This is a genomic window from Paenibacillus maysiensis, assembly GCF_000520815.1.
In the GTDB taxonomy this organism is placed as follows: Bacteria; Bacillota; Bacilli; order Paenibacillales; family Paenibacillaceae; genus Paenibacillus; species Paenibacillus maysiensis.
Window position 1 is genome coordinate 1 of the sequence record NZ_ASRY01000285.1, and the last position, 57,671, is coordinate 57,671.

Sequence of the window (57,671 nt, forward strand, 5' to 3'; positions counted from 1 at the left end):
CCGACGTGCTGTTGGACCAGAATTTCCAATTGTGTTGCGAATCTCACAGTGGAAATATGAGGCGTATACAGTAAAATTAGTAGAAACTCCAGAACAACTAAAAGACTTCTTAGCGCCATTAGTTGATGCAGGCGTTGACATCTTCCATGCCTCTATTCGTCGCTTTTGGGAACCAGCTTTTGAAGGATCTGACTTGAATCTTTCAGGATGGATAAAAAAACTGACAGGGAAACCAACAATTACAGTTGGATCTGTCGGTCTTGACGCTGATTTTTTGGATTTCTTTGATAACGGGGAAAATGCGAATTGCAAAGCAACCACGATAGGGGCTTTAGTCGAGAGATTGGAACGTGAAGAATTCGATTTGGTCGCAGTTGGGCGTGCATTATTGGCTGACCCTGACTGGGTAAGCAAAATCCGTGATGGACGAACAGAAGAATTGGTTCCGTTTACGCGTGACGCAATTGAAACGTTGAATTAATGAGCTTAAACTATTGGATCAAGACTTGACAAAAAGGCAAAGTATGTATTATAATTCAATTGATTGATTGAATATTTTTTTGAGTAATCGATACGTTTTTAATTTCTCGTCATTTTTAACTAAGGAATGTTACTGGCATGTCAAATTCAAACAATACACACTGAATATTACAAAACAAAAAAAGGAGCGATTAATATGGCGACTGAAAAAATTAATATGAATACGGTCTGGTACAAAGATGCAAAAGGTGATGGTCGAATTAAAAGTGACAATTTCCAGACTCAAATTGCTATTCCTGCTGCAAAAGGCGGCAGTGGACAGGGGACTGAACCACAACGGCTTCTTATGTCTTCAGCCGTGGCTTGTTATATAATGACATTAGCATACATGCTCGATCGAAAAAAAGTTCCCGTTTCAGGACTCTTTATGGATACTGAGGGAACCACAGCTAACGGAGATCAATTGGTGTTCACGCATCGTCCGCACATTGTGTTGACATCTGAAGCGTCGAAAGAGGATGTATCCATGGCAGAGGCCTTGATGCTGCAAGCTGAAAAAGATTGTCATGTTGGTCAACTTTTGATAAAAGCTGGTGTTTCCATAGGAGTCGAAGGCAAGGTTTCAATTGATTCCGGAGATGATTTGACAAGTAACTATATTGAAAAACATGGGTTGGAATGATAATTTAAATCCTTATTTATCTTCAAAGCTGAGATTGAACAATTTTTGCAGCGTGCAATCGAGGCTAAAGACACTCGCATAAGTTGTTCGCATGATGATCATGTGAGTTGTGTCAATAGAAGTTCCTATCCCAGGTCAACATAGGTCCAGGTAGTATTATAAGTCCTTTGAAAGTCGCCATATTGGCGACTTTCTTGTTTGAATTTTAGAATCATTTGTCCCGGGCTTACCCAATTAGGCAAACTACTACACCATCAAAAAGTCGGGCCTGCAGTTGAATAATAAAATTTGCCAAATAGATAGTTTACACTTATGATGAGACAACTTTGCAATACGAGATATATTATGAGTGGCTTGTCGAATAAAGGGAGAATACAGAATGTTATCAGATACATTAGGCCTTGAAGAAAAAAAGAAAAAAACGCCAGGATCGATAATTGATTATGTGAAATCATCTGAGAAACAGCGTCAGTTACATACAAAAACGATGAGGATCGTCGTTTTTTCACAAATTTTTGGAGGAGCTGGTTTGGCTGCAGGTGTCACAGTAGGAGCATTACTTGCAAAAGACATGCTTGGTACAGACGGCTATGCAGGGGTCCCAACTGCTCTATTCACCTTAGGTTCTGCAGGCGCTGCTCTTTTTGTAGGCCGCCTTTCCCAACGCTTGGGGCGCCGGGCCGGACTGGCTACGGGATTCATGGCGGGCGGTCTGGGAGCTATTGGAGTCGTTCTCGCGGCGCTATTCAATAACATACCATTGCTCTTTCTTTCGTTGTTGATTTACGGAGCAGGCACGGCAACAAACTTGCAGGCACGTTATGCTGGTACGGATTTGGCATTGCCCACACATCGAGCAAAAGCGATAAGTATGGCTATGGTATCCACAACGTTTGGCGCCGTCGCTGGTCCAAATCTTGTGAATCTTACTGGAGAGGTAGCTACTTCCATAGGTGCACCTCCATTGTCAGGTCCTTTCATGCTGGCAGCCGTGGCGTATATTATAGCTGGCCTGATAATTTTCTTTTTCTTGCGGCCTGATCCGTTTATTGTTGCTAAGGCCATAGCTGATGTGCAGCACGCCAATGCAACCCCTAATAGTTTGGAACAGTCCCATGCTCAAGAAGACATGGTCAACAAAAAGGGTATCATTGTTGGCGCAGCGGTAATGGTACTAACCCAAATTGTGATGATTGCAATTATGACCATGACTCCCGTTCACATGCAGCACCATGGTTACGGATTGGGTGAGGTTGGCATTGTCATTGGCATCCATGTTGCTGCGATGTTTCTTCCTTCTCCAATCACCGGTATTCTCGTCGATAAATTCGGATATAAAATGATGTCGTACGCCTCCGGACTTACTTTGTTATTGTCAGGCTTGCTTGCTGCATTTGCACCAGATGATTCAATGGTAATGCTTATTCTTGCCCTTGCGTTTCTTGGGTTGGGCTGGAATTTTGGTTTGATTAGCGGGACGGCAGCTATAGTGGATGCAACACCTCCACGAGTTCGTGCGAAGACGCAAGGCGCGGTGGATGTTTTGATTGCCTTGGCGGGAGCCTCCGGAGGTGTGCTATCTGGTATGGTTGTGGCACAATCCAGCTTTTCTACACTCTCTTTGATTGGATCTTTCCTAGCATTACTTCTTATTCCAGTCGTAGTCTGGTCACGGAAGAAAAACGATTGAAGCGATCATTTCTTTTTAAAAGCATATGTTCTTGAATCAGAAAGTCGAGGAATTGTGTGGAATGGGTAATGGAAACAAATAATTGAGATAAACAGGTCGAATATGTCTGCAAACAAGTCGTCAAGTTGGCGGCTTGTTTGTTTTTGTGTTCCTTGAAAAATTAGTAGCTTAGTGCGAATTTCTTTTATGCGTGGTTGAGCATAGCAGGGGAAAAGTGCACAAGCCATTGCTCAGGAACTGGGCAGGCATCATGCGCCATTAGTCGGGACCGCGGGAGCTGTAGCATTTGGTTTGACAATCCGTCATATAAAAAAACTGAGATATACAAGTGTAGCTATATCTCAGTTTCCATATACTTTTTTTGTTAGTCTATATTAGTTAAAACTATATTAAATCACGAACTTTATAGGCTAAAGCCGGGAAGATAGGAAGAAACTCTTTTTTCCAAGAATCAGTATTTAAGTTCAAACCAATAACGTCAACAAAATTATTAATATCATCTGCCGCAGTTTGACTAACTTCAGAAGCCCCCACTAATTTATTCGTTTTATCGAAAATAAGTGTTAATTTTGCATTATAATCGTTTGTACCTGTATAAAAGAAATCTGGAGTTAAATCATGTGTAATGACATTATAATCAGGATTATTTAATGCTTCATCAACATTCATGCCTGCTTGTGCAATCTGCGGAAACGTAAATGATGCGGTACCTATTATTGGATATTTAATAGGTACAGGGTTATTGCTTTCTAAATTCTCACTCAGATACTCTCCTTCAAAATGAGCAGTTGTTGTCAGTTTAGGTGCAATACGAGGATCTTTACTTACCACATCTCCCGCAGCATAAACCCCTTTTACATTTGTTTCTAGAAATTCATTAACCAATATTCCCCCGCGGTCATATTCTATCCCTGCATTTTTTAAGTTCAATCGCTCTATGTTCGGAATTCTTCCACTAGCATCTACAACAAGATCAGTATCAACAATTAATCCTTGGGCAGTTTTAACGCTATAGTAAGAATCGACTTTTACAACCTCGCTTACTGATTGGTTAACGTGAAATATAATACCTTGCGCTTTCATCTCAGAAACAACGTCTTTAACATGTGCTGAATAAAACGGCTGTAGTGGTCTATCTCCATACTCAATAATTTCTACATGTGAGCCAGCAGCATTAAGTATTGTAGCTAATTCCATGCTAACAAAACCACCACCAATAAAAGTAACTCGTTTAGGTAAATGTTCCATTGATAAAACATCATTACTGCTATATGTTAATTCTGTACCCTTAATTGGCAATTTATTTGGTTTTTGACCTGTAGCAATAATTATTTTAGATCCATAGTATTGTTCATCATTAATCATTAAAGTATGCTCATTTACAAAAGAAGCTGTCCCAGTGATGGTGTCCGCATTATTATTTTGCATACCTTTTTCTGCATTTTTTGGATAAGGGGCAAATGTTTCTTTTTTATATTTCATTAATTGTTGCCAATCGATTTCGGCTGCCACCGAAATCCCTTTATTCAGAAGTTGACGAGCGGTTAGTACTGTTTTCACTGCCCCTTCAAGAAATATTTTAGGTTCGCACCCATAGTTTGGACAAATCCCGCCGAATCTGTCGTTTTCAACAACTAGTATTTTTTTATTTGAATTTTTCAATCCAATAGCCATTTTATAGGCAACAGGGCCACTTCCTATAATGATGTAGTCATATTTTTTAATATCCATTTTATTTTTCCCTCTCTCTTTCCATTTTAATTTCTGGATCTCTGTGGGAATCGAACCCACCAGAGACCTAAAACGCCCCCCGCTTGGTTTTGAAAACCAGGGGGACACCAAGTACAGGCTTAAAAAGTATCTTGCTTCATTTAATTATTTTTATCCAACAATGAAAAAAAGGACCTAAGGAATTATTATCGGACTAATTTAAAACTGCTTATGCAGAATAAATTAACAACAAAATACGGATTGAAATATTCCAATTACTTATGTTAATCAGAGATTTTACTCCGTCGAATTTCGAACACCCACCTCAGCTTGTTCCCAAGTTCAAACGGATAAATGGGAAATCGGCTTCACTATAACGCTTGCTCAACGATTTTTTTAATTCATTTCCAGCACCTTCTGTTACTCGAAACATGTTTCCTCACCTCCTTCATGTAATTCAATATACACTAAAATAATCAATTGTTCAATTGAATTATCAAAAATATGATGCCAGGTAAACCAATTAGAGAAAAGCAGTCAGATACTACAACAGCACGATACCATTTTAGGAGACTTGAACTTAATGCAGACATCCGAAGTAATATTGTTATTTTTGGAAGGTCACTACGAGGTGGTGCAGATTACTTTTGAGCCTGAGCTGTTTCCTTATGAAAAGCTGCTCGAATTGTATTGGCTGCAAACAGACCCTACCGACGGGGAAGGTCAATTTCAGGACCGAGGCACACAGTATAAAACCGCTATTTTTTATCATACGGAGCAGCAACGGGATGTTGCGCAATAGTCCAAGGAGCAGTTGGCACAAAGCGAGATGTTTGACAAGCCCATCGTGACGGAAATTCTTCCGGCAGGTTTAACATACGTTTTGCGTACGTAGAGCAGATCGGGATGATCTCTTGGATCTGCCCATACATATTTAGGCGACGTTACTCACACAATGAAGGGACAGAGAAGGAGGCTGACCTGTAATGAGTAAACGAACGAAACTTCACCTGAGAAACATTATAAAGAAGGCTATACAGGCTACTCGCAGCCGTAAAGAGCCGACCTGTGCACATGTGGTTTGCCAAAATCCGAGAATGAAAAAAACTTAGCCGCGTGGATTGTGGTAGGTCTTGTTTTTACGGTATGCGTGAATGTCTGAAGCATGGATGTAGCAAGCGCTACAGGTAAGCAGGATCAGCATCAAAAGATGGTAGCCGTCATTATCGACGACCTAGGCAACAACATGAAAGGGACAGAGCAAATTTTAAATTTGCCGATTAAAATCACGGTTGCGGTGATGCCGTTTCTGCCCTCCACCAAGCAGGATGCCATAGAAGCTCACAAGCGAGGTCATGACGTCATTGTGCATCTTCCAATGGAGCCAAAGCAGGGAAGGCCTGAATGGCTTGGGCCTGGAGCGATTAAGGCGAATATGTCGGATGAAGAAGTACGTGCCAAGGTGACAGCAGCCATTAAGGAGGTCCCTTTGCGATAGGTATGAACAATCACATGGGTTCCAAGGTTACCTCAGACAAACGCATTATGTCCATCGTTCTCGATGTTTGCAAGGAGTATGGACTATTTTTTGTCGACAGCCGTACGAACTATTGGTCAGTAGTGCCTGAGCTTGCTGTTGAAAAGGGAATGCCACCGGTGCGCAATGACATTTTTCTGGATGATGCCCATACACTCGCCCATGTGAATCGGCAATTAACCAAGGTGGCTGAATGGGTGGACGAGCACGATACCTGTGTAACCATTGGTCACGTTGGTGTGGCTGGCATGCACATGTTCTCGGCACTTCATTCATCGGTTCCTGCGCTAAAGGATCACGCCAAGTTTGTGGGCATTAGTGATTTGGTGCGTTCCGTATGGGGATGGAAGGGAGCTCCTGCCACCCAAACTACCATACCGTCAAATGAGCAATAATGCCTTCGGCTATCGCTTCTGCGACGTTTTTTTGACCGCGATCCCCGGAAAGAATGGCTCTGTCCTGTTCATTGCTGATAAATCCGGTTTCCACGATTACTGCGGGATGCTGGATTTTATTCAGAAGATAGAAGGGTTTTCCATAAACCGTTTCTTTGTTCATGCAGAATAAGCGGTTCAATGAATGTTGAATCCGCTCTGCCAACAGATAGCTGCTGCCTTCATCCTGATACAAAACAATCGGTCCCCGTTTTTCGGTACGTTTGGTCCAGTTCACATGCAGGCTTACAACCAAAGTAGTAGGTAACTGTTCGGTAAGGCTTTTACGCTGAGCCAGGTCTTTCAGGTGCCGTGATTTGGAATTCAGCCAACGATTATCGTCGCTTAGAGCATAGTCCTTGTCCCTGTTTAAGACCGCGGGATAGCCCTGCGAGCGCAAAATCAGGTACAGCTTTTGACCTATTGCGAGATTGATATCTTTTTCCAGAAGCCCTTTATGGCTCGTTCCACCGTCCACGCCTCCATGACCGACGTCTATAAGCACAACGGGTTTGGCAAAAGCGTGATACGACGAATGTACGCTGAATTGGCTTTCTGTGTCCTTGTTCGGATAGATGCTTTTTTCGCCGGGCTCGGCGCTTGCATAGGCAAAGGGTGTAAATACAGCACTGCAAAGGACACTTAAACTTAATCCCAGTCCAGTTAACCATTTGATGTTTAGCTTTTCTTTTCGCACGTCCCATTCCTCCAGTAGAGGGATTGTTCTTTTCTGAAAACCAACCATAAACAAGCAGCATAGCTTTAAGATAGTATGTTCCATTTAAGGAAAGCCATGCATAGTTATTCCCGCAGGGTTAGACTTTTTGGAAAATGAGCAAGCTAAGCTTATCTGCATCCAACGTGTGAATTTAATGGTTTTCCTGCAATGCGAACAAAATGTCAGGGATGCAGATTGAAGGAGGTCGCGGAGGATGGCCAAGAGTGATGAGTTGGTGACGTACATTACGCAGCGAATTGTTCGGTATATGGAAACGCCGCGCGATGTGCGCCGTAGCCGCAAACAATCCAGAGAGCCATGGGTATACAAATGGTTCGGAATGCTGCCGCTCGCTCTGAATATGTGGATTAAATCTGCACGCAAAGGGCGAAAGGAACGGCATTAAACTCGCCAAAGAGACCACAAGAGGCATACAGAATGCCGTTTGAGGTCTCTTTTTGTGTTATAGAAATGTTCAAGAATGATTTCGTAATTTATGACTAAGAGTGGATACGATAAAATTCACCGCCAGATAACAGCCGATCCAGCGGCACAAAGCGGGAAAGCCCGGTGCGGCAAGTTGCCGCATACATAATAGGATGAGACAGATCAGGCGAAGGGTTCCAGGATTGATATCCGTTAATAGCCAAAGGGCCGCCAAAGGCAAAATTTATGCTGGTCGCAGAAAATACGATACGTGATGATTCATTCAGTGTGTTGGTAAACTGATTTACGTTATGGATAGAAAGCTTTTGTTTAGGTAGAAGCCAGCTAAGATCGTCATAGGGGTCAAAAGACTCAGCCGAAAGGGTAATCGCCTGTGCCCCTGCTTTCAGAGAGAGAGCAGAAGAAGAAGAATTTGTGCTGCTGTGGAGCTTGTTTTTCCAGCTTCCATTGGCTACCTCCGCAGGCAATGGATCACCCGTAAAAGCGTCGATGCATATTTCGCTGCCCGTGGAGGAACGCACTCGCCAGTAGGCTAATAGCGGTTCCTCATACATGGGAGTAATTTGCAGCTTGTCGATGGATGAAAGGTCGGTTTCTGTGAGGGATTTAAGGGATTGGCGGAGTAAATTCATACTGTACGGCCCGCCCGGCCCGTTTCCGTATTCATTAAGCTGATAAGCGCCGTTATGATCTGCCCCGATAATCAGGTAGCCAATGTATTCACCTCCACGATTCACCTGCACGAGCCAGCTATGGGTTCCGGGTCCGAGGGGATGGTAGCTAAGCTCGGCATCTTTCCACTGGGCAAATGGAGGCTGTGCTGATAGCGACTGCACCGTATCGGAGGAAACCCGCTTTACGTCCGTTGGTACCCCTTGCTCCTGAGCAGGAGGACTTGCGGAAGAGTTACCCGGAGAAAGGAAAGGGCTTACAGGAGCCGCCTCGGTTTGCCCCTGCTTTTCAGCTTGGTTTTGGTTCGTGGGTTCCGCTGGGGAAACCAATGAACTTGCTTCGTAAGGGGGTGACGGGTTTGCGATGTGATCCTGGGTTGCTAAGGGGGCCGCTTGAATGGAAGCAAACGGACAGACTGCGGACAGACCGATCAGAACAGCCGCAATCATACCGACGCTATAGTGTCCGGAATTTTTTTTCAATGGAATCCACCTTTCTGACGGCATGATGCACCGATGGAAGCTTTTTTATCCAGCATATAGCTTGTCCGATAAAAAGACTGCTACACCTTGTCGGCACATCTTTCCTGACCGGGTTCGTTTTTTGCTGTCGATAAGTAGCGGCAGGCTTGGCAAAGCTTGTCGGTACAGCAATAAACCCGATATAGTCTGAAGCACGATGTTAAAAGCTGACGATACCTCTGCAACTAGCCTGCGAAGGAGCGTGAGATATCGGTTACCGCAGATGAAATATCCCGCAGTTAATGGCGGATACAAGCACCTTCGGTTCATATTGCCATACCATTTCTTTGCGGCGGGCCTGATGCTGCTCTTGAACGGCTTCTTTTATTTCCTCTTCTTCTTTTTGCTCCTTGACCAAATCATCGTAATAGTGATCAATAACCTCCAATTCCTCGCGCAGCCGTTCTCTGGCCTGCTCAGCCCACTCGTAATCCTGCTGGCTTAGCTGAACATTGAGATAGTTTTCCAGCGAGGTGGAGGCCTCCGGAACAGATAACTTTGCAGGCTGCACATGCATATTGCCTGCCAGCAGCGGGCTGAGCTGCCTGGATTCGAGCATGCTGCCAAAGTCGGGTACAATCGTGCCGCTTTTGAGCGAAATCCCGAGCCAATGCAGCTCTTCCCGCTTCAAATCACAGGCAAATTCGATCTTGTAGCAAACGCCTAGCCAGGCTTCATACACTGCGGGAGAACGGGCGGATAATTGACGAGCATTGGGCTGCTCGAACAAATTGACATATTTCCCTCCATCCCGTGCAGCTTCAAAAATTTGATGCAGCCGACGACTCCCATAGCGAAGCTCTTCCTGCAAAATACGTCCGGGCCCCAGCTGCGGTAACGGCGGAACATGACCGAAGTAATGGCCCATGACCTGATCCTGCGCCGGACTGCCGGACGCTGGGGCTGGTTGTGGACCTTGCCCCGGTTGGGCTTGTGACGGGGGGAGAGACGTATTCTTTGTGGGCGACGTATTGTCTATCGAACTCTCCTGTGCCGTCCGGTAGGCTTCCCCATCGAAAATAAAGGTGAACGACATCGTTTGCGCAGGAACACCAGTGCGCTCCACATAGCCCCAGTAGTAGGGGCGGTTCGTTAGAGCTTTATCCGCTTCGGGAGAAAGCTTGACGGTCACATGGTTGGGCGACCTCTCGATCACGCTGCATCCGGTGGCTTCCAGATACGTGAGGACAAAGCGCTGTACCTGCTGTGAATTCATGGTCATATCAGCGGCCTCCTTTCGCGCTGCGTTGGGCTTTGGCTGGAGGGACAGCGCTGCCTGAAGGAGATGGACTTTCTGTGCGAATCTGCTTCATTTCCTGTTTGATCGAATCCAGCGAATGACCGAGCTTTTGCATTTTTTGGCGTATTTCATCATCACTGCTGGATTCAAGCATGATTCTATACAGGCTCTTTTCAATGGATTCCTTCTTTTCAAACCGTTCCAGAATGACGTCCAGCCCGCCTATAACCATTTCGAACATATTGATTTTTTCATGCAGCAGGTGGAGGATATGCTCTTCAATCGTTCCGGTGGTGGACAGGTTGAAAATATTAACATCATGCGTCTGTCCCAATCGATGCACACGTCCAATCCGTTGTTCCACACGCATGGGGTTCCACGGCAGGTCAAAGTTAATCATATGGTGGCAAAATTGCAGGTTAATGCCCTCGCCGCCTGCCTCCGTGGCAATCATTACCTGAATGCGTCCGCGGAACAGATCCATCATCCAGTCCTTGCGTCCCCGGTTCATGCCGCCCCGATAAGGAACAGCGGATAGTCCCCGGTCACGAAAATAGTTCAGCAAATACTCCTGTGTAGCTCGGTATTCGGTAAAAATGATCACTTTTTCGTTCATTTGACGAATGAGTTCAAGCGCTTTTTCCGCCTTGGAATTGGCTTTAATCGCTTTGATGTGCGCGACCAATTCCCAGACGCGATCGCGTAAGGGAGAGTCGGGCGCCATCTTTTTAGACAAATTGACAAGCGTTACGAATACCGCATCCCGGCTACTGCACACTTCCCGCTGAAGGGTAACGAGAGACAGCATACTGCTCAAATTTCCGCCATTCGCCTGATATTGATCCTTGACAAAGGAAGTGACTCCATCGTATAGCGCTTGTTCTTCCGGCGAAAGCTCCAAGTGAATGTTGGAAACATTTCGTTTGGTGAATTGGACCGGCCCTTCGCCGCGACGGTTGCGGATCATGACTTTGGACAGCTCATCCTTGAGCTGATCCTCATTTTTAGGTAGACGTTTATCCACAACGAAGTTGGCTGAAAAATCCCCGTGTCGTCCTAACTGACCGGGCTTAAGCAATGTAATGAGATTGAACAGTTCGGACAGATCATTTTGGACAGGGGTAGCGGTCAGGAGCAAACAATATTTTTTACGCAGCTTCATAATAAACTGGTAGTTGGATGTTTTTTTATTTTTCAGCTTGTGGGCTTCGTCGATAATGAGCAGATCATAATCAGTGTCCAGCAGGATGTTGCTGTGTGGCTCCCGCTTGGCTGTATCCATAGAGGCCACGACGACCTCGGACGACCAGGAATATGCTTTTTTCTGAGCGACAGCCGGTATGCCAAATTTGCTGTTCAGCTCACGAACCCATTGAAGCACCAGAGAAGCGGGAACAAGAATAAGCACTTTAGCGGCAAGCCCGCGAACCAGATATTCTTTTAGAATCATTCCAGCTTCGATCGTCTTACCCAAGCCGACTTCATCAGCGAGGATGGCGCGACCGGACATTTCAAACAATACCTTACGGGCCGTATCCAGCTGATGGGGCAGCGGAGTGAGGTCTTGCAAATGCTTCAGACATTGAAGCTCATCAAAGCTGGGGACCAGCTTGGCCTTTTCCGCCTCAATCGCCAACTGATATAGACCCCAATCACCCCAAGGTCCTCCCTTGCGGAGGCGTTGGTCCAGCTCATCCCGCCAGCTACGGTCGAATTGCACCGGAACAGGCAGTGGTGCTTGATTTTGTGATGTTGGGGAACTTGTCGATTTGGCTTTCATGATGAATTCCCTCCCTCCTAGTAATGGCGCAGATGAAGCTCTTGGTTCTGTCACATCGTTGGCATCTATGTTGCACAGATCGTAGATGTAGTATGGACGGAAAAAGATATCTTCATAACAGGAGGGGTGAAATCCTTTAGCTGTCTTCCATTAGCTTTTGGAGTTTGCTTTCTGTAGAGGTTTGTGCGTTCGGGGTGTAGATGCTGCAACGCAGATCGACGCTGCCTTGCACCTGGAGGGAGGTCAGGTCAAACAACATTTTGCCTGCCTTGGCATGACGAAATTCAATCAGCACCTCCGGCGCAGAGCTGACCTCACTCTGATTCCAAAGTTCATTAAACTCCGGATAAGCCCGGCTCATGTTCTGTATGAACTGTGCATACCAAGGGTCCGTCACATATTGTCCGTAATAAGCGCGGAAAATAGCAAGGAATCCTTTGACAAAATGCTCCCAGTTTACAGCGAGACTTTTAAACTCTTTTTTGGTAAACAGCAGCTCAATCATGTTGCGTTGTTCATGGGGCAGCTCTGCAAAATCCATAAACACATGAGCAGCGGCTGCATTCCAGCCGACAATATGGCAGCGCCGATCTGAAATAATAGCAGGGCAGTAGCGCAGCTCCTGTACTATTTTTTGCAGGGATGGAGAAATAACCGTCTGCTCTGCAAGTGCAGGATGCGTGTGAAATCCGGTTTCAAGCGCTAGATCATACAAATATTTACGTTCATCCGTGTTTAGCTGCAAGGCGGCGGCAATGGCATCCAGTACAGAGGCGGACACCTTGATATCGCGTCCCTGCTCCAGCCAGGTGTACCATGTGGTGCTGACACCTGCTAATTGAGCCACTTCTTCTCTGCGCAAGCCGGGTGTTCTGCGGCGTGATCCGTTCGGCAGACCGACCATATGCGGGTGTAAACGGGCTCTTTTGGTTTTGAGAAAAACAGATAGTGCTTCCAGACGTGCTTCCGGTTTCATAGTGAGTTCTCTCCATTCGATGGTGGATAAGTAATGAGCAGTTAAGGCTCTAACTATAGTAGTGTTCATTATACCAGGATAAACAAACACTTGTAATAGGATAAGCTAAGAGTAAAATGAGGATTATAAGTAAGCAAACGAGCAGGAGGAATGAAGAGCGTATGCAAAGAGTTGTAATTACAGGTATGGGTGTGGTTTCACCACTGGGCAATGACGTGGACACGCTGTGGAAGAATCTGCTGGAGGGTCATTCAGGTATACGAAAAATAGACACGTTCGATGTGTCCGATTTGAAAGCACAGATCGCTGGACTGGTACAGGATTTTGATGCAGAAAAGCAATGGGGACGTAAAGACGCCAGGCGAATGGACCGCTTCACTCAGTTTGCGTTGTTTGCGGCAGAGCAAGCGCTGAAGGACTCCGGTCTGGAGCTGGATAACACGAATCTGGAGCGTGTCGGTGTCTATGTAGGATCAGGAGTCGGCGGTCTGGATACGTTGGTGGACAATGTGAATGTATTGCAGAATCGTGGGCCGGGCAGAGTCAGTCCGACACTGGTACCTATGATGATTTCAAATATGGCTGCGGCGCAAATCAGTATTACGTTCGGAGCGATGGGTCCTACGCTTTCGCCGGTTACGGCCTGTTCCATTGGTAATACGGCGATTGGAGAGGCGTTTCGTACGATTCGCACAGGAGATGCGGATGTGATTTTTGCAGGTGGAGCGGAGGCAGCGGTTACCAGACTGGCGCTTGCGAGCTTTTCCAATGCAACGGCCTTGTCGACTCGTAACGAGGAGCCTTCGATTGCGAGCCGACCGTTTGATAAGGACCGCGACGGCTTTGTTATGAGCGAAGGAGCTGGCATTCTGGTACTGGAGTCGCTGGAGCACGCTGTTCAGCGTGGCGCAGAAATAGTTGGCGAGGTCATCGGCTATGGGGCTAGCTCGGATGCTTACCATATGGTTGCACCGCACCCGGAAGGAGCCGGAGCTTATCTGGCGATGAAAGCAGCCCTTCAATCCGCCCGTATCACGCCTGAAGAGGTGGACGTGATCAGTGCGCATGCAACGAGTACGCTCGTTGGCGATCTGGCTGAGACTCTCGCGATACACAAACTGTTCGGTGACCATGCCTACCAAATTCCGGTTACCGCGAATAAATCCATGCTCGGTCATATGCTGGGAGCCGCAGGCGGCGTCGAAGCCATTGCACTCGTACAGAGTCTAAGGGAAGGCATCATTCCGCCAACGGTTCATCTGGACAACCCGGACCCGGCCTGTGATCTGGACTATGTGCCTCACGAAGCACGCAAGGCCTCATTAAATATCGGGCTATCCAATTCCTTTGGCTTTGGCGGCCACAATGCGGTCATCGTTATTAAGCGTTATGAGCCATAAGTGAATAAATGATTTAACCTCAGGAGTTCTATCCAACGGGATGGAATGCCTGAGGTTTTTGCTATTGGCAACGGATTCATTTTTGATAAGAGATAGAGTAAGATGGAGGAAAACATTTGAGAGGCATTGGAAGTAATGATTTTAATCAGGAACATAGAACCAGCAGATGCTGAAGCGTATTGGAATTTTAGGCTGGAAGCTAGTGCGATTAATGGTGAAAGGTTTTGGAGAGATGAAAATTGAACGGTTGCTTTCTATCGTCATTTTGCTGTTGAAAAGAAATAGAATTCAGGCGAAGGAACTGGCAGATTTGTATGAGGTTTCGATACGGACGATCTACAGAGATATTGAGGCGATTAGCCTGGCTGGTATTCCGGTGGTAACCTATCAGGGGGTAAATGGGGGAATCGGCCTGATGGATGGCTACCGCCTGGATCGCAGTGTGCTGACGGATGGCGATGTGAAGGACATTGTGATGGGCTTGCAGAGCTTGTCCTCGTCGCTTGGTGGACCGAATGTGACCCGGTTGCTCGATAAATTTGAAAGCATTATACCAGATTCGGGAAAAGCACAATTCAGTGTTAATACCACACAGTTCATCGTCGATCATTCGGGTTGGGGAAATCAGTCTGCGCAGGAGGCTAAGCTGGTAAAGGTGAAGGAGGCGCTGAGTCAAGCGCGTACGTTTGCTTTTACTTATCGAAATGCGCAGGGAGCCGTGACTGCACGGAATGTCGAGCCGCACACGCTCGTTCTGAAAGGACAGCAATGGTTTGTATACGCCTACTGTCTCGACAGGGAGCAATTTCGTTTGTTCAAACTATCCCGCATGAATGATCTTATAGTTACGGAGACGGCTTTCACTCGCCGGGATCTTTCCTATGAAGTGCTGCCGTGGAATGAGGGACGTCTGGCGACGGTCGAGGCGGTACAGCCTTTTACGTTGCAATTTAACCTCAAATCCCGGCATCTGGCGGAAGACTGGTTTGGCGTGGAAGCATTGACCGAGCAGGGAGAAGGGATGTATACGGTTTCGGTTCCTTTTCCCGAGGATGCGTGGATGTATGGATTTATTTTAAGTCTGGGGCCGGATGTGGTCGTCAAGGAACCCGCCCATTTACGGGAGAAGATTCGGGATATGGCGCTACGTATTGCATCCAATTATGGAGAGCCCCTGATAGAGAATCCCGAAGAACATAGAATATAAAAAAGCAAACCTGACGGATAGCTGTCAGGTTTGTTTCGTTATACTGATGTCATATCAATCACGAAAGGGGATTTACGAAAATGGATAAAGCTTGTCAAAGCTGCGGGATGCCGCTGGAGCATGAGGAACAATACGGAACGGACGCTCATCAGGTCAAAACAGATGAATATTGTAAGTATTGTTACAAGGAAGGTGCGTTTGTGCAGCCTGATTTGACGATGGAGGAGATGATTCAGCAGTGCGCGCCTATTCTCGCAGAGCAAGGGATGCAAAAAGAAGAGGCTGTGGCGATGATGCGTAATTATCTGCCGAATTTGAAGCGCTGGCGTTCACAGGAGAGTACGGAACGTGAAGAAGATTTTAAACCGATCCGGGAGGAAAGTCGGGGGGAGATTCGCCTGATCGGACTGGCAGCACGTACAAGCAACCGGAACGAGCAAACATCCCAGGCGATCATTCCAGGCATGTGGGAACGTTTCTGGAGTGAAGATGTGCCTGGACGGATAAGCGGGCATGAAGAACACCGTTCTGTCTATGGCTGCTATACCAATTATGAAAATGGGGTTTTTGGCGACTATACCTTTTTTATCGGAAAAGAAGCGGCTGTGGATGGTGAAGCTTCTGACGGTCTTGAACAACTCGTTATTCCGGCTGCGCGTTACGCTGTCTTTCAAGCTACACCCGAACCTTTCTCGGTCTTTCGGGTATGGCAAGCGATTTGGAGCTGGGCCGCCTTGGGACAAGCAGAGCGGACGTACACAGGTGATTTTGAAGTATATGGAAATCCTGATGAGCCTGTTCTGATTTACATTGCGATCAAGTGATGATTAGGTAGTAAAAACAGAGAGAGCCGTCCGACCATTGCTGTGGTGCGGACGTTTTTTTTGCTGTTTAAATCATAGTAGTCGACCCTTCATTCAAGTTGAACGGCAGGTTACTGCCCAAAAGACGAGAGCCAGAGCACTGACACCAGCACCCAATAGACATACCCCGTTCCAGCCTGCATATGTGTACATATGCGTCGAAGCGATGGCCCCGGTGGCGCTGCCGATGGAATAAAATATCATGTAGCCTGCGGTCAATCGGCTGCGTGCCTCAGGACGTACAGTGAAAATCATGCTCTGATTCGTCACATGCACAGCCTGTACCGCCAGATCCAGAAGGATAACGCCGAGGACCAAAGCGAACAGCGAGTGCTCGGTATAGCCGATAGGCAACCAGGATAGCAGTAGCAGAGCCAGCGCAATACCCGTCGTCCGCTGTCCTGAGCCTTGATCGGCGAGACGCCCTGCCCGAGCAGCCGCTAATGCTCCGGCGACTCCGGCCAGACCAAAGGCCCCGATGGCAGTGTGTGAAAGAGATAGCGGCGGGGCACTGAGAGGCAGTACCAGCGAAGTCCACAATATGCTGAACGCAGTAAAAATGAGCAAAGCCAGCACGGCTCGGACACGCAGAATCCGTTCTTGCACGAACAGGGTGAGAACCGAGCGAAGTAGCTGCGGATAGGATAGCGTTGCTCCTTTGGGTTCATTCTGTGGCAGCACCCGAAACAGCGCTACAGCCATGAATAGCGTCAATGCGGCAGAAACAAGGTACACCGAACGCCAACCCGCGAGATCGGTCAATACACCAGCCACGGTTCGTGCCAGCAGAATACCGATAACGACACCGCTGGTCACCAGACCAACGATGCGTCCGCGTTCAGCCGGGGCGGCCAAGGTCGAGGCGAACGCAACAAGTGTCTGTGTGACGACAGCCAGCAGCCCAACTGCTGCCATGCCCATGAGCAGGATTGTACGCGTGGGAGCCAGGCTAACTGCGACTAACGCCAGCACGGATAGGAGCAGTTGTCCGGTAATCAGCCGCCGTCGATTCAAAAGATCGCCAAGCGGGACGAGCAGAAACAGTCCCAATGCATAACAAATCTGCGTGACTGTAATGACGATGCCAACCGATGAATGTGTGATGCCAAACTCGTGCGCCAGCGCGTCCAGTAATGGTTGCGCGTAATAAATGTTGGCGACAGCCAGCCCACAGGCGATGGCAAATAGGAGTGCCACAGATCGGGACATGGAATGAACGGGGGCTGTTTCGGCAGCGTTGGCTACAGTTTGATGGGGCAGGAGTACCGCTTTTTCTTCTGACGTCTTCATTTTCACATACCACATCACTTTCTGTAAGTTACGTACCGATAAGTATAATATACCGATTGGTAAGTAATGATTTAGGTTAATATAACTTGTGTCCATATGAGATGTCAAGAGTTTATCATGTACATATTTGACAGTCGCTTCTGATAATCATACAATCTTAATATACTGAACGATACGAAAAGAAGGGGTTATTTATGGTTCGACCACGGGAATTTGATGAGGAAAAGGCATTGGATGCAGCGATGCAGCTTTTTTGGGAAAAAGGGTTCGAGGCTACGTCTTTAAGCGATTTAACCTCCAAAATGGGAATTCAGCGCCCCAGTATTTATGCTGCCTTTGGGGATAAAAAGCAATTATTCGAAGCTGCGCTGCGCAAATATACACAATCCCACGCTGCTTATGTACAGTCCAGGCTGCTAAGTAGTGCTTCTGTCAAAGAAGCAATTTGCAATTTTTTTGAAGGGATAGTGGCAGAAGAATATGATGAAGGCCCTAACCGGGGGTGCTTTTGCATCAATACAATGGTAGAATTGGCCCCACATGATGAGAAGTTTGAAATTTTGACGAGGGAACATCAGATGTATCTTTCTACTGTATTTCAAGAAACCATCGAGCGTGGTATACGGTCAGGGGAGCTTGAGACTACTACGGAGGCGCGAGCTTTGGCTCATACGATGATCTCGTTGTTAATCGGGATTACCGTAATGATGAAGTCACGTCCGGAGCGTTCCTTTGTGGATCATGCGGTTGCGACTACACTTATGTTATTGAAGTAACTTCTTTCATATAGCTGATAGTACTTGAGAGTTGTATTTTGGCTTTACTAAAAGCTGTGCCATGAATTTTTCACCTTATGTAAGGGTTAATGCTGTGGTACCAACGATGGTAAAAAGATCCAGACATTATACGGGAGCGACGGCAGCGGATATTGCACTGCGAGAAGTGACACGTTTTGTACAGAAGCATACTGCTTTGGATGAAATTATTTTTGAGTGGGTATAAGGGGGAGAAGTGAATGCATGAGGAGCAAAATCAGGAACATTGGCCAGTGTGGGCTACGGAGCCTGTAAAAATAGTGAATCCTGATCCTGACTGGTCAGAGCAGGGCTTGCAGGTTATTCACGAGTTGCGGGAGCTGCTACTGCCGTTTAAGGTGACGGAAATGGAGCACATAGGAAGCACGGCAATTCCCAATCTTTCCGCCAAGCCCATCATAGACATTATGGCAAAATTGGAATCCTGGGATAGGCTGAAACAGATTGTCTCTGCTTTGCAACCAGCAGGCTGGAGCTATGTTCCGCCTGAGCTGGACGGTCGGGAATGGAGAAGATTTTTGGTTAAAGTGGAACAGGATCAAAGAAAGGGACATCTGCATCTGATGCTGGAAAATGAGGAGCATTGGGATCAACAACTGTTGTTTCGGAACCGTCTTCGTGAACGGCCTGAGCTGGTTCAGCAATATGATGCATTAAAAAGGAAGCTGGCAATGGAAAATCAGCATGATCGTGAAGCGTATACGGACGCTAAAACCGATTTTGTGCAAAACGTTCTGGATGCCGGACCATCCTAAAGATTAGGACGGCCGGACATCCCGGTTTTTCACATTGTTATTATAGAAGGTAGAATCGCGGATAGGGGAATGGCCGGCTGATTACAGACGTTTCAAGAATACGCAGATGCGCTCCAAAGCGATTTGCAGCTGTTCCTGCGACGATGCGTACGAGCAGCGGATAAAGCCCTCGCCGCCCGGTCCGAATGCGGAGCCGGGTACGGTAATGACACCCTCTTCTTCCAGTAACCGCTTGGCAAACTGCTCTGAGCTTAAGCCCGTGTGTGTAATGGATGGAAAAGCGTAGAAGGCACCGTTCGGTTCATGGCACGGCAGTCCTGTCTGACGCAAGCTTTCAACAAACCATTTTCTGCGCAGATTGTACGATTCCATCATGCGGTCTTTTTCCTCCAGCCCGTGGCGCAGGGACTCAATAGCGGCAATTTGTCCGATAATAGGAGCGCACATAACGGTATATTGATGGATTTTCAGCATGGCTGAAATCAGCTCCTGCGGGCCGCATACATAGCCGACTCTCCAGCCCGTCATCGCAAAGGCCTTGGAAAAGCCGCTGATGAGCAGGGTTCGTTCTTTCATGCCCGGCAAAGCGGCGAAGCTTACATGCTTCTGTCCATAGGTCAGTTCACCATAAATTTCATCGGAGATCACGACTAGATTATGCTCCTCCACCAAGCGGGCAATCGGTAGCCAGTCCTCATAAGTCATTACTCCACCTGTCGGATTGTTCGGATAACAGAGAATAAGCACTTTGGATCGTGGAGTCAGCTTGGCTTTGAGCGCTTCAGCCGTCAGCTTGAACTGCTGATCAGCAGAGGTCTCAACCGTTACCGTATGCCCTCCATTCAGGAATGTGATCGGTGAATACGAAATATAGCAGGGAGCCGGAATGAGAATTTCATCGTGTTCCGTAATCAGGGCGCGGAGCGCTAAATCCAGCGCTTCACTGCTGCCGATCGTTACCATGATTTCATTTGCCGGATTGTAGGACGTGTTAAAGCTGCTCTCCAGATACCCGGAAATCTCCTCACGCAGCTCGGGAAGACCAGCATTCGGTGTGTACGAGGTCTTGCCATTTTCCAGTGCTGTGATACAAGCCCTTCTGACATGTTGAGGGGTCACAAAGTCCGGTTCACCGACACCAAGCGAAATAATATCTTTTCTGCCTGCGCTATATTCAAAAAACTTACGGATGCCTGAAGGCGGCATTTCCCGTACAGCTGGAGTTAAAAAATCGCTTATAGATACTGTGGTCGATACGTTCGTCATGTTGATTTCCTCCTTTTTGAAAAACAAAAAAACCCGCCCCTGTAAAGGGACGAGTTTATACCCGTGTTACCACCCTAGTTTCATTCCATAAGAAATGACACTCTGTTCACGTATCCATTAATACGTGTTCCGGTTAACGCTGGAAAGGCGGCAGAGCTTACTTCAGGTTCAGCCCGCTTCTCGGAGATGGCGTTCGGCTACCCTCGGAATGTTGGCTTTCACCTGCCCCAACTCTCTGCAAATCCGCTGTATAGCTTACTCGTTCTCGTCATTGAAATTTGTTACCGTATCAAGTTAGGTGTAATTATAAGCACAACATTTCAGGATGGCAAGTCTTTTTTTATGAAATTAAAGACAGGAGCATCATCATTGACGATTGGAAAATAACGTATATAGTGGTATCAAGGGGGATTGGGCCCCCGATTTCACCATGATTTTTGACAATATTGGCTAGAGAGGGATGGTGTCCATATGAACGTATTTGAACGCTTTAACGGCAAGGTTTTGCCTACGGGATGGGGCTGGATCAACGAACCGACTGTATGGAGATTCGATGAATCCAATAATTTACAGGTATCTGCACCTTCACAGGCGGATTTCTTTAGAGATCCGTCCGGCGCAGCGATAAAATCGTCTGCACCCTTTTTGCATACAACGCTTCAAGGTGATTTTATAATATGGACGAGGGTTCGTGTCGATATGAAGCAGCCTTATGACTCAGGATGCTTGATGATTATGGCGGATGATACCCATTGGGCCAAGCTATGCTTTGAATACTTTGAAAGCACTCCCTCTATTCTTAGTGTGGTCACACGGGATACGTCCGATGATTGTATATCTGGGACGATGGACGTTTCCAATCCGTATTTGCGAGTGGCAAGAGCCGGCAATTGCTTTGCCTTTCATTATTCATCAGACGGTCAGCAATGGAAGTTGGCGAGATATTTTGGCATGGATGTTCCAAACGAGCTAAAGGTCGGGGTCGTTGCACAATCTCCGGTCGGAGAAGGTTGTGATGTTACTTTTGATGCCTTGAATGTGGAAAATCATGTATCCGGGGACATACGAACTGTGTAATAAACGGAGAGAGCATTTCTATAAACAAATATGGACGCATAACGTATATACGTATATTTATGTAGGGGGTTGGACGAGAGTTTGCTGTTTAAAGGAAAGAGATATAAGCTACCCGGCTTATTGGGTGTACTGCTTGTAGCTACGTTGGGATGTTGTGGGCTTATTATGTATGTGCAGTCCACAAGTGGGACGAAAATGTATCAATTTTTGTACTGGGATCTATTTCTGGCATGGGTCCCAGTCTTGATTTCTTTGGGAATGCTCGCCTTATCCAGGCTGGGAAACATAAAAGTGAGAAGGCTCCTTTTATTATTTGCTGGAGTCGTATGGTTGTTTTTTCTGCCGAATGCGCTGTATTTGCTGACTGAATTACTGCATGCATTCCGTTTTTATGATGTGAATCCTGACTCGCGTTTTTGGCTGAATACTCAATTTTGGTTGATCTTATTTACGTCTTTTTCGGCGGCAGGGATTGGTCTTTTTCTTACTTCCATTTGTATATTTATGATCCACCGTATGCTGCAAAAGGTTTGTTCCGGCTGGCTTGCGTGGGCTATCGTTTTTATGTTCCTGTGGCTGTCCAGTGTAGGTGTATATATCGGCAGATTTGCTCGCTGGAATAGCTGGGATGTGGCGTTGCAACCCATGGTGATCGTGATGGATGTTTGGAAATGGGTCGTACATGCCGGAGCAAGGCTTCATTTGTTGTCTTTTAGCTGGCTGGTGTTTGGAATCGCGGTCATTTTTTATCTGTTGATCTATATCTCTTTAAGTGAGGAGAAGCAAGCTTAGGCCGAGGATACGTATTCCACGAATACGGGTCTCGGCCTTTTTACATATGGGAAGCCATCAGCTAAGGTTGTCCTCCCTGTGTTCTTCATAAAGCACACGCACCAGCAGATCCTGACTGAAATTGCCGAATCTTTTGCCGAAAATGGTGAGACCCCCTTTATTCTGCGGCTGATCGGATACGGATAAACGTAATGTAATATCACTTTTATAGTTCAGGCCGATATCCTCCAGTGTGACTTCGGATATACGGCATCCGTCGATGAAGCTTCCATGTTGATTGATGCGGATTAATTTGAGCATGCCGTATTGGTTCAGGTGCGGCGGCCACCAATCGGGATTGAGGACCCCGGGCACTTCTCCAAAGTCCCCGGCGCTGGTCCAGTGACCGATGGGAATATCATTCACATGAAAACAAATATCGGACGGGTATTCCTCACAATAACCCGGTGCTTCTGAGCCCAGCTCTGCGGAAAATTGAATTTCGGTAAAGGATTGATTCTCTTTGAGATAGTTAGGAATTCGATATTCCAGAAAACCATCTGCCATCCAGATCATTTCAGAATCCAGCCGCCCGGGATCTGCAAAATAGCGGGGATCATCAAAATCGCCAATAATGCTGTCTCTGGTCACCAAGCCGCAGGTTGGCACTGCCTGATAGTTACTATAATGACCGATGCGAATTTCAACCTCATACACATTCTTCTGCTCTCTGCTACGCAAGTCCACCATCAGCTTTTCCTTATTCAGATAGCACATTTTTCGGGTTCCGTGCTTGCCACTCACGGTATTGATCTCGACAAGGCCACATTCCTCCAGCTTACGAATATGCATCGTAATCGTGCCGTTGCTCAGGTCAAGTTTGTTAGCGATGTCATTCATACTTTGTCCTTGATGGGCGGCGAGTAATTCCAGAATTTGAATGCGGATTTCCGAACCGAGCGCTTTGAAAATGTCTAGCCCTGACATTAAGTCCTTAATATAAATCATAGCTATAGACCTTCCTTATCTCTAAAAAATGTATTGTAAGCGCTTATATATTTGTTTTGACTTATGTTAAAATAAAATCAGAAAGAAGTAAACTGCTTTGCTGTAAATTATTTTTATGAAAATAAAAAGGAGAGTGAAACGAACCCCAGAATCGATTTTTCATAAAAATAAACGTATTAAAGTTATTTTATTGAATTATTCAGTTAAAATAAACTTAAATACGTTTTAATTTAACTTTTCATGCTATTCAATTCTATACTTTATATTTGTTTGAAAAGATTTAAAAATACATTGACGAACCGTTGAACGACATGCTATATTTTGCTTGTAAACGAATACATTATTGATAAAGTAAAATGTTAATTATATGGCGCATGAGAGGGATGATGATCACAGGCTGAGTGTACAACAGATGATGTACCGCACAGGTGAATACAGCCCAAGTGGTATAAGTTTATTTTAACACTATATGTATGCGGTTTCATTTCAATTTTAGGAGGGGTCGCGTTGATAAAGAAAAAAGGTTTTGCAATGACAATGGTTGTGCTGTTGTTGATGGTTGCTGCACTGGCTGGCTGTAGTGGAGGAAGCTCCAGTAGTGATGGAAGCAAGGAGCTAACGTTCATGTTCCGTGGCGGAACAGATGAGCAGAAGGCATATAAGGAAGTCATTAAGAAATTTGAAGAGGAACATCCTGGAGTAAAGGTTAAAATGGTCGTGACAGCAGCGGATCAATATGCTACAAAGCTCAGAGCTGCGATCACAGGGAATAATCTTCCAGATGTCTTTTATTTTAACCCTGGAGATGTGAAGGCTTATGTAAATAGTGGGGTACTGAAGGACCTCACCCCTTACATTGAGAAGAACAAGGATATAAACCTGGATAACATTTGGAAATACGGTGTGGATTTGTATCGCTATGACGGTAAAATGGCTGGTCAAGGAAATATTTACGGTATGCCAAAGGACGTGGGTCCATTCGCACTCGGCTACAACAAAACGATGTTCGAAAAAGCGGGCGTTCCCTTGCCTGATAAAGACAAACCGTATACATGGGATGAATTCATCAAGGTCAGCGAAGAGTTGACCAAAGATACCAATGGTGACGGCAAGCCAGATCAATACGGTACAGGCTTTAACGTTCAGTGGGCATTGCAAGCCTTTGTATGGAGCAATGGGGCAGATTGGCTGGATGAGAGCAAAACCAAAGTAACGATTGATGATCCGAAATTTGCGGAAGCGCTTCAGTACTTTGCTGATATGCAAAACAAATATAAAATTACACCTGGTATTGAACAATCACAAACACTGGACACCTATCAACGCTGGATGAAGGGCGAAATGGCATTCTTCCCGGTAGGTCCTTGGGATATGAGTACATTTGAAAAACTGCCATTTGAATATGATCTGTTGCCTTTCCCGGCAGGATCGACTGGCAAATCGGCAACATGGATTGGTTCTCTGGGTATCGGTGTCTCTTCTAAAACAAAGTACCCGGATGAATCTGTAGCTCTGGTCAACTATCTGACGACTTCCAAAGAAGGAATGAAGCAGCTCGTAGACGCAAAGGTACAAATTCCGAATCTGCTGGATATGGCGGATGAGTGGGCCAAAGATACGAAAACCAAGCCTGTTAACAAACAAGAATTTATTGATATTGTGAATGACTATGGTCGCTCGTTGCCAGGCAACTATACGTATAATGCCGAATGGTACGATATTTTCTTCACTGATATCCAACCTGTGCTGGACGGCAAGATTACGGCAGCGGATTATGTGAAACAGGAGCAGCCAAAGATGCAGAAACTGCTGGATAAAGCGGTGGAGCAAGAGAAAAAATCACAGAAATAATGCGTAAATAGCGGATAAGGGATGATGTTAGTGGCTGATACCATGCTGCTGACATCATCTTCATTCCAAATTAGAAACAGAGGTGAGCCCTGTGATAACCAAATCTAATCTCTACCGCAAAGAGAAGATATATGGATACTTATTTATTCTTCCTCCTATTCTCGGTCTGCTAATCTTTACGTTGTTCCCGTTTCTCTATTCGTTATACGGCTCTTTTACAGATTGGGACGGATTGGGACAAATGAACTTTATTGGTCTCGACAATTTTAGGGATTTATTTAGCGATGAGCTCTTTTACAAATCGATGTACAATACTTTTTTCTTAATGCTGGGTATTCCAATTGGTCTAGTATTAGCTTTACTGCTAGCACTGGGGTTGAATCGCAAGATTCCAGGCACGACGACATTTCGTGTGATCTACTATATTCCGGTTATTTCTTCGTTGGCTGCCGTTTCTATAATGTGGAACTGGGCATATAACGGAGACTATGGTCTGGTGAACCAATTCCTTGAGCTGTTCGGCATTAAAGGTCCTAACTGGCTGATGGATAAGGATACAGTCAAGCCAGCCTTGATTCTCATGACAGTTTGGAAAGGTCTTGGCTACACCATGTTGCTGTATCTGGCGGCATTGCAAAGTGTATCTCGCTCTTATTATGAAGCGGCAGAGCTTGATGGAGCCAGCGGATTCCAAATGTTCCGCAACATTACATGGCCAATGGTGAAGCCGGTAACCTTTTTCCTGGTCGTAACCAATATCATTGGCGGTTCGCAAATTTTTACCGAAATGAACATTATGACACCAACGGGTGGTCCAGAATACTCCTCCGCTTCAATCGTCTTCTATATTTGGGATAAGGCATTCAAAAACCTGCAAATGGGCTATGCCTCCGCGATGGCTATGATTCTTGGCATCTTCATTTTTATCGTAACTTTGATTCAATTCAAAATGAATGAAAAATCGTCCTTTGATGGGGATTGATTTTCGCGGAAAGGAGTGAGTCTGATTATGTCCCATAGTCAAAGAACGAAAGTTACCAATACTATTATTTTTATTGCCTTAGCCATTGGAGCGATTGTGATGATCGCACCGTTGCTCTGGATGCTGTCCACCTCGGTTAAGGAAAAGCAGGATGTTTTTGCTCTTCCGCCAGTATGGATACCAGAAGTGTTCCAGTTCAGCAAGTACAAGGAGATTTGGGAAGCAGGGCCTTTGCTCAGCGGGATTAAAAACAGTGTGATTGTGGCCGTAAGTGTTACCGTTATTGGTACTTTTACATCCAGTGTGGCCGCTTTTGCATTCGCAAAGCTGAGATTTCCTCATAAAAACAAACTGTTTCTGGCCCTGATCGCATCGATGATGATCCCGTATCCGACGGTTATGATTCCACAGTTTATGATGTTTTCCAAGCTCGGTTGGGTAGACACGCTTCTTCCGCTGATCGTTCCGGGTCTGTTTGGGAATGTGGTCATGATCTTTTTCCTGCGGCAGTATTTACTTAGCATACCTGATGCCATTATCGAAGCTGCCAAAATTGACGGAAGCTCTTATTTCCGACTCTACTCGTCGATTACGTTCCCGCTCATTAAGCCAGCTATCGCCGCGCAGCTTATTTTATGGTTCATGGGGATTTGGAACGATTATCTGGCACCTATTATTTATTTGAATTCACCGGAAACGCAAACATTGCAGCTGGTCATAGCGAACTTTAATGCGACCTATGCCATTCAGACGGATTATCCGCTTATTATGGCAGCTTCCATAGTCGCTTTGTTACCTGTACTGATTATATTCCTGATCTTCCAGAAACAGATTATTGAGTCGGTTGCTATTTCCGGTGTCAAAGGTTAAGTGTAGCCCCTGGAGGGCACGGATGAATGATGTAAGGCAATCACAATATGTAAGGGGTAAAGGAAGGAGGAGAATAACAGTTATGGTGATGCTGCTTATGCTGGGCCTATCCGGCTGTGGGGATAACACTCCGGACCCTGTATATCCACAGGCTCCGCCTCCCGATCACTTGTATGAACTACATACTTATATATAGAGGAGAGAATAACCATGAATCAATCTGTACCCTTTAATAATCCGGTCATTGAGCAACGGGCAGATCCTTGGATTTACAAGCATAGTGACGGATGCTATTACTTTACCGGATCTGTACCAGAGTATGACCGCATTGAGGTTCGACGAGCACGTAATATTCAAGATTTAAGTACAGCAGAGCCTGTCGCCGTGTGGCACAAATATGAAACGGGCCCGTTAAGTGCGAACATTTGGGCACCGGAAATTCATTATATTAACGATAAATGGTACATTTATTTTGCAGCAGCTCGCACCACAGAAACGAAGGAAGGTCTGTTCGACCACCGGATGTTCGTATTGGAAAATGATTCAGCTAACCCACTGGAAGGAGAATGGGTGGAAAAGGGACAGATTAAAACCCGTTGGGAGACGTTCGCTCTCGATGCGACAACCTTCCAGCATCATGGAGTTCTGTATTATGTGTGGGCTCAGAAGGACCCGGATATCGTCGGTAATTCCAATCTGTATATTTCCGAAATGAGCAATCCGTGGACGCTTCGCGGTGAGCAGGTGATGATCTCTACTCCTGAATATGATTGGGAAATCATCGGTTTTAAGGTGAATGAAGGAGCGGCAGTTCTGAAACGGAACGGGCGGATCTTTATCAGTTATTCAGCTAGCGCCACAGACCACAATTATTGCATGGGCCTGTTGACGGCAGATGAGAATGCGGATTTACTTGATCCGAAATCATGGACAAAATCACCTGAGCCGGTATTCTGTACCAATAAGGAAACAGGACAATTTGGGCCAGGTCATAACAGTTTTACGGTTGCTGCTGACGGTAGCGATGTTATCGTATATCATGCACGAAATTACAAGGAGATTACGGGTGACCCGCTGTATGATCCGAATCGTCATACACGTGTTCAGCCGTTCAACTGGAAGGAAGATGGAACACCTGATTTTGGTATTCCAGTACCAGATGGCGTTTCTGTTGATAGATAAGCGAAATCTATTATAGATGGTTGACGTGTTGCACAGCGGCACTGTAGCTTTCTAGAAATCATAGGAAATCATGATTTGGCTGCGTATAACAAGAGCAATAGGATATCTTCTGAGCCTTCAGGCTGGAGGGTATCTTTTTGCTTTTTGGATGTCAAAGCTGGCCGTAATTGTCTTAAATATACACAAGCCAAAGTACATTTGGGGGTTATGTATGCGTTTGAAAGCATGTTAAGCGCTTGATTGATAAAAATGTTTAATATTTTCCACGAGATGGAAGCTGCAAATGTATGGTAAAGTGTAGTATATACAAGGTTTTATCCAAATGTCTTATCCAAAGTCTCCTGTGCATACCGAATCCGAATCACACGAGGTGAGAAAAATGCTGCAATCGTTAAAAGCCATTGCTAACTACAGGAAAGAAAATGATCTGGCCTGGGATACACCGACTTGGCTAAAGCTGCTTGTTTCGGCTGAGGAGCGTATTGTTAATCTGGAACGCATTCGATCCATAGGTGAGTTAAAGGATGCCAATCCTGTACTGGATTATGTGGAGCGCACGTTGCTTATTTTGGACGGACTTCCATTGTCATTCTGGGTTAAAGAGCTACTGGAAGATGTGTTGGTATGGTCTGAGACAGCCAAAGGAGGTACAGTCCGCGAACGGCTACGCTGGCAGCATGAGGGCATTAATTTGTTTGTACATAATATTGGCTCCTCCCAACTATATGTCAGACAGGCTCAAGCCGAGTCCCCTGCATACCCGCGCAACAGCATGACCCGAATTCTGATTGAGACGCATGGATTGATCGGGCAATATATACGGGGAGAAATTCCTTTTGCGGAAAATCGACTGCTGCTCGAAATTACTCGTAAGGGCTGGCTGAGCCCTGAGGAACTGGAGCTTGTTTTACGGGCCCTGAACGAGTGTATTATCGCCGGGGTAGAGCCTGCATTATGGGACCAAGTACGCAGTGAAGTGGAGCAGCTGATCGGCTGGATTGCATGGGATAACGCACCTGTAGTCTGGAGTGTAAAGGAGCGACTGGAGAGATTACGGTCGGTTTCGATTCATGAAGGGGAGCCGTTCGAGCAGGCTTACACAGAACTAGAGCGGGAGTTGAATGTAGAGAAGGTGCTGGCTCCGTTGGAGAATCGGACACTGTGGTATGTGGAATCAGCTTTGCAGGATTTTTCGCTTCAAGAACTGGTAAAGGTATTCTTACTCACGTTGAGGGATGGCACGGGGCAGGAACAGCCTACAACCGTTCGCCATATCAGTTTCGAATCGCTCATGAATACGATGTATTATGACTATCGTGGTGTCAAGAAAATTAACGTATACAAAAAACGAATGATAGAAAAATATTTAAGCGCGTTGTCCTGGCAGGACATTTCAAAAGGAAAACGGAAGCATAATCCTCATTTGAGTGTGATCGTGGAACATAAAGAGGAACTGCCGAGTACTGTGTTTTTTAATTTTGTATTTTCATCTGCGGCTGAGAAACTGATCGACTTTTGTATTGAGGCAGAAAAAACGCCTCTGTATGACAAAGCAGTCCTGCTGCTGTTCGATCTGTTCGGATTACGGCGCGATGCTTATGATCGCTTTCACAATGAGGAGACGTACCTTACAGATATGAACCAGACCGTAGATTACAAAAGGGTCATTTTGGATTACGTGACTGGAACCCGCATACTGGATATTGGACCCGGCGGGGGCGTGCTGCTGGATCTGATCGAACAGGAAAGACCAGATGCGAAGCCACTAGGTCTTGATATTTCTGTGAATGTCATTGAGGCACTTAAACGTAAAAAGCAATTGGAGCGCCATCGTTGGGATGTCATCAAAGGAGATGCGCTCCGGTTGGAGGAATATGTGGAAACAGGGAGCATGGACACGGTCATTTTCTCTTCGATTCTTCACGAGCTCTATTCCTACATCGAACGAGATGGAATTCGGTTCAATCCACAAACGGTGGAGGCTGCTTTGCAGAGCGCCTATCGTGTGCTCGCACCCGGCGGGCGTATCATCATTCGTGACGGTATTATGACCGAACCAGCAGAGCAGCGCAGACGAATTCGATTCTTGGAGCCGGATGGAATGGAATGGCTGATACGGTATGCGCAAGATTTTGCGGGCCGCCACATTGAAATAGAGCGTGTGGGGGAGCATGAGGCTATTTTGCCTGTGAACGATGCGATGGAATTTCTATATACCTATACATGGGGGACGGAAGCCTATGTGCATGAAGTGCAGGAGCAGTTTGGGTATTTTACCCCGTCACAGTATGAAGAGTGTATTCGTAACACACTTGGATCACAAGCGATTATCCGGGTGAGCCGCCACTATTTACAGGAGGGCTATGCCGAGGCGCTGTCCAGCCGTGTTGAGTTCATGGATGAGCAGGGCCAGCGGGTTCCTTTGCCAGACAGCACCTGTCTGATCGTGATTGAGAAGCCGAATAATAGGGCTGGAGTTGCTGAATGATTTTTAATTTGAACAAGAGAGTGCCTTCTGATTTGTGCCAAGCACGATTAGAAGGCATTTTTTAGAAAGCTAGTGGAGGTGTGTTCATGTATGTCCTCGCAGGTGGAAATATCCGGGTATGACAATTGTTGAAATAGAAACAAAATTATATTATATTTTATTGTTAATGCACCAACGGGTGGGAGGACAGGACCATGAACAAAGAAGAACAGGTCATAATGGGTTTCAGGGATTTATATAACAAGATGGTTTGGCTTAATAAGGATAAGATGGAAGACAGTCTTAAGGGTTATAAGTCTTCTGAAGTACATTGCATCGAATACATTGAAAGAAATGTAGATTCCAACGTGACAAAACTTGCGGAGTCCCTTTATATGACTAGCGGTGCCATAAGTAAAATAGCAAAGAAGCTCATAAAAAAAGGTATTATCGAAAGCTACCAGAAGCCGGATAACAAGAAAGAAATCTATTTTAGGCTTACTGAGCAAGGGAAAGTAATCTATAAAATCCATGAGGAGCTGCACAAAGAGTTTCAAGAGCGGGATAAAGCCGTATTTGAGCAGGTAACCGAGGAACAATTTGACAGTATGCTTAGCTTCATGGAAAAGTATAGTAGGCATTTGGATGCAGAAATAAAGAAACAGGGTATAGATATTAAGTCGGAATAAATTTGAATAATGAAAATCAAACCACAGGCAGCCGGGCTCTATTGAGAACGGGCTGCATTTTTTTACTATTATTTTGTTGCCGAGGAAGCAAAAATGTGATATGATTTTTTTTGCTTCCAAGGAAATAAAACCATAGTTTTGAGGGGGGAATTTAATGTTCAAATTTAGATCACACAATGAACAGAACACAGAACAAACCGTAGATAAACACGCTTTAATATTCGGTCTTATCTCTGTGTTTCTTTGCGGAATAGGCTTCAGTATCATAACACCTGTCGTCCCATTCTTAGTGCAGCCTTATACAAGCAATCCGGGAGAACAAGCTGTAGTTGTTACGCTGCTGACCTCTGTTTATGCAGTCTGCGTGTTTTTTGCGGCCCCCGTACTTGGAGCTCTGAGCGACAAATATGGCCGTCGTCCATTGCTCTTAGTATGCCTTTTGGGTTCCGCAATCGGGTACTTGGTTTTTGGCATAGGAGGAGCTCTATGGGTACTATTTGCTGGGCGCATAATAGAAGGTATAACAGGCGGGAGCATAAGCACGATCTTCGCATATTTTGCAGACATCATTCCTCCAGAACAGAGAACCAAATACTTTGGATGGGTGAGTGCGGTTGTAGGTGTAGGCACTGTCATTGGCCCAACTCTAGGCGGATTACTTGCCAAGTTTGGTTATTCTGTACCCATGTATTTTGGAGCAATCATAACTTTATTGAATGTTGTTTATGGATTCTTTTTTATGCCTGAGAGCCTTGACAAGAATAATAGACTGAAAGAGATTACCCTTGTAAGACTGAATCCATTTACACAGCTTGCAAACTTGCTTTCCATGAAAAACTTAAACAGGCTACTTGTCTCAGCGTTCTTGCTTTGGATACCCAACGGATCTTTACAGGCCGTTTTTTCACAATTTACAATGGATACTTTCGGTTGGAAGCCTGCACTAATCGGACTTATGTTTTCAATTATGGGTTTCCAAGACATCATTTCACAAGGATTCATAATGCCAAAGCTTTTGATAAAACTTAATGATAAACAGATAGCAATTCTTGGAATGGTTTCGGAGATTATAGGCTACAGTCTTATTGCGCTATCTACTTTGTTCTCATTCTATCCTCTTTTTATCGCTGGAATGTTTATATTTGGTTTTGGTGATTCGATCTTTGGGCCTTCATTCAATGGGATGCTCTCCAAGTCTGTTGATTCTAGTGAACAAGGAAGGATTCAAGGAGGTAGCCAATCGATTCAGGCTTTAGCAAGAATGATTGGGCCTATCATAGGAGGCCAAATCTATGTATCACTTGGTCATGCCGCACCCGCTTTTATGGGTATGATCCTTATAGCAGCGGCAATACCAGTTTTATATAAGAGAGCGAATATAAATATGTAAACTACCTACTTTCTTTAGGCAATAGGGTTTCAGAACTTAGGGACAAGTTCTGAAACCCTATTTGTTTACAGTCTGAGCCATCCGCATGCGAATGGCTCTTCACAGCATCACCTTGCTAAATTAATTTCACGTATTTGTACTTATACGCCAAAATTAAAATCATCATCTGTCAGCGGCTCTACATTCATCGCCCGCACGTAGCCGTTCCCTTTTTTAGAAAAGAAATCATGCTGCTTGGTGTGGGTGCTGATGCCGTTGAATACAATTGGATTAACTTCTTCTTCTTCAAACAGTGGATCAAAGCCCAAGTTCATCATGGCCTTGTTGGCGTTGTAGCGCAAGAAGACTTTGACATCATCCACCAGCCCGATAGGAGCATAAATTTGCTCGGTGTATTGCTCCTCGTTATTGTGTAAGTAGCGCAGCAAGCCTACCAGCGTCTGGTACAGATCCCGTTGCTCTTCCTCGTCCAGCTCTGCATAAATCTCCTGTGCCAGCACACCCACATAAACACCGTGAATACTTTCGTCCCGTAAAATCAGGTCGATAATTTCTCCGCTGCATGTCATCTTGCCCTGACCCGCCAGATAGAGAGGGTAGAAGAAGCCGCTATAAAATAAATAGCTTTCTAACAGCACTGACGCTGCCATCGCGAGATACAGGTCTTTGGGTGTATGGATATTCATATAATACTGACGAATGGTTTCCGCCTTGGTCTGGAGATGCGGATTTTCCTCTACCCAGCGGAATATATTATCAATCTCTTCCGTAGAAGCCAGGGTTGTAAAAATGCTGCTGTACGATTTCGCATGAATTTGCTCCATCATCGCCATAAAGCTCAGTACAGCTTTGCGTTGCAGCCCGTCTACATGCTCCATAATCTGCGGCATACCTACGCCGCCTTGAATCGTATCCAGCAGCGTTAAGCCGCCGAGCACCTTCATGTAGGCATCTTTTTCAATATCACTGAGGGTGACCCAGCTCATTTTATCGTCGGACAGCGGAATTTCATCATCCGTCCAAAATTGCATAATGTTCTGATTCCAGAACATCAATGTGAAATCATCGTCCGAGCGGTTCCAGTTTACAGCTTGTATACCTGTCATTGTTTAGCATTCTCCCTTCAGCTTCCGAGATTTCCTAGAGTCACAATAAGGTGCTATAGGCGAATCATCGTATGCTTGACATACGGAAGCTGCATCCGCGAGGCCGTGTCCCAACCCATAAAGGGCGGAACATCGAGCTGGATACAGCTTCTAATGAAAAGCATCCATATATATGAGGATTTCTAATGTTAATTTATGAGCATGGTCTTAGATTGAGCAGGTGAGGCACTCTTCTACAGACAGCTTTTTGGTACGTGTGTAGTACAACGATTTGAGTCCTTTGTGAGCAGCATACAGATAGCAACGCGCCAATTGGCGTGTAGTCACGTCACTGTTCACATGAAGCACGGTCGAAATCCCTTGATCCACGTGAGGCTGGATTTCTGCAATCAGGTCAAGCACTTTGAACTGATCCATTTGATAAGCGGATTTATAAAAGAACACATTATCTCTTTGCAAGTAAGGCATTGGATAATAGGTCGTCGAATTCGCATAGGTACGTGTTTCAATTTGTTCCACGATTGGCATCACGCTGGACGTCGCATTTTGAATATATGAAATGCTGGCCGTCGGCGCAATCGCCATACGGTAAGCGTGATACAGGCCGTTCTTCTGCACGTCTGCTTTCAGCTTGCCCCAATCCTCCGGAGAAGGAATATAGATGTCGTTGAACAGCTCTTGTACGCGTGCCGTTGTCGGACGGTAATCGGTATTCAGATAACGGTCAAAATACACCCCAGTCGCGTAATCCGATTCCTCAAAGCCATAAAAGCTTTGTCCGGCCGCTTGCGCGATTTCCATGCTTTTCTCCAAAGAGTGATAGTTCATCGTCATGAAGAAGGTACGGACAAAATCCTTCGCTTCGTTGCTTTCATAAGCAATTTTGTTCTTGGCAAGGTAGCCGTGCAGGTTCATGACACCCAGACCGACAGAATGCATCTCACGGTTTGCCTTGGCAACACCCGGCGCGTTCGCGACTTGGGTCATATCGCTGACCGAGGTCAAGGCAATCATACCCTCGTGAACGGATTCGCGGATTTTCCCATGCTCCATCACATTTACAATGTTGAGAGAAGCCAGATTACAGCTGATATCCCGACGGATTGTATCCTGTTGGCCGTAATCTGTAATTTCAGAGGTTTCCTGTAATTGGAAAATTTCTGTGCACAGGTTTGACATTTTAACCTGGCCCACGTTTTTAAGAGCATGTGCCTGATTCGCGTTACTTTTGTTCATCATGTATGGATAGCCGGATTCCAACTGGATCATGGCAATTTTGGTCAGCATGTCACGCGCGCTCATCGCTACCTTTTTCTTCACCCGGTCGTCAGCGAGCAGTGTATCGTACATTTCATCTAGATCCATATCGTCCAGATGGGTACCGTAGGCCTTGTATACACTGTAAGGAGCGAATACATGCAACGGCTCATTATCCTGAGCCAGCTTATAAAAGCGGTTCGGTACAATCAGTCCGATGGAGAGTGTCTTCAGGCGCACTCTTTCGTCGGCATTGATTTTTTTACTATCCAGGAACTCCAGTACATCCCATCCGAAAATGTTGTAGTATGCTGCACCGGAGCCTTTACGTTGACCCATCTGATCCGCGTAAGAGAAGCCGTCCTCCATCAGCTTCAGCACAGGCATAATTCCTTTAGCCGCGCCTTCTACACCTTTGATCGCCTCGCCGCGTGACCGCAGTTTCGACAGGTTGACCGCGACACCGCCGCCGATTTTGGACAACTGCATGCAAGTGTTCAGCACGTAGTTGATCGAGTTGAGGGAGTCGTCCATTTCGAGCAGGAAGCAGGACACCAGTTCTCCACGACGGCTTTTGCCTGCATTCAGGAAGGTTGGCGTTGCCGGCTGGAGACGCTGCTCCATCATCGAGCGCGACAACAGGCGCGCCGTATCGGCGTTACCGCGTCCCAAATGAAGGGCGACGACTGCCACCCGGTCAGGGTAGTGCTCCAGATAGACCTTACGGTCATTACTCTTCACTGCATAATCCGTATAAAACTTGGATGCTGCCATATAGGAAGGAAATTTAAAATTATAACTATGAGTGATATGGAAAATATCCTTAATTTCGTCAGCCGTATAGCTACTATAGAAATTTTCGTAATAATCATTCTCAATCATGTAGAGCACTTGAGCCGCTGTATCCGCAAACTTCAAGCTCCGTTCATCGACTTCCTTCATAAACTCGTCTACAGCCTCTTGGTCCTTTTCCAATTGAAAAAAGCCGTCTGTATCGCGTTTCATCAACATGTTGTTCAATTCAATATGCCGCAACTCGGCTCACCTCCTGTTTGAAACGCTCTACATCGCCGAACGTTCCGGATAATTCAAATTTACTGATGACAGGCACGTTGTAATGGTCGGAGATCAAATCCGCGCTTTTGGCAAAGCACTCGCCCCAGTTACGGTTGCCACTGGCAGCCACACCCACGAGGTTTTGAGCATTTTTTTGCAAAAAGGAAGATACCCTTTCAGGTATCTGTCCAAACCCCGTTGTATATGTAATGAGTACGTATGGTTCCTCTATAGTCATTTGCTCCTGGATTTGGACCGCCGGAAGCTTGAGCTTCCCGATAAATCTTTTTACATTGCCGGTCTTGGAATCATAAGCAATCAGCATTGTATTCATCCTCCTTGACATTTGGCAAAACGGCATCTGCCCAAGGCTCGAAATCCTGTAAAGATTCGCAAACCCTTGCTGGCTGTGCTTCGCCAAAATTTTAACGCCTATTTATATCGGTACTTCCATATCTGTATTTTCAAGATATATGTGTAAAATACGCGTTATACACTATATTTAGAGTACGATTTCTATTTTATATCTATATATAGGTGAGGTCAATCACTTTTAAAAGGTTGGGCACAAGGATTGGGGGCAAGTCCAAGCGGGGTGCGGGATAAGCAGAATAACTTTTTTTTTCGTGCGAATTTTACAAATGTACTGGAGTTTTGAAGGATGAAGATGTACGATTTGTCAATAGGAGATACTGTGCTAAATCTACCTTTTACTGTAGGGGGAATACGTATGATGGGAAATGGATTTATGGATTCAGGGTCGTTTGATGCCATATTTTTTATCGTTTTTGGAATCATTGCAATTGGATTTATCGCTATCATTGCCAAGGCAATCGGTACGGGGCTTTCGAATCAAGCCGCTGAGTTGGAACAACGTTCATGCAAGGTGGTGGACAAGAGAACGAGGGTTCGCGGGGGTTCAGGCGATTTTTCAGCTTCGACAGATTATTTTGTTACTTTTGAGTTTGATGGGGGCGAGCGCAAGGAGTTGGAGGTGAAGGATAGGGATTTTGGTATGATTGTCATTGGAGATCGTGGGGAGCTTCGTTATAAAGGCACGCGCTTTCTGGAGTTCGTGAGAGTGATGGAAGCATAAGCTGAATTACCTGAGGGCAGGTAACTGCCAGGATACCCATACATAACCGAAGGGAAGATGTACTATGCCGCATATTATTGGGGAACGCATCGTGCTGAGAGAGTATCGTCAGGAGGATATACCGGAAATACGAAAATGGGTCAATGACCCGGATATTACACGCGGTTTGAGCGATGTTTTTACTTATCCTCATTCTCAGACGAATAGCGAAGCCTACGTACAGATGATGATCGACGGTAACTCCGAGATCAAGGGCTTTGTTATTGCGCATAAAGACACGCTGGACTATATCGGACAACTGGATTTATTTAAAATCAACTGGATGAATCGGCATGCCACGCTAGGCATTGTGATTGGACGCGACGATAATCTAGGCAAAGGCTACGGACGTGAAGCGATCCGGCTATTACAGAAATTTGTATTTCATACGCTGAACCTGAATCGGCTGGAGCTGGAGGTCTACGCATACAACGAGCGTGCATATCGCTGCTATCTGGCCTGCGGCTTCAAGGAGGAAGGTCGGCTGCGGCAAAAGCTGTTCAAGGAAGGCCAATATTATGACATCATCCAGATGGGGATTTTGCGAAGTGAGTATGAGGCTGCGGAACAAACGACGGAATCTCGATAATGAAAGCACATAAGTTATTTTATTCCGTCAGCTTTCTTCAATTTTTTATGAGTGAGATTACGGGGACTACGCTCATCTTATTTCTATTAGCGAAAGGCCTTTCCCTACAAAGTGCGAATTTCCTGTTGGTTGTATATTTTGTAAGTATTTTTTTGTTTGAAATTCCTACAGGTGCGATTGCAGATAAGTATGGAAGGAAAATTTCTGTTGTTTTGGGACTTTGTTGTTTTTTAGTCTATAGTGTGCTGTTCGTTTGGACGGATCATATCGTGGTGCTTGTTTTAGCGCAAATCTTTGGTGGTCTGGCTATATGTTTACAATCAGGTTCGTTGGAATCCTGGGTTGTGGAAAATAGTGATAAGCCAATGGAAGTCCTTTTTACAACCTCAAACAGCATACAGTATATTTCGGGATTTATTTGTGGGCTGTTGGGAGCTTTTCTTGCAACCTTCAACTATTCACTTCCTTGGTTGGCCAGCATTTTATCTATTATCCTATGCATTTTTCTGTGCTATTTTTACATGAATGAGGAGAATATAGCCCATAGAAGAATGTCTGGTACTCGTATTAAAACAATTATCGGAGAAAGCATCCGTATCGGGCTGGAAAATAAGTCGATCTGGATTGTGTTTATCATCGGTTTATTTATCAGCTTTTCGAACTCGGCGGGTAATACATTTCAACAGCCACGTCTTGTCGGTCTTTCCGAACAGGGGATTTGGATTATGGGATTTATCAAGGCAGGCTATTCATTATGTATGACTTTGGGCAGCTATCTGGTTCGAAAGTTGGGCAGGCGATACAGTGATGTACATATACTCATGGGTGCTTGCGGAATGATCGCTGTTTGGCTTATTTTAGCCGGGGCTTTCAACACGTTTTATCCTGTACTGCTTACCTTTTTAATCTATGAGATTGGGCGAGGAATGTACCCGGTAGCCAAACAAATTTTCCTGAATAAAAGAATCTCTAATGAATATCGTTCTACATTACTATCCTTGGATTCTGCAATTTCCCAATTAGGCATGTGTATTGGTTTAATCGTGACGGGGATCATCAGTCGTAATTTTACGGATTTGTCTTCGGACCAAACACCCATTCAAATATCTTGGGTGATGTGTGGCGGGATTGCGTTGATTCCAATCTTTTTATTGTTGTACGTCAATCGGATGTCCAACAAAAGTAATTCTTGGAAAGAAGAAAGCAACAAAAAAGAACATTCCATGTAAAAGGGCTGGACAGCATCAGGCTGTCAGCCCCTTTAATCGTTATTTTTCCCCGTTCCACAGCTTGAGCCGATTTTGGATCAGTCCGGTGTAGATTTCTTCAGCCTTCGGCACACCTGCCTGATCCAGCTCTTGGAGCATGCGGTCATAGACAGCATCAAATTGATCCGGTTTGGCGAGTACGGCTTCGGGAATCCGTTTGCGCACAATATCCTGCGACTTCTGATAAATAACATTGTAGTTCGTATTGGTCGGCACAGGCATGTTGTAGGCGGCGCCCCATTCTTTTACCGGAAAATCCTTCTCGTTCGGGAACAGGTCCTTCCACGTTCGAGCATTGTAGGCTTGCAAGGATTTTTTTTCGGCTGGGCTGTAATTTTCGGTAATCATCTCCGGATAGTTCGTCGTATAGTAGTTGCCGGAAGGGTCCTTGATGCCGTCACCGTAATGCGGCCCCCACATCCAGTACAAACCGATGCCTGACTCTCTCGTAAAAGCGGAATTATCGGTGTTTTTACGTTGCTGCACATCGGCCGGAATAACTCGTTTGCCGTTCTCTACATTGTAATGCTGGCCTTCGATTCCCCAGTTGCGCAAAATTTGTCCTTCGTCGGAGGCCAGAAAATCCAGAAACTTGATGGCACGCACGGGATTTTTGCACGAGGTTGTAATTCCGATCCCGTATGCAGCATCAAAGCCGAGTGGCTGGAGGGAATGATCCTCATATTTCTCGCTTAACGTGACTGGAAAATGCGCGTAGGTAAATTCATCCTTGCCCGACGCTTTGAGTGCGTTTTCGGCATCCTGATAGTTCCATTCCTGATCGATGAGTCCAATCACACGACCTGCGGCGATTTTGGACTTGTATTGATCGCTTTTTTGCACAAAAGTGTCCTTATCCAGCAGTCCTTCGTTGTACATGTGATTCAGCCAGCGAAAATATTCCCGTTCCTCCGGGCGTTTGTAGTGGAGAATGGCTTTATGCGTCTTGGGGTCGATATAATACTCTCCATCATCCGGTCCGCCTGTAGCGGTAACTGCCGGATTGGTTACAGTAATTTGAATTTTCCAATCTTCGGCGTCAAGGGAGAGGGGGATGGTAGGCTGACCGTTAGTGGTGGGGTATTTGGCGACATAGTCCTTGAGCGCTTTTTCAAAATCCTGAACAGTGCGAATTTTCGGATAACCGAGCTTCTCAAGTGCCTGATGCTGGATTTCGAACCCGGTTTGTGCGTCAAATGCGATGTGATCTACGCCCAAATTGGTTGGGATCGTATAGATGGCAGGGTCGTCATGGCTATATTTAATACGGTTAAAATAGTCTCCGTACACTTTCTTGATATTGGGGCCGTATTTGTCAATCAGGTCGGTTAAGTCAATGAGTGCCCCGGCATCGACCAGCTTACCGACATCATTTTTGGGATAGACCAGATCAGGATACTCTCCGCTGGCAGCCATCAGAGCAAACTTTTCCTCACTCCGGCCATTGACGGCATGCTCCCCGTTCAGTGTGACGCCCGTTTTTTTGATGATTTCCTGCCCGACTGCATCCTTCATATTATTCCAGTTGGAGCTGGCGTCACCACCAAAAAAAGTAAGTGTGACAGGGCTGGTGTCATCGGGATTTTCCTTTTCTGCCGTACCGCCCGTTCCATTCGCGCAGCCCGTTGTCACGAGCAGCAGCAAAGCCAGGAGCAGGATGGAGCCTTGTCGTACCGACCTGTTTTTGAACATCTGCAAAATCCCCCTTTATAAGTATGATTCACATAATGTAAGTGCTTTCAATAGTAAATTGTAGGAAATAGCGAACCTGCCGTCAAGTTATTTCTGTTGATTTGTTATGTGTTTGTTTTTTTATTATGCAAACATATTTTGGTGGATGGTGTGGATTTGTGCAAATCTATCGTTTGATGATCTAAAACAAAGTGTGCTACGATGATACCAGTTTATTGGCACGCCCATGTATTGGAAAGGCAGAGGCAGAAAAAAGATTCCGAATAGGGTTGGGTGAGAAGATGCGTGGAAAAGTAACGTTGCAGGAAATTGCGGATGCGGCGGGCGTTTCAAAGTTCGCTGTTTCGCGTGCATTGTCCGGCAAGCCCGGAGTAAGTGAGGAGACGAGGGCAGTGTTGGTCAAGCTGGCTGCCCAGATGGGCTATTTTCGCAATCATCCAAAGACAACGGGGGTGGAACCTCGGGACACGGATGCCGGGGAATGGTCGGGAACTGTGCTGGTGTTATTTCCGAATATACGGCACCAGAACAGAGAATCCAGGTATTGGGGCCCTGTATTTGAAGGTATTTCCGAGCGTCTGAACCGAAAAGGGATGAACATGCTCACGTTAACGGAGCCTTCGACAGAGGATATGTTTTCTTTGCTGAATCCGGAGGCGATCACGGGCATTATCACGGTGGGGTCCATTTCCACTTCAATATTGCTGAATATTTATCGGATGAGCATCCCGGTCGTCATGGTGGATCATTGGGATTCTGCATTTTTAAGCGATACGGTGTTCACGGATAACCGAACGTGCATGGGTGAACTCATGAGAAATGTGTTGTGCAGAGGCTATACCCGCTTTCAATTTGTCGGAAATATCGACGATGCTCACAGTTTCTATGAACGTTGGGAAGCTTTTCGCTCCGCACTGGAGCTTGGAGGAATATCCTTAAAGCAAAACAGAGCTTTGCTACATATGGGAGCGCAGGAGCTTGCCGAGGAATTGGACAAGCTGACCGAGGATGAATTGCCGGAGATGTTTGTATGTGTGAATGATGTGACTGCCGGGCAAGTGGTGGATGCGCTCAAACAAAAGGGAATTGACGTCCCAAGGCGCTGTGGAGTGACTGGTTTTGACGATACGAGCGAGCAGATGCCGATTTATGCGACGGTGAGAGTGGATAAGGAACTGCTGGGCATGCGTGCGGTGGATCAATTGCTATGGCGCATAACCAACCCGGATTCGCCTGTCGAGAAAAAGCTGTTACATGCAGATCTGGTCGTGCGGGAAGGGTATGCGCCGCGGCTCAGTCAGGGTAACGATGAACATGAACACCCAATCAGCACAATCAAATATAGTTGACGTCCAGATATAGATGATCGAGCTCCGTACACGGGGGAAGATAAAAAGTCGCTTTTTAGCCTTTTGGGGCGAGGCGACTTTTCTTTGTTGTTTTTCGATTTGTTTTGTCACAAAAAACGATTTGACTATTTTGTTAGCTTAATGTTATTTTTGTTATGTTTATAGAGGAGTCCAGATGTTCCCAATCATCCTTACAGGGAGGCTTGCGACGATGTTCAATGTGACAGGATTGGATAACTGGAGGTTTAGGAACGCATCAGGTGATGAGTGGCTTAGCGCGAAAGTACCGGGATGTGTGCATACGGATCTTTTACGACATGGCAAAATTCCTGATCCTTTTATCGGAACGAACGAGGCAGAGGTACAATGGATTGACAAACAGGACTGGGTATACGAAGCCTGTTTTGAAATGAATGCGGAACAGCTTCAGTGCCCATGTGTAGAACTGGTGCTGGAGGGCTTGGACACGTATGCGGAGGTAAAAGTGAACGGGCATCCCGTTTTGTCAGCCAACAATATGTTTCGGATGTGGAGACGGGATGTGAAGGCATGGATTCAGCAGGGGGAGAATCGGCTGGAAATCGTGTTCCGTTCTCCGGTAGCTGAGGATCTGCCCAAGCTGGAGCAACTGGGTTACGCTCTTCCCGCGCCAAATGATCAGTCCGAAGCAGGGGGGCTGACAGACAAAAAGGTAAGCGTTTTCGCACGTAAGGCTCCTTACCACTACGGCTGGGATTGGGGACCGAGGCTGGTGACAAGCGGCATTTGGAGACAGGTAAGGGTGGAGGCATGGTCTGGTCTGATTGTAAGAGACTTGTTTATCCGGCAGGATGAAATCAGTGCAGACGGAGCCAGACTCACGGCTGTGGCAGAGATCGAAAATGCGGGTGAGATCAGGGAAGCCGATCTTCGTATTTCCGCTGACGGGAGGGAGTGGTCGAAGCCTGTTCGTTTGTTGAAGGGAAGGCAAACGCAAACGGTGGAGCTGGAGTTGTATATGGAGCAGCCAAAGCTGTGGTGGTGCCAGGGGCTGGGAGAGCCGCATCTATATACGTTTGCAGCCGAGCTTGTGGAGCGGGATGAAGGAGCTGTCATCGCGGAAAAAACGGTAAAGACGGGCTTGCGTTCCATTCGTCTTGTGCGTGAACGGGATGCCAAGGGAGAGAGCTTTTATTTTGAGCTGAACGGGGTTCCGGTGTTTGCGAAGGGAGCCAGCCATATTCCGAATGATAGCTTTACCACGGAAGTGACACGGGAGAGGTATCGACACGAGATTGCCAGCGCTGCTGCCTCTCATATGAATATGCTGCGGGTCTGGGGCGGTGGTATTTATGAGGAAGACATATTTTATGAGCTTTGTGACGAATACGGTTTATTGATATGGCAGGATTTTATGTTTGCGTGCAGCATGTACCCGGGAGATCAGGCTTTTTTGGACAATGTGGCAAAGGAAGCGGAGGACAACATCAAGCGTCTGCGCAATCATCCATGTATCGCTTTATGGTGCGGCAATAATGAGATTGATTCGGCTTGGGCGCATTATGAGGAGAACGGGGGCTGGGGCTGGAAAAAGGATTATACGCCAGCGCAGCGGGAGCGCTTGTGGTCTGATTATGAGACGCTCTTTCACCGAATTTTACCGGAAGTGGTACACATCTGGTCCCCGCAGACGGCATATTGGCCCTCGTCTCCACTGATCGGCCTGTCTGGTGACCGAAATCAGCATGCTCATCCGTCTTCGACGGCGGGGGATGTTCATTACTGGGGCGTATGGCACACATCTGAGCCGTTTGAAAATTACCATGTGCATGTGGGCCGTTTTATGAGTGAATATGGCTTTCAATCCTTTCCCGAATACAAGTCCGTGCGCTTCTATGCAGAAGAGAATGAGCTGGAGCTGGAATCAACAGTAATGCTGGCGCATCAGAAGAACGGGGCAGGCAATCGCCTGATTAAAGAATATATGGAACGGTACATGCGGGAGCCGAAGGATTTTAAAGCTTTTCTTCCCATGAGTCAGGTTTTACAGGCGGAAGCGATGAAAATGGCCATCGAGGCGCATCGGCGTCGCAAGCCTTACTGCATGGGCACATTGTATTGGCAAATGAATGATTGCTGGCCCGTTGCCTCCTGGTCGAGTATGGACTATTTTGGTCGCTGGAAGGCGCTGCAATATACGGCTAAGCGCAGCTTTGCCGATGTACTGCTGAGCGTAGCGGATACGGAGCAGGGTAATAAGGAGCTGCATATTGTCAACGATACGCTAAAACCTGTTCAGGGCACGCTGCGGCTGACGCTTTTGCATATTCGGGGTAGTAAGGCCATCCGTGAAGAGGATATTCAGGTAGAGCAGCAAGCTAATGCAGCGGGGCTGGTACATATATTGCTTGCCGACAAATGGCTGAATGGACAGAACCCTGCGGAGCATATGCTGGTCGCACGTCTGATAGAGAACGGTGAACAGGTGGCTTCCTGTGAAGTTTATTTTGCTGATACCAAAGAGATGGATTTGCCACAGCCGAATATTGAAGTGATAGAAGTACAGGGAAGCGGAGGAAGCCGCTTTAACCTTCGCTCGGATGTACTGGCGAGGCATGTATGGCTGTCAGCGGAGCAGGAAGGCATTTTCAGCGATAATCATCTGGATCTGGCTCCTGGTATTCCGAAAACGGTGGAATTTTTGGCTCTGGGCAGGGGGGATTCGGGCTTTGAGACAGCTTCGCCGGGCAAGCTGACGGTATGTTCATTGGTAGATTGGATACAAGGTTAGAGAACAGCTTAGGTTTATCCGTACTTCATTTAGGCGGATAAGCCCTTTTTGCTGTATAAATGATTTTGTGATGATATGTATAGCGTTTTCATTATGTTAATATATTTAACAGAAATGAGTTTTTGAATTGAATATCAACGGATATTTGTGAGAAATCTATCTATTCAGCCTCTAATTTTGGTAGAATAGGTTCAAAGTATAATCAAGACCGCATTAAAGCTGACATCACGAGTATGCTTATTGTTGAACGAAGCTCTATAAAGAGGGTCATGGAAGCATTAGGCGGCAGGAGGGATATGATGAGAAAGAGCTGGTACAGGAGATTGCTTTTTTCCTATTTCCCGATTTTTATGTTGACCGTGTCCATTCTCATTTTTTTATCCTTCCTGATCGTGAATGAGATATCACGTAATGAGACGGGGAAGGCGAATCGGATCACGACCGGATTTGTGATGGACAGTGTGGAAAAGTCGCTGACGAAGGTAGAAATGGACGTATTAAGCGAGGCGGAAACCAATAAGAGCTACAGCTACTTTTTAAATGGACAGGCGCAGAGTGGCAGCACGATGTTGTATGGACTGGCAGGAAGCTTGCGTGCGCTCAAGGATAATCATGAATTGGTACATTCCATTTATATTTACAGGATGAAGGATCAAAAGGTACTAACCAGGAGCGGCCTTCAGGATGCCAAGACATTTGGCGATTATCCGTATATCGAGCAGGCACTGCGGTCTGAGGATCGGCAGTGGTCACCTGTGCGGGAATGGAAGGAGCCGGGCAAACATACGTCAGATCGTGTGATTTCGATGCATAAGCGGCTTCCGTTGCCGTTCGGGGGACAAGGGCTGCTGGTAATCAATATCGGTGTGTATCCGTTGGAGCAAATGATTGGTCAAATGACGAATCCGGCGGTTTCTTATCTGGTGATTAAGGATGGCGAAGGGCATACGATCTACCCGGCTGCATCCGACGCAGGAGGAGCTGTAAAAGAGGAAGACGGACAGCAATTGACTCATTTGCCGTCGGCTAGACTAGGCTGGAGCTTCGAAAGTGGCATTCGTGCCGGGCAACTGTTCGAGTGGGTGTCTGTCATTTCTTACGTTTGGATTGTGCTCGGGCTGGCTGTTGTCGTCTTGGCAGTAGTTTACATTATCTATGTAACACGCAGAAATTACCGACCGATTCAACTGATGATGCAGCGCATTCAACAATTGCCGGGCAGTCCTGATGAGGGAACCAACAAGGATGAGCTGTGGATGATTGATCACGCGCTGCAAAGTCTGATTCGGCAAACGGTCGATTATGAACAGCAAGAGTATGCGAATGTACTTATTCGGCGACGGCAATTGTTCCTTGATCTGATGGAAGGTACAACCATGGAAACGGCCACAGTGCGTTTGGATAATCTGTCTCCTTTTGTGGACGATACTCAGAGAGAGGCTATCCGTGTCTACGCTGTCATGGTGGTAGAACTGCATGATCTGGAACTGGAGCAGCCGTACACAACCGAAGGACCACAAGCGGGCAACAGAAGTTCGAATGAGCATGGAAGTGAAGATCAACGTCTGAGCCTGTCGTTGCTGGGTGTGATGCAGGAGCTTGCAGCCACTTATGGTTGGCAGGGCTGGGCAGAATGGATGAGCCGCGAAAGAATTGCCATTTTGCTAAGAAAAGAGGATGATGACGGGGAAGGGTTGCTGGCTGTGAAGCTGCAGGAGATGGCGCAAACGGGCTGCGAGTGGCTACAGGGCCATCTGGGTGTACAGCTCACCATCGGAATTGGCGGTCAAACTCACGAGTTGGAGTATATTAAGGATTCCTATCGGGCGGCTGTTTCTGCCCTTCGGTATCGGTTAACGCTCGGGGTGCACGATATTGTGATTAGTGACCAGGTTCCGCAGGACAATGAAATTCCGTTATATACGTATCTGCCGCTGATTTCGGAGACCATCCGTTCTTTTCGGTTGGCCAGCCATGATTGGCGTGGACGGTTGGAAGGTCTATTCGCATCGATGGAAACGGACAAGTTGAAGGATGGGGATATTTTAACCGTGATTCAGTGGCTACAAGAGCTGCTGGAACGGGAAATGCGCGAGATGAAGGACGTGTCGGGTGCGCTGGATCGTTATTTTAACGGGCCGGAGGCGGAGAGATGGAGATTTGAGGTAGAGTCTGCTCCTTCGCTGGCCCTGATGCACACTCTGCTGCTGGAGCACATGACCACCGTGTACCGTACTTATGTTGCAGCCAGTGAAACCAAGAGCTATCGGGCTATGGTCAGTGAGATGAAACAATATATTGAAGAGCATTATACGAATCCGGATTTATCTTTGAATCATTTGAGCGAACGTTTTGATGTGTCGCCTAAATATGCCAGTCATTTGTTTAAAACCGAGTTTGATATGAAATTCGTGGATTTTTTGACCCGGTTGCGTATGAACCATGCCCAGCAAATGCTGTGTAACACTACAGAGACGGTTCAGCACATTGCAACCCAGGTCGGTTATGCCAATTCGATTACCTTTGGACGGGTGTTTAAGCGTGTGGTTGGTGTCACGCCGGGAGATTATCGCAAGCTGAGATTGAAGCCGGAAGATTCATCATTAACAGGGGGAGCGCTTTAGGCGCTCGCCTTTTTAGCATTTTATTCGTTAAAAGGCGGGCAGACGGTGTCGGTTTATGGAGCGGAATTTAGTTTATTGCGGCACAGGAGGACAAATGCGATACTTATGTCCATATCTTGAACCTACAGGGCGTCAACGGCCGATGTATTGGCAGGCATGAGGGCGAACCGGAATGACGGAGGATGGGCTATGGCGGACATAGATGTACAAAAGCAATATGGGGATGAGCCGAAGGCTTCCGGCTGGGCGGCAGGCATTGATGTCGGCGGGACGAAGACGCTGATCTGTATCGGTACAGCGGAACGGAAAGTGGTGGTGAGGCATAGAATTCCGACGGTGCATACGAAGGATGCAGCCTTTTTCTTTGAAAGTCTGTTCGGGGAGCTGGAAAGCTGTCTGGAGCAGGAAGGCTTGACGCTAGAGCAATTACAAGGAATCGGGATCGGCTTTCCCGGTGTGGTAGATAACGATAGCGGCAGGATCACTCACGCCCCGGCGCTCCAATGGAGCATGCACGACAGTGCACATGACAGTGGTACGCATGGCGGTATACGATCTGTCGTTGGACAGCGCTATAGCGGACGCTTGGTGCTGGATAATGATGTAAATATGGCTGCGTTGGGAGAGCAATGGCTGGGCGCAGCGCGGGGATTACGTCATGTACTGATGGTAACGGTAGGCACAGGCATTGGAAGTGGTCTTATTTTGAACGGGGAGCTATACAAGGGAGCCGCAGGCGGAGCTGGGGAAATGGCCTACTGGATTGCAGGTGAAGAACAGGCGCGGCAAGCGGCAGAGCGAAGAGGGACGGACGAGTTCGGTGTGTTCGAATCTTTAACGTCGGGTACGGCAATAACACACAGTGTAAAATCGGCGCTTGCGTCCGGCATACCAGGTACGCACATGGTACGGCTGGCGGATGGCCAACGGGACCATGTTGGGGCGCGACATGTTCTGCAAGCGGCAGCCGAAGGTGATGTGGAAGCACAGACGATTCTGGAGCCTGCGCTGGCTTATATGGCGATGGCTCTGACGAATGTGATCAGCTTGCTGAACCCGGAAATGATCGTTGTAGGCGGCGGTGTGGCTGAAGGGAGCACGTATTATTTGGATGAAATTCGGCAAAGAGTAGCCTTATGGACGGACATTCCTTGTACCATTGTACCTGCTGGGCTGGGTAATGAAGCCGGGGCCATCGGAGCGCTGGCGACGATTCTGGGCAGCGCGGTACGCTAAACAACAGGGAGGATTCCAGATGGTTGGCTCACAAATGCTGAAGCTGCGAGGCTTTTATTTGTTTATTGGTTTAGCAGGGGGGATGTTTAACCCGTATTTGACCTTATTGCTGGTTCAGAACGGGTTGACGAGTACCAGTGTTGGTGCGCTGATGGCGATCGGTACGCTGGTATCCATTCTGGTTCAGCCAATATGGGGAATTATTGTGGATCAATACCGTCAAATGCGGCTGGTGCTTATTTTGAGTGTAGCGGTCCCAGGGGTCATAGCGGTATGTTATCAGTCGGAGCATTTTGTGCTGATGGCGCTTGTCTATTCGATCATGGCTATATTCACGGCAACACAGGCGCCGATCGCTGATTCTTATGCGATCGTGACAGCAAAAAAGGTAGGGGCGACCTACGGCAGCATACGATTTATGGCGAGTATAGGTAACGCGGTGGGCGGTTATGCCGGGGGGCTGTTCGTGTCGCTTCTATCGGTGTCCCTGATTTGGGTGCCTTTTTTGGTACTGAACGGTCTTGCGGCCTTGACGGCACTGGCGCTTCCGAAAAATACGGAGGAAGATCTGGCGTTGCGCAAATCGTTTTCTGACGGTATCGGTCAATTAATCCGTAACAGGACGTTTTTAATATTTTTGGGTGGCAGCTTTTTGGTGAATCAGACGTTGACCGCATTTAACACCTATTTTGTACTGGCTTTTAAAATGTCGGGAGGACCTACGGGGTTGGTCGGGGTTGCTCTGCTGGTTGCTTCCATTACGAATGTGCCCTCCATGCTGCTGGCTTCCCGGGTGATTCGCAGGATTGGGCTGGAGAGAACCCTTTTGCTAGGGGCTGTAGCCTATATGCTGCGCTGGGGAGTTCAACTGGCATTTCCTGATCCTGCGGTTATGATTGCTGTGCAGGTGTTGCACGGGCTGTCGTTTGGATTTTTCTACATTGCGGCCGTTGAATATGTATCGCATGTGACGGAGAAGGATATGCAGGCCACCGGACAAAGCGTGTTCAATATGGTATTCGCCGGACTGGCGGGCATTGTAGGTAATCTGTTGAATGGATACCTCCTTCATGCCGGGGGACCGCAGCTTATGAACCTGGCTTGTCTGATCAGCGCGACCTTAGGTGCGTTAATGATGGTTTATGTATCACGCAGCCGTAAGGATGGGAAGACGGGGAAGGTGCGCAAGTTATCCATGAGTCTTCCATCAGAGGCTTCGGCGCAGGAGTAGTATAGTGAAGCTACTGCATCGTTAAAACTTAACAAAACACAGAGAGCATCCTAACCCTGATGAGAGGGAGGATGCTTTTTTTGCGTAAAAGCAACTTTTAAGTTACTTGATATGACAATATACCTAACATGATTTGAACAGAGAAAATAGTTTATTCGCAGGAAAATAGTGATCTTTTATAAAAGTAAGCGTTTTATCATATTTGGTAATCGCTTTCATCTAAACTGTTTATGATCGGGAAACTAGTTTATTGTCAGTTTTCCTACGGTCATGTCATACTAAGGCACATCCCGGACCCACAAGGGACAGACACATGCCGATGCATGATATGCCATAACCTTCTGATAAGAAGAGGGGCGAACGGGAAAAGCAGACAAAGGGGTGTTCAGGAATGAGAGGAAATAAGGCTGGAGGAACTTTGAAGAAGCTGCGTCTGCTGCTTGCAGCTACGGTTGCACTGTCGGTTGTATTGAGTGGATGCTCGTCGGGTGAGGCGGACAAAAATTCGACGGCTACCGGAGACAAGGGTGGTTCATTGAAGGTTGAAATTTTTGATAGAGGCAACACACCTCAAGGCTACACCATTACTGACAGCTATTTAACCCGTTATGCAAAAGAGAACTTTGGCAAACCCAACAATATTGATCTATCGTATGTGCCTGTTCAGCGCTCGGAAGAGGTCACCAAGCTGAATGTCCTGATGGCGAGCGGCGGCGATGTACCTGATATCGTATTCACTTACGATTCCGGCACTTTTGAGCGGTACGCAGAGCAAGGTGGGCTGACAGATTTGACTCCGCTACTGAATGAGTATGGCCCGAATCTCAAAAAATTCCTCGGTGAAGATACGCTGAGCTACGGTCAGGTGGAAGGCAAGCAGTTCGCCATTCCGGGTAAGCGTACTATTTTAGGGAAATATTCTTCCTTCATACGCCAGGATTGGCTCGATACACTGAAAATGCCTGTCCCTAAAACGACAGACGAATTATATAACACGCTCAAAGCGTTCAAGGAAAAAGACCCCGGCAAGACCGGCGGCAAGGTGGTTCCACTGGGTATGACGATGGAGCCGGGACAATATGATTCGCTGCTGTGGTCTTTTATCAAGCCGGTGACGGATGAGCAGAAATATACGCTGACTCAAAAGCTGGGTTCCCGTGATTATCCGATCCTGCTACCTGGATTCAAGGATGGAGTTCAGTTTATGAACAAGCTTTACAATGAAGATCTGATCAGCAAGGACTTCGGTCTGGATAAGGATAAAAAACAACTGACTCAGGATATTCAAAGCGGTAATACCGGCTTTTTCAGTGAAGATTACGACAACATTTTTTACAACGACTCCGCTTATGCAAACCTGTTGGCCAACCAGCCGAAAGCCAAGCTGACTCCGATGGACCCGTACACCAACAGCGAGGGCAAGCATGCCAAGCCGGAATTTGCATCCAATGGCCTGTACATTATGGTACCTAAATCCAGTGAGCATGCGATTGAGGCGATTAAGTACCTTGATTGGATGTCTTCCGAGAAGGTGCTACTCGATATGCAGAACGGTGTAGAGGGTGAAAATTATACCTTGAAGGACGGAATCCCGGTTGCCAAGGAAAATCCGACACAAGAAGCACAGGACCGTATCTATAATCAGGGCGATGTGGTTATCGTTGCGAACGGCAAAATTGCAGGCGATGATGAGAAAAACAAGGAAGCCTTTATTCTGGGCATGCCGTCTCAGTTCCAGGAGGATGTACGTAAAGCGATGGATATTTCCAACACGGATACCGTGCCTCCGCTGAAATTTGACCATCCGATCAAATCCGAATCCAAATACAGCAACTCGCTACTGGACAAGTTTGATGAAATGGTTGTCAAATCGGTGATGGCACCATCGGCACAATTTGATGCGACCTTTGAAGCGGCATTGAAGGATTATATGGCAAGCGGCGGTCAAGCGATACTGGATGAGCGCACAGAGGCTTACAAGGCCATGACAGGCAAGTAAGAAGGCGGAACGTAAAGGAGGAGACAGCGCATGAAAGGGAACGTTTACTTCCGCAGATATTGGCAATTATACGCGTTGCTTGTGCTGCCCTTGATCTACTTTATTGTATTCAAATATGGCCCGATGTGGGGCGTGCAGATTGCATTTAAGGATTTCAACTTTTTTCAGGGAATTACCGGAAGTGAATGGATCGGGTTTGACGCGTTTCGGGAAGTATTTCGCATGGACGATTTCTATAGAACACTGCGCAATACCATCGTGCTGAATTTGCTGGATCTGCTGGTTTCTTTTCCGGCACCTTTAATCTTGGCGATTTTGCTTTATGAAATGAAAGTGGTCTGGTTCAAGAAGCTGTCGCAAACGATTTTGTACATTCCCCATTTTATTTCGTGGGTGATTATCGGCGGGATTGTGTACCAGGTATTTGGTACGCAGTCCGGCATGATCAACAATGTGCTGACCTCGCTCGGATTTCAGGCGTTTCCTTTTTTGACGGATAAAAATGATTGGGTGATCACCTATCTGCTTACGGGTGTGTGGCAAAGTGCAGGCTGGGGAACGATTTTGTACCTGGCTGCACTGACCGGAATTAACCGGGAGTTGTTCGAGGCCGCTGAGGTGGATGGTGCAGGGCGCATGAAACGAATTTGGCATATTACGATCCCAGGTATGAAAACGACGATTGCTACGCTGCTCATCATTAATCTGGGCAATATGATCACCATTGGCTTTGATCGTCCTTATGTTATTGGCAACGTGGCGGTTCGGGACTATTCCGATGTACTAAGTACGTTTGTATATCGTATTGGAATGGAATCCGGGCAATATACGCTGGCAACGGTGGTGGGGCTGTTTCAGGCGGTGGTCGGTCTGATCTTCGTACTGGGCGCGAACTATGCTTCCAAGAAGCTGACGGATGAAAGTATTTTGTAAGTGGTAAAGGAGCTGACACCTGATGAGTGAACGTACTGCGAACCGCACCTTTGATATTGTAACCACCCTATTGGTGGCTGTGGCTGTACTGCTGTGTTTGGCCCCGTTTATTCATATTTTGTCTATTTCTTTCAGCTCAAACCGGGCTATTACGTCCGGAGAAGTTACCTTGTTCCCGGTTGAGTTCAATCTGAAGGCGTACGGGAAGGTTTTCTCCGATTTGAGCATGATTCGTTCGCTCGGGTTTACGGTCATGCTGACTGTGATCACGACGGTGCTGAGTATGCTGATGACAGTGATAGCTGCATATCCGTTAACGAAGAAAAATTTAAAGGGCCGCAAAACGATTATGTTTATGATTGTGGTGACGATGTTTTTCAGTGGCGGCATCATTCCAGAATACATTCTGGTGCGCGATTTGCATTTGCTGAATAATATGTGGTCCCTTATTTTACCCGGTCTGATCAGTCCGTTTTATCTGATTATTCTGATTTCCTTCTTTAACGGAATTCCAGAGAGTCTGGGGGAAGCGGCAGAGATTGACGGCAGCAGCCAATTCGGCACTTTGATTCGGATTGTGCTTCCGCTATCCCTGCCTGTGCTGGCGACATTAAGTCTGTTTTATGGTGTGGGGCGCTGGAATGGGTTTCAGGATACGCTGATGTATATTCAAAACCCGGATTTATTCCCGTTGCAGCTCAAGCTGTATCAAATGATTCAAAATAACATGGTGTCCGAGCTGTCGAGGCTGGAAGGAGCAAGCGGTGCGAGAATTACACCTGAAGGGCTGAAGGCGGCGAGTGTTATTTTCGCAACGGTTCCGATCCTGCTTGTTTATCCGTGGCTGCAAAGATATTTTGTCAGCGGCGTGATGCTTGGAGCGGTGAAAGGATGATGACGATGAAGGCGAAGGGGGAATACTCCTTTTCCACCTGTTGGAATATAAAAAGGCATACAGTCGGCCGAGAGCTTGTGGAGGAAATCCGTGAGCTGGGTTTTGGCCGGGTGGAGCTGAATTATAACATTACCCGGGAAATGCTGATGACGATTGAGCCTATGATTGAGCGGGGAGAAATCGGCATATCGAGTGTGCATAATACGTTTCCTCACACGCCTGACCCGGATTACGGTACGGATTCCGTTCTGCTCGGGTTTGATGATGAGACGAAGCGAAAACGCGCGATAGAGCTGCTGGTACAATCTGCGGAATATGCGCATCGATATGGTGCAAAGGCGGTGGTTGTGCATCCCGGAGAGGTTCCGTTTCCTTACGATATCAGCGGCGAGCTGGAAGTGATTTACCGTGAGCAGGGCAGGGATTCGGCTGCTTATCAAGCGTTGTGGACACAAATGCTGGAGCGGCGGAATGCGCTGAGTGGGCATTATGTACAGCGTATCCGCGACAGTCTGGAAGAGGTGTGTGACCGTATCGCCTCCAAGGGCTATGATGTAGCAATTGGTATCGAAACTCGTTCACGCTGTTATCAGATGCCTACCTTACAGGAGGCCAAGACGATCATAGACGATTTGAAGGGCGCACCCGTGTATCTATGGTATGACATTGGACACGGCATGATCATGGACCGGATGGGATTGTACGATAATGCCAAGGAAGCCAATGAAATGATCGACTATATTCTCGGTGTCCACATCCATGAAACGATAGGATTATCCGATCATTGGTGCCCTTATATTCATAGCGGCGATTTGGAATTCTTCGATCGTTTCGTTCAGATCATCCGGCAGGCGCCGATCAAGGTGTATGAGCTGAAAGCGGCTTGCCAGCCGGAGGACATTGAACGTAGCCATGAGTTGCTGACAAGCAAGATAGCGAAACTTCAGATGCAAGGATGATCAACGATTATGCATATCACAGGGGCTGAGGGAATGTACAGTAAAATCGTAGCGGTCAACGATGCCTGGGTGAAACCGGGCATGGATCATCAGGTGCTGGATGCTGACAGCCGTTATTACGGCGGGGTGACCGATGATGAGAACGGGATTGCCTGGCCTAATCATTCGGTCGGCACTCCTGCGGCAATGGCAATCTGGGCGGCCGCGCTTGTCAATCCGGATTCCACCTATTACCGGAATGAGGATGTGCTGATCCGGCTGGAGCTGGCGGCGCAGTACATGCTGCATGTACAGCATGAGGACGGCTCTATTTCGCCGGGCTGGACCAATTTTCACTCGCCGCCGGATACGGCGTTCGTGGTGGTGGGCTACACTCAGGTCTACCAGTTGCTGATCGGTGACGATTGGCTGGAGCTGCGCCGGGTGACTGACGCGATCCGCCTATTTCTGAAGCGGACGATTCCGGTCATGCTGACCGGGGGGTGCCATACGCCGAATCATCGCTGGGTGCTGTGCGCTGCTCTGGGCTTCCTGCACGAGCTGTTTGATCTGCCCGAGGCGCTCGCCCGGGCCGGTATGTGGCTGGCAGAAGGGCTGGACGAAACGCCGGATGGCGAATGGACGGAGCGTAGCAACGGAATTTATAATGCCGTCAGCGATATTATGCTGATTCATGCCGCCCGTTTATTGAAGCTGCCGGAGCTGCTGGAGCCGGTGCGGCGCAATTTGCACATGATGGTGTACCTTGTCCATCCCGATGGGGAAGTGGTCACAGAGTATTCGGGAAGACAGGACTTTGGCGTGATGATGAATTTATCCTCCTATCTTCTCCCGTATGCCATGCTGGCTACCGAGGATGAGGATACTATATTCGAAGCGATGGCTGTCGCCGCTGTTCAAGTAACGGATCATCCGGGTGGTGCTCCGATTAATGCGGCTGTGCGCTTTTTGCTGGAGCCACGTTTGCAAACCCGCAAACTACCGTCAGCTGCATTACCTGTCACCTATAACAAGCTGCTGAACGGAGGTTTTCCGAGGGCTGACTATCTGAGCCGGATGGATGAGGCAGGGCATCATCAGCACATTTATCACAGCAGGCTGCATACGGACTTTGGCGCTCCGGTTGCTCGATATCGGCAGAAGGATACCAGCGCGACACTCATGACTGAGGCTTCGTCGTTCCTGTCGTTGCGGCATGGAGATGCACGTCTGCTGGCGGTTCAGGCAGCTTCGTATTTCTCGCCAGGCTTCGTGCCTATGCAGGAGCTGACTGCGCATGAAACCGGATGGGCCCTATCGGGTCAGCAGGCCAAAGGCTACTACGGGCCTGTTGCAGCGGCTGATCTGCCGCCCACCTCGCAGGAGGAAATTAGTCCGTGGTATTTGCTCCCGCACCACAAACGGCCACTTACCCATGAACAGAAGCATGAAATCCGGGTGGATGTGGATCGTCAGGAGGATGTGTGGACGCTTCGTTTTCGCTCAGAAGGCCCGGTGGATTGTATGACACAGATTTTATTTGTTTTTGGACGTGAAGGGAAATTCACTTGCGGGGAATACAGGCTGGTTAATGGAGCGGTGCAATGCTGGACTGGGGGGATGGCGCGCTATGAATCGGGAAATGCATGGTTTGAGCTGACAGGAACAGCGATGGAGCATTCGGCTACCTCGGTTCGGGGGGCTGCTCACCCTGCGGATTGTCACACATTGCTGGTCAATTGGATGGCTCCGTTCGATCAGACGATCACGATCCGTATGTCTCCTTTGCCTGTGAGTGAAGTTTGAGGTACGATGAGCACCTGTTTCCGGGGATGAGGTCAGTCTCGGAAACAGGTGCTTTTTGGTGTCTTGAGCCATGCTGAATGGAGCGCTTCCATTGAGCTTGAAGCGATTGTGGTGTACACTGTCCAGAACAGGTGTAAATTGGAACGTCAGGAAGGATGGACGGTTGCAAAGGAGGGAAAGACACTTATGTATGCCCGTTTAAGATCGTTGAATTATCCTGTAAAAGGGTATGTTTTTATTGTATTGGCCGTATGCTCAGTGATAAGCACCTTGTGGATCATTAACGTGCGGCTGCCCTCGGGAGGCCGCCCTTATCTTTTTATTTGGTGGAATATGATGCTGGCCTGGATTCCGATGCTTTTAACGCTGCTGCTTGATGTGATTTATAGTTCCTGGCGGCGGGGAACGAGGACATTTTTGCTCTGGATAACGGGAGCGGTATGGTTCTTTTTTTATCCCAACACACCGTATTTAATCACAGATTTGCTGCATGTGTTCGCGAGATATCCTTTTCTCGGGGAGCAACGCTTTTGGGGAGAGCCGTATTTCTGGAATCATGTACTGGGGATGCTGTTGGTCGCTGTCCTGGGGCTGACGATGGGATTTGTATCGCTCGAATCTGTGCGACAGCTGGTACAGCGTGCACGCGGCGGGTTTGTAAGCTGGCTGTTTGTGCTGGCTGTACTGCTGCTAAGTAGCTTGGGCATTTATATCGGCCGTTTCTTTCGGGGGAACACATGGGATATTATATCTGCGCCTTCCCAGTTATATACGCAGGTGTCCTCCATATGGGCAGATACCCTGCAGCGTGCTCATTTTGTGGAGTTTAGCGGTATGGTATTTGCTATTTTGTTCATTAGCTATGTATCCACGATGTGCGTGGTTTGGATCGGCAACAGCCGTCGGGATGAATGGCGTAATTGGTAATGTCAATAAGACCAAGTGGCTGAGTAGCTTCATAAGCTTGAATAGAAAGGAGGAATAGAGACAATGAACGGACAGAACCGATCAGATATT

46 protein-coding genes, 3 pseudogenes and 1 other annotated feature (1 of these 50 running past the window's edge) are annotated in these 57,671 nt (G+C 46.9%); of the genes and pseudogenes, 36 read left to right on the top strand and 13 right to left on the bottom strand.

Going from position 1 to position 57,671, the window contains the following annotated elements:
- From L696_RS0121355 to L696_RS0121365, 3 genes are all read left to right on the top strand, one after another.
- On the top strand, window positions 1-481 hold a 481-nt coding region (locus L696_RS0121355), incomplete at its 5' end, for a hypothetical protein (RefSeq protein WP_025685452.1).
- A gap of 195 nt (window positions 482-676) precedes the next feature.
- Window positions 677-1,162 carry an OsmC family protein gene (locus L696_RS0121360; protein WP_025685453.1) on the top strand — a complete coding sequence of 162 codons (486 nt, stop codon included), beginning with the start codon at window positions 677-679 and terminating at the stop codon, window positions 1,160-1,162.
- Window positions 1,163-1,541: 379 nt separating this feature from the next.
- Complete coding sequence (locus L696_RS0121365; RefSeq protein WP_025685454.1) at window positions 1,542-2,852, top strand: MFS transporter; 1,311 nt, start codon at window positions 1,542-1,544, stop codon at window positions 2,850-2,852.
- Window positions 2,853-3,236: 384 nt separating this feature from the next.
- On the opposite strand, the gene L696_RS0121370 is transcribed toward L696_RS0121365, so the two are convergent.
- Window positions 3,237-4,583 (bottom strand): dihydrolipoyl dehydrogenase family protein, encoded by a 1,347-nt coding sequence (locus tag L696_RS0121370; RefSeq protein ID WP_209440991.1) that lies wholly within the window; start codon window positions 4,581-4,583, stop codon window positions 3,237-3,239.
- Window positions 4,584-5,178: 595 nt separating this feature from the next.
- Here L696_RS0121370 and L696_RS0121380 point away from each other — a divergent pair.
- A pseudogene (locus tag L696_RS0121380) lies at window positions 5,179-5,442 on the top strand (peptide-methionine (S)-S-oxide reductase); the annotation flags it as partial.
- Between the two features lie 282 nt (window positions 5,443-5,724).
- Window positions 5,725-6,494: pseudogene (locus L696_RS0121385) on the top strand (divergent polysaccharide deacetylase family protein); the annotation flags it as partial.
- On the opposite strand, the gene L696_RS0121390 reads toward L696_RS0121385, so the two are convergent.
- On the bottom strand, window positions 6,469-7,230 hold the full coding sequence (locus tag L696_RS0121390; RefSeq protein ID WP_025685456.1) for an N-acetylmuramoyl-L-alanine amidase: 762 nt from the start codon (window positions 7,228-7,230) through the stop codon (window positions 6,469-6,471). The pseudogene L696_RS0121385 and the gene L696_RS0121390 sit on opposite strands and share 26 nt — an antisense overlap.
- A gap of 235 nt (window positions 7,231-7,465) precedes the next feature.
- Here L696_RS0121390 and L696_RS0121395 point away from each other — a divergent pair, with 235 nt between their 5' ends.
- Window positions 7,466-7,657, top strand: a complete 192-nt coding sequence (locus L696_RS0121395; protein WP_025685457.1) for a YqzE family protein — start codon at window positions 7,466-7,468, stop codon at window positions 7,655-7,657.
- A 94-nt stretch (window positions 7,658-7,751) separates the two neighbouring features.
- On the opposite strand, the gene L696_RS0121400 is transcribed toward L696_RS0121395, so the two are convergent.
- From L696_RS0121400 to L696_RS0121415, 4 genes are all read right to left on the bottom strand, one after another.
- Window positions 7,752-8,852, bottom strand: coding sequence for a hypothetical protein (locus L696_RS0121400; protein WP_025685458.1), 1,101 nt, complete (start codon window positions 8,850-8,852; stop codon window positions 7,752-7,754).
- A gap of 253 nt (window positions 8,853-9,105) precedes the next feature.
- On the bottom strand, window positions 9,106-10,113 hold the full coding sequence (locus L696_RS0121405; protein WP_025685459.1) for a YqhG family protein: 1,008 nt from the start codon (window positions 10,111-10,113) through the stop codon (window positions 9,106-9,108).
- Window position 10,114: 1 nt separating this feature from the next.
- Complete coding sequence (locus L696_RS0121410) at window positions 10,115-11,911, bottom strand: DEAD/DEAH box helicase (protein WP_025685460.1); 1,797 nt, start codon at window positions 11,909-11,911, stop codon at window positions 10,115-10,117.
- 136 nt (window positions 11,912-12,047) lie between these two features.
- Window positions 12,048-12,887, bottom strand: coding sequence for a helix-turn-helix transcriptional regulator (locus L696_RS0121415; protein WP_025685461.1), 840 nt, complete (start codon window positions 12,885-12,887; stop codon window positions 12,048-12,050).
- A 161-nt stretch (window positions 12,888-13,048) separates the two neighbouring features.
- Here L696_RS0121415 and fabF point away from each other — a divergent pair, with 161 nt between their 5' ends.
- From fabF to L696_RS0121430, 3 genes are all read left to right on the top strand, one after another.
- Window positions 13,049-14,287, top strand: coding sequence for a beta-ketoacyl-ACP synthase II (gene fabF / locus L696_RS0121420; protein ID WP_025685462.1), 1,239 nt, complete (start codon window positions 13,049-13,051; stop codon window positions 14,285-14,287).
- Window positions 14,288-14,519: 232 nt separating this feature from the next.
- Window positions 14,520-15,494 (top strand): helix-turn-helix transcriptional regulator, encoded by a 975-nt coding sequence (locus tag L696_RS0121425; protein WP_025685463.1) that lies wholly within the window; start codon window positions 14,520-14,522, stop codon window positions 15,492-15,494.
- A gap of 80 nt (window positions 15,495-15,574) precedes the next feature.
- Window positions 15,575-16,318 (top strand): zinc ribbon domain-containing protein, encoded by a 744-nt coding sequence (locus tag L696_RS0121430; RefSeq protein ID WP_025685464.1) that lies wholly within the window; start codon window positions 15,575-15,577, stop codon window positions 16,316-16,318.
- Window positions 16,319-16,411: 93 nt separating this feature from the next.
- Here the strand turns inward: L696_RS0121430 and L696_RS0121435 are convergent, their stop codons facing one another.
- The gene (locus tag L696_RS0121435; protein WP_025685465.1) at window positions 16,412-17,647 is read right to left on the bottom strand and encodes an MFS transporter; all 1,236 of its coding nucleotides are present in this window, start codon (window positions 17,645-17,647) and stop codon (window positions 16,412-16,414) included.
- 194 nt (window positions 17,648-17,841) lie between these two features.
- On the opposite strand from L696_RS0121435, the gene L696_RS0121440 reads away from it, so the two are divergent.
- The 3 genes and pseudogenes from L696_RS0121440 to L696_RS0121450 all read left to right on the top strand — a co-directional run bounded on the left by L696_RS0121440 (window position 17,842) and on the right by L696_RS0121450 (window position 19,217).
- A complete protein-coding gene (locus tag L696_RS0121440) occupies window positions 17,842-18,423 on the top strand; it encodes a TetR/AcrR family transcriptional regulator (RefSeq protein ID WP_025685466.1) in 582 nt (193 codons plus the stop codon).
- A 40-nt stretch (window positions 18,424-18,463) separates the two neighbouring features.
- Window positions 18,464-18,535, top strand: a pseudogene (locus L696_RS32805) (3-ketoacyl-ACP reductase); the annotation flags it as partial.
- A 127-nt stretch (window positions 18,536-18,662) separates the two neighbouring features.
- Window positions 18,663-19,217 carry a GrpB family protein gene (locus tag L696_RS0121450; RefSeq protein WP_025685467.1) on the top strand — a complete coding sequence of 185 codons (555 nt, stop codon included), beginning with the start codon at window positions 18,663-18,665 and terminating at the stop codon, window positions 19,215-19,217.
- An 81-nt stretch (window positions 19,218-19,298) separates the two neighbouring features.
- Here the strand turns inward: L696_RS0121450 and L696_RS0121455 are convergent, their stop codons facing one another.
- Window positions 19,299-20,483, bottom strand: coding sequence for an aminotransferase class I/II-fold pyridoxal phosphate-dependent enzyme (locus tag L696_RS0121455; protein WP_025685468.1), 1,185 nt, complete (start codon window positions 20,481-20,483; stop codon window positions 19,299-19,301).
- A 42-nt stretch (window positions 20,484-20,525) separates the two neighbouring features.
- Window positions 20,526-20,764 (bottom strand) — a binding site (T-box leader).
- Window positions 20,765-20,954: 190 nt separating this feature from the next.
- Between L696_RS0121455 and L696_RS0121460 the strand changes: the two genes are divergently transcribed.
- The gene (locus L696_RS0121460) at window positions 20,955-21,560 is read left to right on the top strand and encodes a DUF1349 domain-containing protein (RefSeq protein WP_025685469.1); all 606 of its coding nucleotides are present in this window, start codon (window positions 20,955-20,957) and stop codon (window positions 21,558-21,560) included.
- An 81-nt stretch (window positions 21,561-21,641) separates the two neighbouring features.
- Window positions 21,642-22,352: a DUF1361 domain-containing protein gene (locus L696_RS0121465; protein WP_025685470.1), complete on the top strand. Its 711-nt coding sequence runs from the start codon at window positions 21,642-21,644 to the stop codon at window positions 22,350-22,352.
- Between the two features lie 57 nt (window positions 22,353-22,409).
- Here the strand turns inward: L696_RS0121465 and L696_RS0121470 are convergent, their stop codons facing one another.
- Entirely contained in the window at window positions 22,410-23,339 is a 930-nt protein-coding gene (locus tag L696_RS0121470; protein WP_025685471.1) for an ArsR/SmtB family transcription factor, read from the bottom strand.
- A gap of 507 nt (window positions 23,340-23,846) precedes the next feature.
- Here L696_RS0121470 and L696_RS0121475 point away from each other — a divergent pair.
- From L696_RS0121475 to L696_RS0121510, 7 genes are all read left to right on the top strand, one after another.
- On the top strand, window positions 23,847-25,190 hold the full coding sequence (locus L696_RS0121475; protein WP_025685472.1) for an ABC transporter substrate-binding protein: 1,344 nt from the start codon (window positions 23,847-23,849) through the stop codon (window positions 25,188-25,190).
- A gap of 91 nt (window positions 25,191-25,281) precedes the next feature.
- Complete coding sequence (locus L696_RS0121480; protein WP_025685473.1) at window positions 25,282-26,172, top strand: carbohydrate ABC transporter permease; 891 nt, start codon at window positions 25,282-25,284, stop codon at window positions 26,170-26,172.
- 27 nt (window positions 26,173-26,199) lie between these two features.
- A complete protein-coding gene (locus tag L696_RS0121485) occupies window positions 26,200-27,042 on the top strand; it encodes a carbohydrate ABC transporter permease (protein WP_025685474.1) in 843 nt (280 codons plus the stop codon).
- Between the two features lie 210 nt (window positions 27,043-27,252).
- Window positions 27,253-28,224 (top strand): glycoside hydrolase family 43 protein, encoded by a 972-nt coding sequence (locus L696_RS0121495; protein ID WP_025685475.1) that lies wholly within the window; start codon window positions 27,253-27,255, stop codon window positions 28,222-28,224.
- Between the two features lie 379 nt (window positions 28,225-28,603).
- Entirely contained in the window at window positions 28,604-30,712 is a 2,109-nt protein-coding gene (locus L696_RS0121500; RefSeq protein ID WP_025685476.1) for a class I SAM-dependent methyltransferase, read from the top strand.
- A 194-nt stretch (window positions 30,713-30,906) separates the two neighbouring features.
- Entirely contained in the window at window positions 30,907-31,380 is a 474-nt protein-coding gene (locus tag L696_RS0121505; protein ID WP_025685477.1) for a MarR family transcriptional regulator, read from the top strand.
- A gap of 154 nt (window positions 31,381-31,534) precedes the next feature.
- Entirely contained in the window at window positions 31,535-32,770 is a 1,236-nt protein-coding gene (locus tag L696_RS0121510) for an MFS transporter (protein ID WP_025685478.1), read from the top strand.
- 140 nt (window positions 32,771-32,910) lie between these two features.
- On the opposite strand, the gene nrdF is transcribed toward L696_RS0121510, so the two are convergent.
- From nrdF to nrdI, 3 genes are all read right to left on the bottom strand, one after another.
- Window positions 32,911-33,876, bottom strand: a complete 966-nt coding sequence (gene nrdF, locus L696_RS0121515) for a class 1b ribonucleoside-diphosphate reductase subunit beta (protein WP_025685479.1) — start codon at window positions 33,874-33,876, stop codon at window positions 32,911-32,913.
- 207 nt (window positions 33,877-34,083) lie between these two features.
- Window positions 34,084-36,168: a class 1b ribonucleoside-diphosphate reductase subunit alpha gene (gene nrdE / locus L696_RS0121520; RefSeq protein WP_025685480.1), complete on the bottom strand. Its 2,085-nt coding sequence runs from the start codon at window positions 36,166-36,168 to the stop codon at window positions 34,084-34,086.
- Window positions 36,155-36,514, bottom strand: coding sequence for a class Ib ribonucleoside-diphosphate reductase assembly flavoprotein NrdI (nrdI, locus tag L696_RS0121525; RefSeq protein WP_025685481.1), 360 nt, complete (start codon window positions 36,512-36,514; stop codon window positions 36,155-36,157). Before nrdI ends, nrdE begins: the two co-directional genes overlap by 14 nt.
- A 408-nt stretch (window positions 36,515-36,922) precedes the next feature.
- Here nrdI and L696_RS0121530 point away from each other — a divergent pair, with 408 nt between their 5' ends.
- The 3 genes from L696_RS0121530 (at window position 36,923) to L696_RS0121540 (ending at window position 39,142) form a co-directional block, all read left to right on the top strand.
- Complete coding sequence (locus L696_RS0121530; RefSeq protein ID WP_025685482.1) at window positions 36,923-37,285, top strand: DUF2500 domain-containing protein; 363 nt, start codon at window positions 36,923-36,925, stop codon at window positions 37,283-37,285.
- A gap of 64 nt (window positions 37,286-37,349) precedes the next feature.
- Window positions 37,350-37,913 (top strand): GNAT family N-acetyltransferase, encoded by a 564-nt coding sequence (locus L696_RS0121535; protein WP_025685483.1) that lies wholly within the window; start codon window positions 37,350-37,352, stop codon window positions 37,911-37,913.
- A complete protein-coding gene (locus L696_RS0121540) occupies window positions 37,913-39,142 on the top strand; it encodes an MFS transporter (RefSeq protein ID WP_025685484.1) in 1,230 nt (409 codons plus the stop codon). Before L696_RS0121535 ends, L696_RS0121540 begins: the two co-directional genes overlap by 1 nt.
- A gap of 39 nt (window positions 39,143-39,181) precedes the next feature.
- Here L696_RS0121540 and L696_RS0121545 read toward each other — a convergent pair whose 3' ends face one another.
- Entirely contained in the window at window positions 39,182-40,873 is a 1,692-nt protein-coding gene (locus tag L696_RS0121545) for an ABC transporter substrate-binding protein (protein ID WP_025685485.1), read from the bottom strand.
- 281 nt (window positions 40,874-41,154) lie between these two features.
- Between L696_RS0121545 and L696_RS0121550 the strand changes: the two genes are divergently transcribed.
- The 12 genes from L696_RS0121550 to L696_RS0121605 form a co-directional block, all read left to right on the top strand.
- Window positions 41,155-42,222, top strand: coding sequence for a LacI family DNA-binding transcriptional regulator (locus L696_RS0121550; protein WP_025685486.1), 1,068 nt, complete (start codon window positions 41,155-41,157; stop codon window positions 42,220-42,222).
- Between the two features lie 211 nt (window positions 42,223-42,433).
- Entirely contained in the window at window positions 42,434-44,992 is a 2,559-nt protein-coding gene (locus L696_RS0121555) for a beta-mannosidase (protein ID WP_025685487.1), read from the top strand.
- Window positions 44,993-45,291: 299 nt separating this feature from the next.
- A complete protein-coding gene (locus tag L696_RS0121560) occupies window positions 45,292-47,616 on the top strand; it encodes a helix-turn-helix domain-containing protein (RefSeq protein ID WP_025685488.1) in 2,325 nt (774 codons plus the stop codon).
- A gap of 189 nt (window positions 47,617-47,805) precedes the next feature.
- Window positions 47,806-48,852 (top strand): ROK family protein, encoded by a 1,047-nt coding sequence (locus tag L696_RS0121565; protein WP_025685489.1) that lies wholly within the window; start codon window positions 47,806-47,808, stop codon window positions 48,850-48,852.
- A 19-nt stretch (window positions 48,853-48,871) separates the two neighbouring features.
- The gene (locus L696_RS0121570; protein WP_025685490.1) at window positions 48,872-50,083 is read left to right on the top strand and encodes an MFS transporter; all 1,212 of its coding nucleotides are present in this window, start codon (window positions 48,872-48,874) and stop codon (window positions 50,081-50,083) included.
- A 391-nt stretch (window positions 50,084-50,474) separates the two neighbouring features.
- Window positions 50,475-52,082: an extracellular solute-binding protein gene (locus L696_RS0121575; protein WP_025685491.1), complete on the top strand. Its 1,608-nt coding sequence runs from the start codon at window positions 50,475-50,477 to the stop codon at window positions 52,080-52,082.
- 30 nt (window positions 52,083-52,112) lie between these two features.
- Complete coding sequence (locus tag L696_RS0121580) at window positions 52,113-53,015, top strand: ABC transporter permease (RefSeq protein ID WP_025685492.1); 903 nt, start codon at window positions 52,113-52,115, stop codon at window positions 53,013-53,015.
- 22 nt (window positions 53,016-53,037) lie between these two features.
- Window positions 53,038-53,910, top strand: a complete 873-nt coding sequence (locus tag L696_RS0121585) for a carbohydrate ABC transporter permease (RefSeq protein ID WP_025685493.1) — start codon at window positions 53,038-53,040, stop codon at window positions 53,908-53,910.
- Window positions 53,907-54,869: a sugar phosphate isomerase/epimerase family protein gene (locus L696_RS0121590; protein WP_025685494.1), complete on the top strand. Its 963-nt coding sequence runs from the start codon at window positions 53,907-53,909 to the stop codon at window positions 54,867-54,869. The genes L696_RS0121585 and L696_RS0121590 overlap by 4 nt, the downstream gene beginning before the upstream one ends.
- A 9-nt stretch (window positions 54,870-54,878) precedes the next feature.
- On the top strand, window positions 54,879-56,654 hold the full coding sequence (locus L696_RS0121595; RefSeq protein WP_081750774.1) for a hypothetical protein: 1,776 nt from the start codon (window positions 54,879-54,881) through the stop codon (window positions 56,652-56,654).
- Between the two features lie 186 nt (window positions 56,655-56,840).
- Window positions 56,841-57,581, top strand: a complete 741-nt coding sequence (locus L696_RS0121600; RefSeq protein ID WP_025685496.1) for a DUF1361 domain-containing protein — start codon at window positions 56,841-56,843, stop codon at window positions 57,579-57,581.
- A 63-nt stretch (window positions 57,582-57,644) separates the two neighbouring features.
- On the top strand, window positions 57,645-57,671 hold the 5' portion of the coding sequence (locus L696_RS0121605) for a YwbE family protein (protein ID WP_013309792.1). The gene runs 177 nt beyond the window's last position; 27 of the gene's 204 nt are visible here — the first part of the coding sequence; it begins with the start codon at window positions 57,645-57,647; its stop codon lies off the right edge, out of view.

What these genes read in the sequence shown, in the direction of transcription:
- L696_RS0121360 (WP_025685453.1), top strand. Translation starts at nt 677, where the DNA reads ATGGCGACTGAAAAAATTAATATGAATACGGTCTGGTACAAAGATGCA.
- L696_RS0121365 (WP_025685454.1), top strand. Translation starts at nt 1,542, where the DNA reads ATGTTATCAGATACATTAGGCCTTGAAGAAAAAAAGAAAAAAACGCCA.
- L696_RS0121370 (WP_209440991.1), bottom strand. Translation starts at nt 4,583, where the DNA reads ATGGATATTAAAAAATATGACTACATCATTATAGGAAGTGGCCCTGTT.
- L696_RS0121395 (WP_025685457.1), top strand. Translation starts at nt 7,466, where the DNA reads ATGGCCAAGAGTGATGAGTTGGTGACGTACATTACGCAGCGAATTGTT.
- L696_RS0121405 (WP_025685459.1), bottom strand. Translation starts at nt 10,113, where the DNA reads ATGACCATGAATTCACAGCAGGTACAGCGCTTTGTCCTCACGTATCTG.
- L696_RS0121410 (WP_025685460.1), bottom strand. Translation starts at nt 11,911, where the DNA reads ATGAAAGCCAAATCGACAAGTTCCCCAACATCACAAAATCAAGCACCA.
- L696_RS0121415 (WP_025685461.1), bottom strand. Translation starts at nt 12,887, where the DNA reads ATGAAACCGGAAGCACGTCTGGAAGCACTATCTGTTTTTCTCAAAACC.
- fabF (WP_025685462.1), top strand. Translation starts at nt 13,049, where the DNA reads ATGCAAAGAGTTGTAATTACAGGTATGGGTGTGGTTTCACCACTGGGC.
- L696_RS0121425 (WP_025685463.1), top strand. Translation starts at nt 14,520, where the DNA reads ATGAAAATTGAACGGTTGCTTTCTATCGTCATTTTGCTGTTGAAAAGA.
- L696_RS0121430 (WP_025685464.1), top strand. Translation starts at nt 15,575, where the DNA reads ATGGATAAAGCTTGTCAAAGCTGCGGGATGCCGCTGGAGCATGAGGAA.
- L696_RS0121435 (WP_025685465.1), bottom strand. Translation starts at nt 17,647, where the DNA reads ATGAAGACGTCAGAAGAAAAAGCGGTACTCCTGCCCCATCAAACTGTA.
- L696_RS0121440 (WP_025685466.1), top strand. Translation starts at nt 17,842, where the DNA reads ATGGTTCGACCACGGGAATTTGATGAGGAAAAGGCATTGGATGCAGCG.
- L696_RS0121450 (WP_025685467.1), top strand. Translation starts at nt 18,663, where the DNA reads ATGCATGAGGAGCAAAATCAGGAACATTGGCCAGTGTGGGCTACGGAG.
- L696_RS0121455 (WP_025685468.1), bottom strand. Translation starts at nt 20,483, where the DNA reads ATGACGAACGTATCGACCACAGTATCTATAAGCGATTTTTTAACTCCA.
- L696_RS0121460 (WP_025685469.1), top strand. Translation starts at nt 20,955, where the DNA reads ATGAACGTATTTGAACGCTTTAACGGCAAGGTTTTGCCTACGGGATGG.
- L696_RS0121470 (WP_025685471.1), bottom strand. Translation starts at nt 23,339, where the DNA reads ATGATTTATATTAAGGACTTAATGTCAGGGCTAGACATTTTCAAAGCG.
- L696_RS0121485 (WP_025685474.1), top strand. Translation starts at nt 26,200, where the DNA reads ATGTCCCATAGTCAAAGAACGAAAGTTACCAATACTATTATTTTTATT.
- L696_RS0121495 (WP_025685475.1), top strand. Translation starts at nt 27,253, where the DNA reads ATGAATCAATCTGTACCCTTTAATAATCCGGTCATTGAGCAACGGGCA.
- L696_RS0121500 (WP_025685476.1), top strand. Translation starts at nt 28,604, where the DNA reads ATGCTGCAATCGTTAAAAGCCATTGCTAACTACAGGAAAGAAAATGAT.
- L696_RS0121505 (WP_025685477.1), top strand. Translation starts at nt 30,907, where the DNA reads ATGAACAAAGAAGAACAGGTCATAATGGGTTTCAGGGATTTATATAAC.
- L696_RS0121510 (WP_025685478.1), top strand. Translation starts at nt 31,535, where the DNA reads ATGTTCAAATTTAGATCACACAATGAACAGAACACAGAACAAACCGTA.
- nrdF (WP_025685479.1), bottom strand. Translation starts at nt 33,876, where the DNA reads ATGACAGGTATACAAGCTGTAAACTGGAACCGCTCGGACGATGATTTC.
- nrdI (WP_025685481.1), bottom strand. Translation starts at nt 36,514, where the DNA reads ATGCTGATTGCTTATGATTCCAAGACCGGCAATGTAAAAAGATTTATC.
- L696_RS0121530 (WP_025685482.1), top strand. Translation starts at nt 36,923, where the DNA reads ATGGGAAATGGATTTATGGATTCAGGGTCGTTTGATGCCATATTTTTT.
- L696_RS0121535 (WP_025685483.1), top strand. Translation starts at nt 37,350, where the DNA reads ATGCCGCATATTATTGGGGAACGCATCGTGCTGAGAGAGTATCGTCAG.
- L696_RS0121540 (WP_025685484.1), top strand. Translation starts at nt 37,913, where the DNA reads ATGAAAGCACATAAGTTATTTTATTCCGTCAGCTTTCTTCAATTTTTT.
- L696_RS0121545 (WP_025685485.1), bottom strand. Translation starts at nt 40,873, where the DNA reads ATGTTCAAAAACAGGTCGGTACGACAAGGCTCCATCCTGCTCCTGGCT.
- L696_RS0121550 (WP_025685486.1), top strand. Translation starts at nt 41,155, where the DNA reads ATGCGTGGAAAAGTAACGTTGCAGGAAATTGCGGATGCGGCGGGCGTT.
- L696_RS0121555 (WP_025685487.1), top strand. Translation starts at nt 42,434, where the DNA reads ATGTTCAATGTGACAGGATTGGATAACTGGAGGTTTAGGAACGCATCA.
- L696_RS0121560 (WP_025685488.1), top strand. Translation starts at nt 45,292, where the DNA reads ATGAGAAAGAGCTGGTACAGGAGATTGCTTTTTTCCTATTTCCCGATT.
- L696_RS0121565 (WP_025685489.1), top strand. Translation starts at nt 47,806, where the DNA reads ATGGCGGACATAGATGTACAAAAGCAATATGGGGATGAGCCGAAGGCT.
- L696_RS0121570 (WP_025685490.1), top strand. Translation starts at nt 48,872, where the DNA reads ATGGTTGGCTCACAAATGCTGAAGCTGCGAGGCTTTTATTTGTTTATT.
- L696_RS0121575 (WP_025685491.1), top strand. Translation starts at nt 50,475, where the DNA reads ATGAGAGGAAATAAGGCTGGAGGAACTTTGAAGAAGCTGCGTCTGCTG.
- L696_RS0121580 (WP_025685492.1), top strand. Translation starts at nt 52,113, where the DNA reads ATGAAAGGGAACGTTTACTTCCGCAGATATTGGCAATTATACGCGTTG.
- L696_RS0121585 (WP_025685493.1), top strand. Translation starts at nt 53,038, where the DNA reads ATGAGTGAACGTACTGCGAACCGCACCTTTGATATTGTAACCACCCTA.
- L696_RS0121590 (WP_025685494.1), top strand. Translation starts at nt 53,907, where the DNA reads ATGATGACGATGAAGGCGAAGGGGGAATACTCCTTTTCCACCTGTTGG.
- L696_RS0121595 (WP_081750774.1), top strand. Translation starts at nt 54,879, where the DNA reads ATGCATATCACAGGGGCTGAGGGAATGTACAGTAAAATCGTAGCGGTC.
- L696_RS0121600 (WP_025685496.1), top strand. Translation starts at nt 56,841, where the DNA reads ATGTATGCCCGTTTAAGATCGTTGAATTATCCTGTAAAAGGGTATGTT.